The organism is Corynebacterium pseudodiphtheriticum (assembly GCF_023509295.1).
Lineage (GTDB): Bacteria > Actinomycetota > Actinomycetes > Mycobacteriales > Mycobacteriaceae > Corynebacterium > Corynebacterium pseudodiphtheriticum.
Window position 1 is genome coordinate 2,191,518 of record NZ_CP091864.1, and the last position, 57,671, is coordinate 2,249,188.

The following is a 57,671-nucleotide window of genomic DNA, read 5'->3' on the forward strand; positions in this document are numbered from 1 at the left end:
TTCCGCGCGTTCTATACCACTGAATGGTCGAATGCTATCGCGCGCCGGTTATTCAAATTCTTGATCATGATGTCGGTGTTTGTGCCGATCATGCTGTTCTTTGTCGCTTTTAACGTGCCGATCCCTTGGGCCATCATTATTTATTGGTTCATTAATAACTTGTGGACGTTGGTGCAATCACTCTTGTTCATTGTGTTGGTACGTGTGCGCTACCCACTGCGAGAAGAGCATCACGAGGCTCGACGTGAGTCACATCAATTGTTCCGGCAGCGGAAAAAGGCCCGTAAGCAGAGCAAACGGGAACGCAAACAAGAAAATAAGCGTGCGCGAAAAGATCCGGAGTATGCAAAAGAGCTCGCCGCCACCCGCGCAGAAAAGCAACGCGCTGCAGAGCAGGAGCGTGCCGAGAAAAAGGAGCTGCGGAAAAAGCAGCAGCAAGCGCGACTAGAGATTGCGCGTCAGCGTCGGGCGGAAAAGGCCGAAAAGAAGGCTGCCCAGGCTGGGTCTGCAAATGCCGACGCTCCGCAGGATACGACTACCGAAAATACCTCTAGCGACGCGAGCGATACTCCAGGGGAAGGTGGGCGCGACTAAATCGAATAGTCCGCTGGTGGCGCCGCTAACATCTGCCGCGCCAGGTCTCGTGCTGTCACCAGCGGGTTGATGCTGCGGGTCAGGCGTGCGCCAGCAAGCCCGCCATCGAGGAAAATAAGCAGCTGCGAGGCCTGGGTTGCGGACGGGTAGCCATTTTTCTCGTTTAACAGCGCGGTCATGGTGTCATGCACCCAGCTACGGTGGTTCATGCACGCAGAAATGATTTGCCGTTCAGAGTCAGTCTCTGGCTTTGGATATTCGTTAGCTGCGTTGAGAAAGTGCGAGCCGCGAAAATCCTTTTTTGGTTCATCGTCGATGGCTTTATCGAAGAAAGCCAAAAGCTTGTCTTCCACATTGGTGAGTTCTGCCGTGCGCTGCTGCCAATCTTCCCGAAAGTCCTCATCAAGTTTCTCGATATAGGCGGTTACCAGCGCGTCTTTGGAACCAAACAACGAATATAGCGAGGCTTTGGCAACATCTGCATCGCGTAAAATCCGGTCAATACCGATCACGCGAATGCCTTCAGTGTCGAAAAGTTTGGTGGCAGAGTTGAGCAACCGAGTGCGGGGACTCGGGCGGTTCTGGCGACGGCTAGCCGTCGTCTTCTTCTTAGCGGTGCTCACTCCGGCTCCTTCCTGTTCTCAGCCGCATGCGCGATCAGACCACGCACCTGCACTAGTCGGTCTTCATACAATATAGACCACCCGGTTCAGTTTGCGCGCACTAGTGGGACTTTTGAATTCAGATTCTGGTCACTAAAAAAGCCAGCCGGTAGAAACCGACTGGCTTAGTGCAGCTACTTTCGCAGCATTATTTCTTAATCGCATTCAGGATAGACAGCAGAATCACTGAACCAAGAATGGCTGTGAGCAGGCTGAACCAGAAACCACCGCCGGCAGCATCGAAGCCGAGCAGGCTCAGTAGCCAACCACCGAGTAGACCGCCGACGATGCCGACAAGGATGTTTCCGAAGAACCCTTGGCTAGAATCTTTAATCTTACCGGCGATCCAACCTGCCAAACCACCGATAACAATCCAGGCGATAATTCCCAAGCTAAGGGTTTCCATTTTTTACTCCGATTCTGGGCGAACAACCATCATTGGGCACGGCGCGGATTGCAACAGTGCACGAGAAGTCGATCCTAGCAGCATTCCTTTGAATCCGCCGCGGCCATGTGAACCGGTCACCAGCAGCTGAGCGTCTTCCGCGTTTTCCGCCAACGCCCGCACCGGACGATCGCGAGTCACGACCTTCTTCACCGGTACCTCTGGGTACTTCTCCACCAAAGCAGACAAACGCTCATCCATCATCTGCTTTTGTTCTTTTTCAGTTTGTTCCCATTCCTTCTGTGCAGCAGTCAAGCCTGCCAGCGATGCCTGCACCTGCATATCCATCCAGGTGTTGATCGCAATCAGCTCAGAGCCACGGGCGTGCGCTTCGGCAAAAGCGTATTCCGTAGCTTTTTGGGAAACTTCAGAACCATCTACGCCGACGACGACTGGGCCATACTTGGAGGATTCGGTAACTCCGGAATCTTCCCGAACCACCACGACTGGGCAGGTGGAGTGGGAAACTACCGCAGCAGAAACAGAGCCCATAACCATGCCAGACAAACCGCCCAGACCGCGGGAGCCCAAAACAATCATGGTGACGTCATTGGACATCTCCAATAGCATGTCAATCGGAGAGCCCTCGGCAACCGTGTGACCGATCTTAATTTCAGGAGCCACTTCCAAAGCCAGTTTCCGCGCGGCTTCAATTTTGTCTAAAGTTTCGCCTTGCAGCTCGTCATAAAGCTCTTTCGGCGGAGCCATGCCTTCTGCATACAAAAACTGTGGCATCGTGTAGCTAGAAGCCAGACGTAGAGGAACGCCACGCTTTGCCGCTGCATTTGCTGCCCAACGGACAGCCTCGTTGGAAGCTTCGGATCCGTCTACTGCTACTACAATGATATCTTCTTTGGACATTGTGACCGCCCTTTCTACAGGTCGTTTTCAGCCATAACTGGTGAATACCTCTGACCGAACCTGATATGAGCAAATCCGGCGAAAATATCCCTTCCACCACCCAGTATAACCGCGATCACCGCCACTGTCTGTAGATTTACAATGCACACAACGGCTTTTTCGTGCGCTTCATCGCGTCCGAAACCACGGCCCTGTAAGGCGACAAGGCGTGGGAAAAGTGGGGAATACTTTTACTTGTGTGCAGCTTCCGAGTTAGCTGGGTAGAAAAGCTGGAAAATGCTGTGCAGTACCCGTGAGATGGTGGCGCCAATTTCAGAGGCAAAGAAGTTGGTGATTGGTTCTAATAATGCGTTCAAATCCATAACGATATAATAAACGACATGCGCCGAAAGTCCACCCCATTACCCATCAAAGATGGTCTGAACCCCACGCGCATCCGCATTCAAGGCGCCCCACCATCCGGGATTCGAGCTGTCGATGCCGTCGCTGAGGTGATCTTTTCCCAGAGACATCGCCACCCAGACGATAATTGGGAGGCGATTTATCAACGCTTTCGCGATCACGAGGTAGTACGCCACAACGGCGCCCCACTTTCCCCCGACGAGCTGCTACCTGAAAATTGTGAAGTCTTCTTCTACAAAACCCCTGCCCCGGAAGCCGAAATTCCCTATCAACTCACCATAATCCACCGCGACGATGATTTGCTGGTGGTCCACAAGCCACCTTTTATGGCTACGATGCCGCGGGCTCGCCACATTGTGCAAACCGCGACTGTGCAGTTGCGTCGGCTCACCGGTATCCCGGAGATTTCTCCTGCTCACAGACTGGACCGTTTGACCTCCGGGTTGGTCGTGTTCACTACCCGTTCCGAACTGCGCGGGCCTTATCAAACGCTGTTCGCGCAACGGCAGGTATCCAAGGTGTACGAGGCCGTCGCGGCTTATAATCCAGAGTTGGCCAGCTCGCTTGCTCACGACGGTCGGCTTAGCTGGCGTTCCCGGCTAGAAAAACACCCTGGCGAATTGCAGGGCCGCTTCGTGGAAGGCGAAACCAATGCGATCACCTATGTAGATGCCATCACTCCGTGCAGCCCGGCAGAACAAACCGAGCTGGAAAAAATCCACGGCTCGCAGCAACCATTGGCGCGTTACCGGTTGGCCCCAGTCACCGGCAAAACACATCAACTGCGCCTGCATATGTGGGCGGCAGGAGTACCCATCTTGGGGGATCCTGTTTATCCGCGGATATACAAAGAGGACGAAGAAGATTTTGCGGTGCCCATGCATCTCATCGCCCGGGAAATCTCTTTCACCGATCCGTTAAACGGTCGGCAGCGCAGTTTTCGTACCGAGCTAGGGGTGCTCGATACCTTGCAGCAAAGTTAAAAATTCGCTTTTAGTGGCTGCGATTTCGCTTGCAGTGGCTGCCATGCAGCACTTCGTCGGCAAGCATGGGACGGGAATCTGTCCGCCCATCGATACGTTTGAGAACATTTTCGGCCGAAATCAGGCACATCGGCACCCCCACCCCGGGCGCGACAGTCGCACCGGCGTAGTAAAGGTTGGAGAGTTTTTTCGACTTGTTCTGCGGTCGAAACATCGCGGATTGCCCCAGCGTGTGCGCCGGGCCGAGAGCACCACCGCGCCAAGCATGGAAATCCTTCGCGAAATCTCCTGGCGCGAGCGTATGCCGCACCACAATTCGCTCCGCCAAATCATTAACGCCTGTCACTTGGGCAATCCGAGCCACAGCCTTGTCGACGATAGCTGTTACCGCCGGTGATTCCTGCTGCGCAAAAGCAGCATTATTGCGTTCGTCGGCATGATCGCCGGAACCATAGCCAATCCCCAGATCGGGCGCTGTAGGTACTAGTACAAAAAGATTTTCGTGACCGGCAGGGGCCACTGTCGCATCGGTTGCCGAGGGTTTACACACGTACAGCGATAACGAACTCTTATTTTCGGGAAGCGCGCCGGCTGCGGAAAATACTGCAGAAAAATCTTTCTGCCACTCCGGGGACAGCAGCAATGAATGATGAGCTAATTCTGGTAGCGCTCCGCGGATGCCCAGCATAGCCAGTACGACGCCGATCCCAGGGTCTTTTTTCGCAAAATACGTTTCGGGGTAACTCTGGTATCTGCGAGGAAGCAACACAGTTTCAGTGTGGTGCAGGTCTGCCGTGGACACCACGAGGTCAGGGTAATAAGTCTGGCTACCGTCCGCTGTCCGCACCTCGACACGTTTGATGTGAGCTTTACCCGCCTGTGCACCGGAGTGAAACGTGCTGCGGTTCTGCTGGCTGTTGCGCCGTGGGCTGTCAGAGCGATCCGCGCAATCCAGACGAACAACCTCGGATCCTAATTCGAAGCGGACACCATGCTCGTGGGCCAATTGTGCGACCGCATCTACAATAGCCCGGAAACCACCGGTTGGATATCGCACTCCCAGCTCCAGGTCGGTGTGGCTCATCAAGTGGTACATACTCGGGGCCGTGCTTGGTTGGGTCGAAAGAAACACCGCTGGATATTGCAGAATTTTACGCAGACGGTGGTCGTGAAATTGCTTCTCGACGAACTGCTGTAGGGGAACAAGCAAGAACCGGAGCAGGTGCCCGGAACGGCGCAGGACCTCTGGGTGGAAAAACGCAGACGGTGAACGGAAGGTAGTGTACAAAAAATTTCTGAGGGCAACGGAGTAAACCAGGTGCGCGGATGCCAGGTAACTACGCAAGCGTGCTCCTGCCCCTGGCTCAATCGATTCAAATAACTCCGCGACCTTGTCTGCCCCACGGGGCACATCGACGTATTCGCCGACGTTTGTCCACACGCGGTAACCTGGATCAAGCACCGACAGTGATAACTGCGCGGCGGTACTCGTACCCATGATGCGGAAAAATTGGTCGTATGCTTCTGGCATCAAATACCACGACGGCCCGGTCTCAAACCGAAACCCGGAGTCGGATATTTCGCCAATTCTGCCGCCAATGGTCTCATTCTTGTCGACGACCGTGACCGCAAACCCGCGCCTTGCCAGAAGCGCGGCGGTAGCGAGCCCGCTGATTCCTGCGCCTATCACCAGCGCTTGAGCTTTCATGCGCCTACCTTCCGGGTTAGTTTGTGTAGCGCGGCACCATAGCCGGAACGAACTATTGCCTGACTGACTATACGGGCTTTTATGGCTTTCGGGACTGATAATCTGCGTTTATTGGCACCTGTGCCGATGACGGCTTCCGGGTTCCGGGAGAGTTTGCGTGCTAGTTCCAGGTAAATTTCGGACGCCGCGGCTACCGCCGGTTGCACTCTGGGAGGGAGTAATTTGATCGTTTGTGCGCCCGCTAGCAGATCCGAGCGAGTTTCTGCCAGGATGCTGTTGAATGCTTCTTCTGCGGACGGCGCGGACAAGCAAGGGTAATAATCGCGCCGGCGAGTTGTGGTGTCTTCGGCGTAGTCTCTGAGGAAATTGATTTTTTGGAAGCCAGCACCGAGACGTTGCGCCCCTTCCTGTATCCGTAGCCAGGTAGTTGAATCTGGGCGTGGTGTCTCGGAATAAAAAATATCGAGGCATAACAGCCCGATGATTTCTGCGGAGCCATAAATGTAGTCTTTTAGCTCGGAATCAGTGAAGCGGGTTGTGGTTAGATCCATGCGCATTGAGCGAAAGAATGCTTGCAAGTGCTCGTCGGAGAATCCGCACCGCCGGGCAGTATTGGCATAAGCGTGCACGATGGGGTCAGTATGGAAGCGTTTGTGCGGTGCGCTAAGAATTGTTTGTTCGTAAGAGGCTAGCGCATTGTTCATGCATTGAGTATTGCCCGAGAGATAGTTTGCTTTGCGCAGGGTCCCATCAACTATCTCATCCGCGATTCGGACTACCGCATAAAGGTTCCGGATGTCTCGTCGAATCGATTTTGGATACAGGCACGTCGCGATATGAAAGCTGCTTGAGTATTGTTTTATCACGGAGCTGGCAGCTTTGTTAGCGGTGGCATCGTAGAGGGTTAGGGAATCATGACTGACGTTGTCGTTCATCCGTCACCTCTCTATATTCAAGAATCTAACTGCGGATATGTTTGTGGCCCGTGAACCAGGCACACCACAACGATGCACCCAACCACGGGCCAAACAAACCAAAACGAACATGAAATTATATAGTGTCGGCAGCAACCTACTCTCCCACACCCTCCCGAGTGCAGTACCATCAGCGCGACGCAGGCTTAGCTTCCGGGTTCGGAATGGGACCGGGCGTTTCCCTGCCGCTATCAACCACCGACACAACCAACCAGACAACACACAAACAAACATGTGCCCGTCAACCACACAACACGGCGTGGTGTGTCAAACACTGCATAGTGGACGCAAAACACAACAAAAATCAATCTCTCATGAAAAACACCAGCCAACAAAACCGGTGTGTTGTAGTAGTTCGGTGAATTAGTACCAGTCACCTCCACGCCTTACAACGCTTCCAGATCTGGCCTATCAACCCCATAGTCTCTAGGGCACCTAATAACGAAACCTCATCTCAAAACAGGCTTCCCGCTTAGATGCTTTCAGCGGTTATCCCTTCTACACGTAGCCAACCAGCCATGCCACGGGCGTGACAACTGGCACACTAGAGGTGTATCCATCCCGGTCCTCTCGTACTAGGGACAGCCTTTTTCAAGTTTCTACGCGCGCGGCGGATAGAGACCGAACTGTCTCACGACGTTCTGAACCCAGCTCGCGTGCCGCTTTAATGGGCGAACAGCCCAACCCTTGGGACCTACTCCAGCCCCAGGATGCGACGAGCCGACATCGAGGTGCCAAACCATCCCGTCGATATGGACTCTTGGGGAAGATCAGCCTGTTATCCCCGGGGTACCTTTTATCCGTTGAGCGACACCACATCCACAAGTAGGTGCCGGATCACTAGTCCCGACTTTCGTCCCTGCTCGAGCAGTAACTCTCACAGTCAAGCTTCCTTGTGCACTTACACTCAAAACCTGATTGCCAACCAGGCTGAGGAAACCTTTGGGCGCCTCCGTTACTCTTTAGGAGGCAACCGCCCCAGTTAAACTACCCACCAGGCACTGTCCCCAACCCAGATCATGGGCCAAGGTTCAGGTATCCGATCAAGCCAGAGTGGTATTTCAACAACGACTCCACACACACTAGCGTGCACGTTTCACAGTCTCCCACCTATCCTACACAAGCCAAACCGAACACCAATACCAAGCTATAGTGAAGGTCCCGGGGTCTTTTCGTCCTGCCGCGCGTAACGAGCATCTTTACTCGTACTGCAATTTCACCGGGCCTGTGGTTGAGACAGCAGGGGTCTCGTTACGCCATTCGTGCAGGTCGGAACTTACCCGACAAGGAATTTCGCTACCTTAGGATGGTTATAGTTACCACCGCCGTTTACTGGGGCTTAAATTCTCCGCTTCGACCCAAAAAGATCTAACAGGTCCTCTTAACCTTCCAGCACCGGGCAGGCGTCAGTCCATATACATCAACTTAACGTTTTCGCATGGACCTGTGTTTTTGATAAACAGTCGGACCCCTCTATTCTCTGCGGCCCCACCAAGCAAAACCCGGTGGGGCTCCCCTTCTCCCGAAGTTACGGGGACATTTTGCCGAGTTCCTTAACCACAGTTCACCCGAACGCCTTAGTATTCTCAACCTGACTACCTGTGTCGGTTTAGGGTACGGGCCGAATATGCACTCGCTAGAGGCTTTTCTCGACAGCATAAGCACACCACATTCACCCAAAAAAGGGCTACGCATCACGCCTCAGCAAAAAGTGCCCGGATTTACCTAGACACCAACCTCAACGCTTACACCAACAATCCAATAAGCGGCGTGGCTGCCCCACTGCGTCACCCCATCACTTGGACCACAGATCAGGCCCCACAAACTCAACCCATCAACACACTCAAAAGAGCAAAATCAATGAGTCTCACACGTGGTTAGTATCACTGCTTCACCATTGACGCACACACTCGGGTACCAGAATATCAACTGGTTATCCATCGACTACGCCTGTCGGCCTCGCCTTAGGTCCCGACTCACCCTGGGAAGACGAACTTGACCCAGGAACCCTTAGTCATCCGGCGGTAAGGATTCTCACCTTACAATTCGTTACTCATGCCTGCATTCTCACTCGCACACAATCCACACGTGTTCACACTCATGCTTCACCTCATGCACGACGCTCCCCTACCCAACAAAAAGTTGCCGCGGCTTCGGCGGTGTACTTGAGCCCCACTACATTGTCGGCGCAGAACCACTCGACCAGTGAGCTATTACGCACTCTTTCAAGGATGGCTGCTTCTAAGCCAACCTCCTGGCTGTCATCGCGATCCCACATCCTTTTCCACTTAGTACACCCTTAGGGGCCTTAGCCGGCGATCTGGGCTGTTTCCCTCTCGACTATGAAGCTTATCCCCCACAGTCTCACTGCCGTAGAACACTTCAATGGCATTCGGAGTTTGTCTGATGTTGCTAAGATGATAGTCCCGCTCAACCAAACAGTAGCTCTACCTCCACCAAGCTAACCTACGACGCTGCACCTAAATGCATTTCGGGGAGAACCAGCTATCACGGAGTTTGATTGGCCTTTCACCCCTACCCACAGCTCATCCCCGCAGTTTTCAACCTACGTGGGTTCGCGCCTCCACAACCTCTTACAGCTGCTTCACACTGGCCATGGGTAGATCACCCCGCTTCGGGTCCAGGACATGCCACTACAACACCCTCATTAGGATTCGCTTTCGCTACGACTACCCCACACGGGTTAACCTCGCGACATGCCGCTGACTCGCAGGCTCATTCTTCAAAAGGCACGCCATCACACAACAAAAGGTGCTCTGACGGATTGTAAGCACATGGTTTCAGGAACTATTTCACTCCCCTCCCGGGGTACTTTTCACCATTCCCTCACGGTACTATCCGCTATCGGTCACACTAAGTATTTAGGCTTACCGGGTGGTCCCGGCAGATTCACGGCAGATTCCACGAGCCCGCCGCTACTCGGGAAACAACAACCAACACGCACATGCCTTCAACTACAGGACTCTCACCTACTCCGGTGGGCCATTCCAAACCACTTCACCTAACACGCACGCACCAGCACAGCCATGGTAGTGACTGAACAATTGCTCCCAACAACCCCACACATGCAACCCCTACCAGGTATCACACACATGCAGTTTAGCCAACATTCGCGTTCGCTCGCCGCTACTAACGAAATCACTATTGTTTCCTTCTCCTACGGGTACTGAGATGTTTCACTTCCCCGCGTAACCCCCATACTGACTATAAATTCACCAGCAGGTGACTGCGAACAACCACAGCCGGGTTTCCCCATTCGGACATCCTCGGATCAACGCTCGATTGACAACTCCCCGAGGCATAACGCAGCCTTCCACGTCCTTCATCGGCTTAGCATGCCAAGGCATCCACCATGTGCCCTTACAACACACAACAAAATAAACACAAAAGAAAAAAATTACAGCACACACAACACAACAAAAGCTGCATCATGCGCACAGATGCTCGCGTCCACTATACAGTTCTCACACACCACACCAACCACAACCACAAGCAAACACAAACCGTTCACCCACAGCCATGATGGTCAACGAACAACACACAAGTGCTGCCCGAGACACCCAACAACGTGCCAACACACAAAAAATGATACCCACTCAACCAAGTGAAAACAGAATGCAAACCCACAAACAAAAAATAACAACGCTGCAACCCACACACCCACATACAGGTGCATGAACAACAATCACAGCAAAAAACACTGACCACCCACAACTGTGGAAACAATCAGTGCACAATAAAAACTCCTTAGAAAGGAGGTGATCCAGCCGCACCTTCCGGTACGGCTACCTTGTTACGACTTCGTCCCAATCGCCGATCCCACCTTCGACGGCTCCCTAAACGAGTTTGAGCCACCGGCTTCGGGTGTTACCAACTTTCATGACGTGACGGGCGGTGTGTACAAGGCCCGGGAACGTATTCACCGCAGCATTGCTGATCTGCGATTACTAGCGACTCCGACTTCATGGGGTCGAGTTGCAGACCCCAATCCGAACTAAGACCAGCTTTAAGCGATTAGCTCACCCTCACAGGCTCGCTGCGCATTGTACCGGCCATTGTAGCATGTGTGAAGCCCTGGACATAAGGGGCATGATGACTTGACGTCGTCCCCACCTTCCTCCGAGTTAACCCCGGCAGTCTCTCATGAGTCCCCACCATAACGTGCTGGCAACATAAGACAAGGGTTGCGCTCGTTGCGGGACTTAACCCAACATCTCACGACACGAGCTGACGACAGCCATGCACCACCTGTACACCAGCCACAAGGGAAACTACATCTCTGCAGCGATCCGGTGTATGTCAAGCCCAGGTAAGGTTCTTCGCGTTGCATCGAATTAATCCACATGCTCCGCCGCTTGTGCGGGCCCCCGTCAATTCCTTTGAGTTTTAGCCTTGCGGCCGTACTCCCCAGGCGGGGCGCTTAATGCGTTAGCTACGGCACAGAAACCCCAAAAGGCCCCTACACCTAGCGCCCACCGTTTACGGCATGGACTACCAGGGTATCTAATCCTGTTTGCTACCCATGCTTTCGCTCCTCAGCGTCAGTAACTGCCCAGTAACCTGCCTTCGCCATCGGTGTTCCTCCTGATATCTGCGCATTTCACCGCTACACCAGGAATTCCAGTTACCCCTACAGTACTCAAGTCAGCCCGTATCGCCTGCACGCCCACAGTTAAGCTGTGGAATTTCACAGACGACGTGACAAACCACCTACGAGCTCTTTACGCCCAGTAATTCCGGACAACGCTTGCACCCTACGTATTACCGCGGCTGCTGGCACGTAGTTAGCCGGTGCTTCTTCTCCAGGTACCGTCACAAAACGCTTCGTCCCTGGCGAAAGGAGTTTACAACCCGAAGGCCGTCATCCCCCACGCGGCGTCGCTGCATCAGGCTTGCGCCCATTGTGCAATATTCCCCACTGCTGCCTCCCGTAGGAGTCTGGGCCGTATCTCAGTCCCAATGTGGCCGACCAACCTCTCAGTCCGGCTACCCGTCGCCGCCTTGGTAGGCCATTACCCCACCAACAAGCTGATAGGCCGCGGGCTCATCCTACACCGAAAAAACTTTCCACCACACACACTAAAGTGCGGTCCTATCCGGTATTAGACCCAGTTTCCCAGGCTTATCCCAGAGTGCAGGGCAGATCACCCACGTGTTACTCACCCGTTCGCCACTCGAGTACCTCCGAAAAGGCCTTTCCGTTCGACTTGCATGTGTTAAGCACGCCGCCAGCGTTCGTCCTGAGCCAGGATCAAACTCTCCATAAAAAATCAGAAAAAGAGTCTGATAACCTAGTCAAAAAACTACAAAAGAAAAATCAAAGAGCAACACTTACTCAAAACGATTAATCAAATGCAGAAACAAAAAAGATCCACATCCCACTAATCAAGTAAGTATCAAAAATAATAAGTACATTGACACGCTATTGAGTTCTCACACAACACCACCACCCCACTACTCAAGCACCCTAATCAACGAGCACCCTTTTCGTAAAGCAGCCAGACCGACTTTACACACTCAATCACTTGAACACAAACCAGAACACTGTGTCGTTCATCACAACACCGCGAACCAGACTGCCACACGAGCAACCAGCGCAACTCACCAACAACAACCACCAACCACACAGTCAGCAGCCACCAAAAGCAAGCATCGGCCCTATAAAATTATCATCATCCCCGCCAGACAAACAAAGAACACAACCACCAGAACCAACATCCTGTGAAGTTATTTTCTCTGTCAGCCCCTCGCGGCGACTTGGATAAGCTTAAGCGATAACAAAACACAATGCAAATCGATTGTTCAACGGTTTCGTTTGCCCTGGTTAGAGACCACTTTCTTCCGTAACCAAGCATCACGATAATCGCGTTATAACGACGCTATAAGTGTCGATCTTTCTCCAAGCCACGATCTAATATGCCGCCACTCCCTTTTGCTATTCATTACCGCGATTAATTAGCTGCAAGCGCCATCCTCGCCGTTGAAATACAGGCAATTAACGGTGTTTAGTCTGGCTTTCTCCTACCGTCTGGCTGTTAAGGTGTGGGATTTATCGACTCATCGGCCGTATTCAGGCAGACTAGATAGAGAAACTTATTTAGATCTATTAGAGAAACGGACTTAGGAGTCATGCTTGAACGCACAGTTGTGTATGTCGATACCTCGTATTTGCTTGCGAGCTTTTATAACTCATGGGAAATCGGCGCCCGTGCACAATTAGAAATTGATCTACCTGAGGTCGTCGCCATCTTGGATGGCATGATTTCCAACCAATTAGGGCAACGCGTACATCGCCAGAATTGGTACGACGGCATCCCAGATACTGGTCCACATCGTTATCAACGCGCACTTCGTACTTGTGAAGGAGTGCAGTTACGAACCGGACAATTGATTGAATGGGGCGAAAGGCGCACACAAAAAGCCGTCGACACGCGCTTAGTGGCCGATATGGTGACAACCGCCTGCAAACAGCAATTCACTGACATGGTGCTGGTTTCTGGCGACGCCGACATGATCCCCGGCGTCCAGGAAGCAACCAATGCTGGGATCCGCGTACACCTCTACGGTTTTGGTTGGGATTCCATGTCGGCCGCGCTACGCCATGCGTGCGATACAACGACTATCCTCGATCCTCGGGAGGACTTCACCGGCGCCATGGAACTCCAGGTGCTGGAAGGTCCGCTACCACCGACGGTGCGCGACCACCACTCCGAAGAATCACCTGTGTGTGATACAACGGGAGAAGAATCGGTCGCACCTAGCGTCGACGACGATTGCGCCAATTCTCCTGCGGTGCACTCCCAGGAAGCCAGCTCGCCTGATGCACCTAGTACTAGCGTCCAAACGCACGGAACAGTCACCTCCGAAGGCGACTACGAAACAACGAAACCCGATTCTTCGCAGCCAGCCGCCGAGACGCATGGTCTGGAAAAATCCCGTATCCCCAAGCCCGGCGAATCTCCCCGGAAACCCGACAGCGATGAATTCGCCGAGAAACTCAACCCCACCCCCAAGCCTGGCCCTCTTACGCAGAGTTCTGAGGTCAAGGATGCCCCACTCGCACCAGAGGATGTCGCATCCACTCCTCCGGCAACACCCGGCGACAACCAATCGGCGCCAAATATCAGTCCCGCTGCTCCGACTACACAATCTGAGACCCCTCCGGGCGAAGCGCTTGACGACGACAAGGACCCGTCGGAAGTCGAAGCCGAGCTGCGCGCATACAGCCGAGCTACCAGCGACTCCCACCGGGACAATGCTTCCGACAACAACGAGGACAACGCACCTGGCAGCTCACCGGCCAGCCCCAAGCCTAGCGCTCCGCGCCCCTCACCATCGATGATGGCGCCGCGTCGCAAACTGCGCTCACGCTACGTCCCATTGCCAGAAGAAGTCTGGACATCCGCCGGATTTCAAACGCCTTTCGACGTCGGCCAACAATATGCTCGCTGGTGGTACGACAATGCGGCTTCTCCTGAGCAACGCGACCAGGCCCACCTACTTTCCGGGGGCGGGCTACCACCTGAGGTGGATCGCCCACTCCTGCAATTCGCCTGCGAGACACTGCATGAATACACCTTGAGCGAGACGCAGCGGGTGAAATTACGCGACGGATTCCATTCCGGAATTCGCGGTATTTTACTGAACGCTTCCCGCGATAGCTAGACTGCCGCATCGCCGTACACAAAAGCGCGGACCGACCGGTCCGCGCTTTAATTTTGCCTTGAGCTTCCGCGCCGTCCCGTTGTACCCTGCAGCTTGCCGGCTGTCATGTTGTGCCCTGGGGTTTGCGGGCGGTTCTGTTTCCCGCAGCTTTCAAAGGGATAAATCAGTTCAGCGGTCAGTGCAGGTTAGGAATCTTTCTGTTCTGCTGAATCACTGCTACCAGCATCATCACTGCTTTCACCTGCACCAATAGCTTTATTCTCCTCAGATGAACCAGCGGCCATCGAAGCACGAATTTCATCTAATTTAGCGTTGGCTTTCACATCGCGCGCCGAAGTACTTGCGGAAATTTCAGCCATTGCATCACTGGCCGAATTACGGGAAAGTTCCTGTGCCCCCAATGCATTCGCGTAACGACGCTCGATCTTGTCGCGTACCCCGTCCAAAGTCGGGGTAGAGTCATCTCCACCGATTTGCGAATTCATTGAGTTCATTGCTTCGCTGGTCTTTTCCTGCATTTTAGTTTGCTCGACCTGCTGCTCTAAACGACGAACTTCATTGAGTTGCTCTTCCAACCGAGCTTCCGATTTTTGCAGCTCTGCTTTGGCTTGTTCCGCAGCCTGCTGCGCAGAATTGTACATTTCTTTAGTCTGCGTAAGCTCTTTTTCCACTCCCACAAGCTGGGATGCAATCAATTCCGCTGTTTCATTAAAGCGCTGTGCCTTCTCGGCATCACCATTGCCTTCGGCCTGGTCTGCAGCCTGCAAGGCCTCACGAGCTTGTGACTGATACTCATCCTGGCTTTGTAATAGCCGGTTCAACTGCATTTCGAGTTGCTTCTTATTGCCTATTACCTTCGAAGCTTGCTCCGAGATCTCCCGGTGCTGCTGTTTTGCAGCTTCAGCGGCTTGCTTAATCTGTACCTTCGGATCCGCATGCTCATCAATCTTGTTGTCGAATGACGCCATGAGATACTTCCAGCCCTTACTGATGGGATTGGCCATAATCAGTTCACTCCTCGGTTTCAAGTGCAGTTGCACCTGCCTAGTTAGTTACAGTTCTTGCAGCCCATGATACGGAAAGAACCAGGCCAATTAGACTGCCAATAGAAATAGAAAACCGGCCCTTCCATCCTCTTCGACGGGATGAAACGGGCCGGAATTTCTACGAGTCCTACACACGCTCGCAATTTCTGCGAGCCTGCAAGCTACAGGAACTTCTGTGTAGACATTGTCTGCTGTTTAGGCACCAATGATTTCGCGCATCAGGTTGGCAGCATCGGTTGGAGTCTTGCCGACCTTGACACCAGCAGCTTCCAAAGCCTGCTTCTTAGCTTCTGCAGTTCCGGAAGAACCAGAAACAATAGCGCCAGCGTGGCCCATGGTCTTGCCTTCTGGAGCTGTGAAGCCAGCAATGTAACCAACAACTGGCTTGGTGACGTTTTCCTTGATGTATTCTGCAGCGTTTTCCTCAGCGTCGCCACCGATCTCACCGATCATAATGATGGCTTCAGTCTCAGGATCGTTCTCGAATGCCTCGATAGCATCGATATGGGTAGTACCAATAACTGGGTCACCACCGATACCAACGCAAGAGGTGAATCCGATGTCACGCAACTCGTACATCATCTGGTAGGTCAAGGTACCGGATTTGGAAACCAAGCCGATCTTGCCTGGGTTTGGAGCAGTCTCTGCTGGGATGATGCCTGCATTGGACTTGCCTGGGGAGATCAGACCAGGGCAGTTTGGTCCGATAATGCGGGTCTTGCCGCTCTTTTTCGCCGCAGCGTGGAATTCCGCGGTGTCCTTGACCGGAACGCCTTCGGTAATCACAACAACAAGTGGCATTTCTGCGTCGATAGCTTCTTCAGCAGCTGCCTTGGTGAACTTCGCTGGAACGAAAAGTACAGAGACGTTAGCTCCGGTCTCGTTCTTGGCGTCTTCGACAGAACCGAAGACAGGGACAGTCTTGCCGCCTTCGAATTCCACCTGTTCGCCGGCTTTCTTCGGGTTCACACCACCAACAATGTTGGCTCCGGAATTCAGCATGCGCTGGGTGTGCTTCATACCTTCAGAGCCAGTCATGCCCTGAACGATGACCTTCGAATCTGAGTCTAGAAAAATAGACACTGTTTTTATGCCCCTTCCTTAAGCCTGGTCAGCCAGTTCGGCTGCACGGCGTGCTGCTTCGTCCATGGTGGTTACCTGTTCAACGTGTGCCAAGCCAGCTTCGCTGAGGATCTTGCGTCCCAACTCTGCATTGTTGCCATCCAAACGGACGACCATTGGCTTCGCCTGCACGCCCTGATCAGCCAGGATCTTGTTGGCCTGCACAATGCCGTTCGCTACTTCGTCGCAAGCGGTGATACCACCGAAAACGTTAACGAATACGGATTTCACCTGTTCATCGCTGAAGATGACCTCGAGGCCATTAGCCATGACAGAGGCATTGGCACCGCCACCGATGTCCAGGAAGTTCGCTGGCTTTGGCTTCGAGCCGAATTCTTCACCAGCGTAAGCGGTAACGTCCAGCGTGGACATAACCAGACCAGCGCCGTTACCAATCACGCCAACGCTACCGTCGAGCTTGACGTAGTTCAGACCCAATTCCTTGGCGCGACGCTCCAAAGGGTCAGCCGCGGCGGCGTCCTCCAGGTTCGCGTGGTCTTCATGACGGAACACTGCGTTGTCGTCGAGAGAAACCTTGCCGTCGAGTGCAATGATGCGACCATCGTCGGTCTTGACTAATGGGTTAACCTCGACCAGCTGTGCGTCTTCTTTCTCATAAACTTCGTAAAGCTTACGGAAGACAGGAACCAACTGCTCGGTTTCTTCATCGCTGAAACCGGCTTCCTTGGCGATATCACGAGCGATATCCTCGGTCAACCCCTCCAGTGGCGAGAAGTTCTTACGCACCAGCTTTTCTGGGTGCTCTTCGGCGAGCGTTTCAATCTCCACGCCACCTTCTTTGGAGCACATAGCCAGGTAGCTGCGCTTGGTGCGGTCCAACAGAATCGAGAAGTAGTACTCTTCAGCGATATCTGCGCCTTCAGCAACCATGATGGTGTTAACGGTGTGGCCTTTAATATCCAGGCCGAGAATTTCCTCTGCCTTTTCCGAAGCCTCAGCCGGGCTCTTAGCCAGCTTCACGCCACCGGCTTTGCCACGGCCACCGGTTTTCACCTGCGCTTTCACAACGAAAAGATCGGCATTGATCTCTTCTGCAGCCTTCTTTGCCTGCTCTGGGTTCGTTGCGACAATGCCCTGCAGCACAGGGACATCGTGTGCGCTGAACAAGTCACGAGCTTGGTACTCGTATAGATCCACGTTTGCTCCATTCCGAAATCGAATTTCGTCTATCGCCGTACTCCAAAAATAATACGGAAAATTTGGTGGCTTTTCAGTGACCCAACGCATAAATGCCAGGTCCTACCGACCATATGTGGCGAGTCTCCCCAGAAGCTGTGACCTAAGCCAACACTAAATAAGAGCACGGGCTAGAGAACCCTACTGAATAAACAAACCGACGAGCCGGGAAACTTAAAGCATTGCACGGCTTCAATCGCACCGTGCAGGCCATTTGTTCCTCAGCTCGTCGGCTGCATAGATGAGTTCCGGACACCGTCGCCAGGACAGCTACGCTGCCGGAGCCTCCTCTATAGGGTGTTAAGAGTTGTCTTGCTGCGCATTCTGCTCAGCCAGCTGCTTACGTACGTCATCCATGTCCAGCTTCTTCACCTGCTGGATAACGTCTTCCAAAGCCGCTGGTGGCAATGCGCCAGCCTCCCGGAAAACCATGATGGAATCGCGGAAAATCATCAATGTCGGGATCGACTGAATCTCTAAAGCAGCGGCGATTCCCTGGTTGTTATCAACGTCCAATTTCGCATGCACGATATCACCATGCTGTTCCGAAGATTTCTCAAAAGTCGGCGCAAACTGGCGGCATGGGCCGCACCACTCTGCCCAAGCATCAACGATAACGACATCATTATCAGCAACGGTGCTTTCAAAGGTGTCTTCAGTAATGTCTACGGTTGCCATGAGTGAGTTTCTCCTTCAATAAATCTCATTGAGTGCGTTAGTACATTATTCGCAGACTTCCCACGGTACGCTTCGACGCTGATTTTCGCGCACGCAGCATCCGCTGAAGTAGCTGCCATATGACACAACAACAAACTTTCCGACGCTATTCCCACGCAACTAGCCCTGAACCCAAAGCTGCTGCTAAACCCGCTGCACGTAATTGTCGAATCGCGAAAAACGGAGACGATGCGCCACGGTAACTGTATCGATTGGCCCACCGCGGTGTTTAGCCAGAATGATGTCCGCTTCACCAGCACGCGAATCTTCCCTGTCTTGCGAATCGGGGCGGTAAAGCAACATAACCATGTCTGCGTCCTGCTCTAACGAACCCGACTCACGGAGGTCAGCCAGCTGAGGTTTTTTGTCCGTGCGGGCTTCCGGCCCACGGTTCAGCTGGGAAATCGCCACAACTGGAACTTCCAGTTCTTTCGCCAACAACTTCAACTGACGCGAGAACTCAGAAACTTCCTGTTGCCGCGATTCCACGCGCTTGCCCGAACTCATCAACTGGAGATAATCCAAAACAAGCAGGTCTAAGCCATGTTGTTGCTTCAGCTTACGTGCCTTTGAACGAATTTCCATCATCGTCAAATTGGGCGAATCGTCGATAAAAATCGGAGCATTTTGCACCGTATTAAGTTTGTCGGTGAGCTTTTCCCACGCGCGTTCATCCATTCTGCCGGACCGCATATCCGTCAATTGGATTTCTGCTTCCGCAGAAAGCAGACGCATAACGATCTCAGACGCCGACATTTCCAACGAAAAAATCACCGAAGTTTTACCGTTTTCGATGGAACAGGAGCGCATAAAATCCATCGCCAGCGTCGACTTACCGACACCAGGGCGCGCCGCAACGATAATCATCTGACCGGGGTGCAACCCATTGGTGACTTTGTCCAGGTCAATAAAGCCTGTTGGTACACCGGACTCCAAACCGCCAACGCGCTCGAGTGCGGCCAGCTCGTCTACTGTCGGTTTAATTAAGTCGCTCAGCGCACGGTAATCTTCGGTTTTCCGTTTTTGCGAGACCGCGAAGACTTCCTGCTGGGCGCGGTCTATCACGTCGGTAACCTCGGCGTCCTCCGTGCCAGCAAATCCCAGCTGGACTACCCGGGTGCCGGCGTCGACAAGCTTGCGCAGCACTGCTTTTTCCGCGACCAGCTCCGCGTAATACAAAGCATTCGCGGCGGTCGGCACCGAAGAAATGAGGGTATGCAAATATACTGCGCCGCCGGTGCGTTCTAGATTGTTGTACCGGTCCAACCGCCCCGAAACAATCACGGGATCGATTTGCTCGCCATTGGCATAAAGATCCAGCATCGCCTCGTAGATCAGGCTATGCGCAGGGTAGTAGAAATCCTCGGGGTCAAGCTCCTCGATGACTTCCATGACGGTATTGGGGCTCATCAGCATCGCGCCAAGGACGCCTTGTTCAGCTTCTCGGTCATGCGGAGGCTGCCGGAAATCACCATAAGCGTCGGGCTGATCTTGTTGGAATTTGCCACGACCGCCCTTGTTCCGGGAACGATACTTAGAATCATTCCCGGAAAAGCTATTTCGCGAAAAATCATGATCGGATGCACTGAATCCAGCATCATGAATATCTGGGGCGTCGAAACTCGGTTCTTCCGGTGGCGGCTCCGGAAGCTGATAATCATCCGAAAAATTTGCGTTGGCTTCCGGGCTCATTTGGGTCTCCTCCCCATGGCAGATTGTTCTGTGGAGTTCATTCTAACGAGCCAACCAACACTTCGAGCTTCGCAAAACAGCATCTAGCCCAACTATACAAACACCCTTCCGAGTGCTTATGCACAAAAGTTATCCACAGGATATTCCACAAGCAAGTGAAAACTTCGTGCCAAATTGTCACGTTAAGAAAAATCGACCTGCGGTTTTTCCGCTGCTTGTGGAATTTGTGTGGATAAACCTTTCTTTACGACGCATAACTGCGGGAAAAACGCAGGCCATTAGAGGTTCTGTTAAATCTACAAGCTGTGCATAACTTCTGAAAAATACCTGTACCTGCAGAAAGTCTTGTCGGCATAACAGGCTTATACATGCAAATCGGCGATTACCAGTGTGGTCGTGCAGTGAATTTTCTACGCAAATTCCACAAGTTATCCACAGCCCTGTCGTTGAGCTGTGAGAAGTTCCCACACCAAAAACGGGGATAACCAACGACAAACTCCCCGCACGAATGGCCCCTCACAGACCACCCGAACGGGGAGTGTTGTTAATGCTGTTGTCGTTAACTTAAAGAGCTTCTCTAGGAAGCAGAGACGACCGAGAAGTTGATCTTGCCCTTGATATCAGAGTGCAGCTCAACTTCTGCCTGGTAGTTACCAGTCTTTTTCACCAATGCCTTTGGCAAATTGATGATTCGCTTGTCCAGCTTCGGACCGCCAGCCTTGGCAACAGCCTCGGCAACGTCTTCTGCGGTGACCGAGCCGAAGAGCTTGCCCTTGGACGAAGTCTTGACCTTGACGACGACGTCGTTCAGGGACAGCTTGTCCAGAGCTTCGCGGATCTCAACAGCGTGATCCAAGTCGCGGATCTCGCGCTGTTGCTGAGCACGGCGAATGCCTTCGATGTTCTTCTCTGCTCCGGCGGTGGCTGGGATAGCCAGGCCACGCGGCAGCAAGTAATTGCGTCCGTAGCCGTTTTTAACCTCTACGACTTCGCCTGCGGCGCCGAGGTTCTCAACGGCAGCGGTGAGGATCAGTTTCATGATCCCTGCCTTTCGTTGTTTTGTTGCTAGGCCCCGCCAATCATGTGGCGCGGTGTAGCAGTTTTGCGGTGAATAAACGAGCTAAATCTTAAAATGGAGGTTCGCTGTCTCCGCCGAAACCACCAGCGGGTGGGGCGGAATTCCACGGATCATTATCCGGACCGTTGTTGTTCGACTGGTTGGACTGGTTACCACCGAATCCACCCTGCGAACCACCGGAAGGAGCACCTCCGCCGAAACCACCCTGGTTCGACTGGTTGTTACCGCCTCCACCAAAGTTCCCGGAGCCGCCCTCACGCGGGTTCCGGTTCACTTGTGCAGAAGCGTATTTCAGCGACGGGCCTACCTCGTCCACTTCAATTTCAAAGACTGTACGGCTTTCGCCCTCTTTGGTTTGGAAGGAACGTTGGCGCAAACGGCCGGTGACGATCACTCGCATACCCTTAGACACCGATTCTGCAACGTTTTCCGCCATGTTGCGCCAAGCGTTGCAGGTCAAAAACAGGGCCTCACCGTCTTCCCACTGCTGCGTTTGCGCATTATAGCGCCGCGGGGTGGAAGCGATACGGAAGTTAGCCACCGCTGCACCCGATGGGGTGAAGCGCAATTCTGGGTCCGCAACTGCGTTGCCGACCACGGTGATGTTGGTATCTCCCTGTGCCATGTTTTCTCCTCAGTGCTTTCCGGGATGCAGGTTCGTCGTCTACGACCTCCAGTATTCGGATTTAGCTGTCGGTACGCAGAACCTTGGTACGCAGTACGGTATCGGAAAGGTTCAGACGCCGATCAAGCTCTTTAACCGAATCCGGTTCGCATTCCAGGTTGATGACGGCGTAGATGCCTTCGGAACTCTTCTTGATTGGATAAGCCAAGCTGCGCTTGCCTACCACATCAACGTTTTCCACCTTGCCGTTATCCTTGCGGACAGTCTCGAGGAACTTATCCAGGGATGGGGCAACGGTGCGTTCATCCTGCTTAGCATCCAGGATGATCATTACTTCGTAGCGACGCACGGACCTCATCACCTCCTATGGTCTTGTCGTTTCGGCCATATCACCTTCGCGGATATGGCAGGAGGGTTCGTTGCGTCAAGCAACCCTCAAAGATTAGCGCACCCAGGGGATATCCGCAATCATTAGCGGAGCTGATGTTGCCGGCCTGGCGCATCGCTGACAAATTGACTGCACAATTGACCGCACAAACGACACGCAAATTCCCCTGCACTAAATTAACTAGCGCTAAATTAGCCAGCGTTAGTAGTAGCGAAAAATACCGCCAACATAGTCGGTATGACCGTCAGAAACAGTAGTGCGATCAGCCCGAGCACCACGGCTGGCCGACGGGTTGGTTTGCGATGAATAGCCCAATATGCAGCACCGATACATCCCAACCCAATCACTATGGAAATAACTCCGATGATGACGATGGCGTTCATGCATTCTCCTTTTCATTCGCATGCCACATGGTTTTGCCTACGCGCCCTTCCCGAGTTTGCACGTGCTCTGCCGCTTTTTCCGGCGGCACTTGTAACGGCCCCGCCAACGGGTCATAACCGTTATGGGCCTGATAAACCGTATCCTCGCTACGCCCGAGCATTTGCCGCACCACGCACACCACCAGCACCACAATCAGCCCGGTGCGCGTGAGCACCACGAGATCCAAAAATTCCGCCGGCAGCCCATTGTTTTCGGAACCGTGCATATGCCACATCAGTACTGGCCAGACGAACATGTCAACCGCCATCCAGACCCACAACAGCCTCCATCGTGGCAACGCCAGCACAGCCGGAATGACCAGCCACAACGAATACTGCGGCGACCAGACTTTATTGAACAGCAAAAACGCGGCAATAATTAGGAAAACTAGTTCCGCCACCCGCGGTTGGCGCTTGCCGACGAACCCGACAATGGCGATTACCAGACAGCTCGCCATAAACAGCACTAGGCTCACGCTGTTGAGGATTTGTGGAACCTCCGCGCCTTCCGGGTCGAAGCCGTCGAAAAGCGTCAAACGTGCGGCCACAGCATAAATTGTGGTCCATTCCCAACTGCGCGTGCTGTTTAAACGATTGAATTCATTCCATGCCTCCGGGTAAACAAGCAGTACCGGCAGGTTGACCACTAGCCATGTCACCGCGGTGCTCACCGCCACTATGATGAACGGCCGGAATCTGCGCAAGCGTAATGCTAAAACGATGAAAGCGCCCAGCAAAAACACCGGCCATAATTTGGCTGCGGTACCTAGACCAATGGCAATTCCGGCCCAAACTGTGCGTCCGCGGGAAAATGCCAACAAGCCAGCCACTGCGAAGAAAATCGCGAGAATATCCCAATTGGTAAAAGCGTGCACCAGCACCAGTGGGCTTGCAGCAACCAAAATGATGTCCCAAATACGTCTGCCTGCGAGTGCACAGGCCATGCGCACAGTCGCTACCCACAGTATCGCGAGCACCAGAACCGTGAGCACGAAATACCACCCCGCCATGGGCACCGGCACGAGGTGTTTACTGATGGCTTCCACTGGAGGGTAGCTAATGCGGGCTAACCAACCCATGAAGCCTTGAAAATACCCCGTAACCACAGGGTATTCCAGGTAACGGGTCAGGTCGCCTTCCTGCCAGGAATATGCGTAAGGAAAAACGCCGGTGTCCAACCCACGCCCGGCAAACAAGGGCACGATGTCGTTATAACAAGCGGAGACATAAGCCCGGTTGCCCGACCAGTTGAGATCAATCGCACCGGTATCGGGATTGATGCTGCCGCGGGTGCAGTGCGCCTTGCTGAGGAACCCTCCCGCAAGAAACAACATCGCCACTGAGACAATCACTTGCACGGGGTTAAACCAGCGTGAATGCGCCAGTCTCCCATGCTTACCGACGTGCCCACCCAGGAAATCGATCAACCGCCGGGCTGCCGGTTCGGTCTCAGCAGGCGCAACCCAGCCAGCCCGGTTGTTCATTACAGCAGATTCTCCAACTCGTTGATGGCGTCTTCGATGACTGCGCCCGGAGCCGGCGGCGCCTGGCGTCCGCCCTGGCCGCCTTGGTTCTGACCGCCCTGACCACCCTGGCCAGTCGCGCCACCTTGTCCACCGTTTTGGCCTTGGCCTCCTGGGGCCTGTCCACCCGGCGCGGGAACTTGCTCGCCTTGGCCTGGTTGTTGGTCATCTTCTGCATCGTCTGCAGGGGTTTCCGGAGTCTGGTTTGGCGTCGTAACCCCACCAGTTCCGCTGCCGTAACCGGAACGTCCCGTGCCGCTAGATGTCGGTGGCACATAGCTTTCGATCAGGTTTGAGCCGGAATTGCCATAGGTGCGCCAACGCACCGGAGCTGCGCTTTCGAAGGAAGCCTGCTCGCGTCCTTCGAGCGCTCGATCTAAGGAGTCCTTCCAGATCGATCCAGGAGTATTGGCGCCATACATATTGCCGCCGTACTGATTGAAAATCGCCGAAGTGTTGTCGGCAGTACCCACCCAGACTGCGGTGGACAACTCTGGGGTGCCACCAACCATCCAAGCGTCCTTGTTCAGTCCGGTATCGCCCAACTGTGCAGTACCGGTCTTGCTTGCCGACGGACGGCCTCCAGCCAACACCTGGCCGGCGTGTGCAGCCACTGGTTGCATCGCTTGGATTACGTTGTCCGCAACTGTCTCAGAGACGCGCCGTTCTGGCTTGTGATCGTTGTGCTCGTAGAGCACTTCACCGCGGGAAGTTTCTACGCGAGAAACGAAGTGCGGCTGGTTATAAACCCCGTGGTTGGTTAGCGTGGCCATTACAGTCGCCATATCCAAAACTCGCGACTGGTACTGCCCCAGCACGATGCCTTCATAAGGTTGCTCGCCGTTTTCAGTCAGCGATTCCGCTACACCAGGGAAAGACTTGGCCACTCCCAGTGCGTGCCCCATATCAGCGGTATCTTGCGTGCCGTTGACCAAGTCATCCTGCAAGCGGATGAATGAGGTGTTGTAGGAGTATTCCAACGCCGTGGCGATGGAGCACACACCACAACCATTGCCGTCCCAGTTGGTGACTTCAATGCCACCCGGCAGCATCACAGGTGTCGAAGCGTAATTAGCCCCCAATGGGATGCCTTGTTGCAAAGCGGCGGCTAGGCCAACAATCTTGAACGTTGATCCAGTCTGCAGCCCGGCTGAAGCGTAGTCCCAACCAGATGCTTCATCCCCACCGTAATAACCGCGCACCGCGCCTGTGGCTGGTTCAATGGTCACCACGGCCGAGCGGGCATCTTCTTGCAACCCCGCCATGTTTTCTTCCACAGACTGCAGCACGGAATTCTGTACATGCTGGTCGATTGTGGTGGTTACCTGCAAACCGCGGTTGGTCACATCGTCTTCGGTAATGCCTAAAGTTTCCAGTTCTTCAATGACCTTGTTTTTAATGTGGCCATTCGGACCGGTGGCTTCCGTATACGCGGAGTATTCAGCTGGGTCGCGAGTTTCCGGATAGAACATCCCGGCGCGTTGTTCTGCTGGCAACAGCCCCATCTCGACCAAACCGTCCAGCACATAATTCCAACGACCTTCCGCCCGTTCCCGGTTATTCCACGGGTCTAGTTGGTTCGGCACCTGGATAGTCGCCGCCAGCACCGCGGCTTCTTCTATCGTCAGCTCGGTGGCTGGTTTGTTGAAATACGCCGTCGACGCAGCTTCGATACCGTAAGCATTGCGTCCGAAGTACACGGTATTGAGATAAGACTCCAGGATCTGCGCTTTGTCCCACTCATTAGTCATTTTGATGGAGTGGACCAATTCATTCCATTTTCGTGCATAGGAGTGATCGTCACCCACGATGACGTTTTTCACGTACTGCTGGGTAATCGTCGACCCGCCTCCGGCGTTAGCGTTGCCCGTGACCTGCCCCCAGGCGGCACGCAAAAAGCCGGATACGGAAAAGCCACTGTTATCCCAAAAATCACGATCTTCGGCGGCCAGCACAGCATTCGACACATACTCTGGAAGGTCTTCCAAAGACACGAACGTGCGGTTGCCTTCTGGCGGCACTAAACGAGCCAGCTCGGTGGTGCCGTCAGAGGCATAGATATGGGAAACCTGTGCGGTAGTCACCTCGCTTGGTTCCGGGGTATCGGCACGCACATAAGCGACCGCAAAAATCATGCCTGGAATCGCCAAAATAGCCACGAAGATGATCGCTAGCGTGATCCATATCTTCTGGCGCCGGGTACGCGGCTGCCGGGCGTCGTCGGTGTCAGTCTGGGAGTTCTCAGTCACCGTCAAACCTCTGTCATTGCCTTGTAGAAATATCTCTTCAAAGAATACGGGGTGTGTCCAGTTGGTGGAAACCACCGTGGGTTCATCTTGATCGATACACCTCGCTGTACTTGATCGATACACCAACATTTCGGCACTGTTTCCGCAGCGTGTTGCTTTTAAGCTGGCCTGGCTAACGAAAGGAGCAATCATCATGTCCAAAGTTCGTGTGGCCATCGCCGGTGTCGGCAATTGTGCTACTTCCCTGGTGCAGGGCGTAGAGTTTTACCGCCACGCACCTGTCGATGAGAAAATCCCTGGCCTCATGCATACCCAGCTAGGTGAATACCACGTTGGTGATGTGGAATTCGTCGCCGCGTTTGATGTTGATGCCGCAAAAGTTGGCAGCGATCTTGCCGACGCTCTCGATGCATCGCTTAATTGCACGATCCGCATTGCAGACGTTCCACCCACCGGGGTAACAGTGCAACGTGGCCCCACCCTGGATGGGCTGGGCATGCACTATCTGGCATCCATCGAAGAATCCAAGGCAGAACCAGTAGACGTCGCCCAAGCTTTGCGCGACGCTGAGGTTGACGTACTCGTCTCTTATCTCCCTGTGGGTTCGGAAGAAGCCGACAAATACTATGCACAGGCCGCCATCGACGCGGGTTGCGCCTTCGTCAACGCACTACCAGTATTCATCGCATCCGACCCCGAGTGGGCACAGAAATTCCTTGACGCCGGGTTGCCTATCGTTGGCGACGACATCAAATCGCAGGTCGGCGCAACGATCACCCACCGTGTGATGGCGAAGCTTTTCGAGGACCGTGGCGTCCGTCTAGACCGTACTATGCAGTTGAACATCGGTGGCAACATGGACTTTAAAAACATGTTGGACCGAGAACGCCTGGAGTCCAAGAAGGTATCGAAAACACAGGCGGTGACTTCGAATCTGCACAACGGGCCACTGGCAGGGTTGAAGTCTGGCCGAAACGTACACATTGGCCCTTCTGACTATGTGGAGTGGCTCGATGACCGCAAGTGGGCTTATGTACGTTTGGAAGGCTCGGCTTTCGGCGAGGTGCCATTGAACCTGGAATACAAGCTCGAAGTCTGGGATTCACCCAATTCTGCGGGTATCATCATCGACGCAGTCCGGATCGCAAAAATTGCTTTGGATAGAAAAGTAGCAGGTCCGGTCGATGCTGCATCGTCCTACCTCATGAAATCTCCACCGGTCCAGCTTTCTGACGACGAGGCTGCAGCCAAACTAAAAGCATTCATTGCTAAAAGTGACTAAGCTATCAGCCATGAGTAAAACAGCGGAAGAAGTGGCAGCGAAACTCCAGGAACCAATGACTCGCCTACGAGTCCTTTACGACCGCATCGCTAGTCACTATTCGTTGACCCCGGCCCAGATGACCATCATGGAGTTTCTGTACAAAAACGGTGCCAGCCGCATCAGCGCAGTTTCCGAGGCAGAAGGCATCCGTATGCCTACCGCCTCCAATGCTTTGGTGCAACTGGAGCGCAGGGAACTAATTCGTCGTGTACGCGACAGCGTCGACCGCCGTGGAGTCAAAGTAGCCCTGACCAACCTCGGCAAAACTGAATACGAGGAAGCGCGGGAAGCGCGTCGCAAAACACTGGCCCAATTGCTGGATCATTTGGACGAAGCAACCCTGGCCAACGCGTATGAGCTTGCCGACGTCATTGTCGAGCTGGCAGAGCGCTACACCCCGGCAAAGCACAACGAAAACAACTAACGAACTACACTAAGTTTTCATGGCCACTGATTCTGCCGGCGCCGTATCGTCGACAAGCGAGCGCCAACCGCTCCGCGTTCTCGTCGCCTGGAACCCAACGTCTTCCGGAGACGAAGCCATCGCCTACGCCGCATGGCTCGCCCGGTCCATGCCCGTCAGAATCCGCGTGATTTCTATTTTGCTTCGCCCATGGCCAGCAACTTCGTTGGCGAAGCTGGGCGGCAAATACCAAAAATCTTTCAAAAAAGAGGCCAAGGCGTGCGCCACAGCTGTGGAAGAAGCGCTCACGCAAGCCGAAGTTCCTTCACAGTGTTGGGACGATGATTTCTCGGTGTTTGCCGATGGTTCCTCCCCCGCCCCAATTTTGACCGAGGCAGCCAAAGATTTCGCTGCCGACCTCGTCATCGTCGGCTCCAGCGCTTCCACCCCCAAAGGGCGTTTTCACAGCTCGTCGACGACCTCTGCACTACTGCACTCTTCACCGAGTCCACTGGGTTTGGCACCCCGTGCAACAAAGCTATCCAAGCATGGCATCACCCGCCTGAACTACGCGTTCTTAGAATCCGGCGAAGACACCTCACAGGTTGGGCTTCTGTACGCTGCGAGTTTAGCCAACAAGCTCTCTTTACCATTGCGGATAGTCGCTTTTTCGCCTACCGGCCTGGTCGATATCCCAGTCACAATCAAAAAATCTTTGGTGCAGGATCTTACCGATCAGTGGCACGAGAATGCATTAGCGATGCTGGACCGTGCACGCGATCGCATCATGGACTGCTTCCCAGACATCACCGTAGAAACCGGCATTGGCTCCGGCGACGGGTGGAAAGGCGCAATCGACGCGTTGAAGTGGAAAAAGGGCGATTTGTTATGTCTGGATTCCAGCGATGCAGGCCCTTCGCCACGGGTTTTTATCGGTTCGCCAACCTCGGAATTCCTACAGAATATTCGCGTTCCCGCCGTGGTCTTACCCGCCGGGTATGAACGGCAGGAACAGCAAGAACAGCAAGATTCGGTGCGCAAAAGCCAGAATAAGCCAACGCCCCTAGACTAGAGGCATGCCTGCTACCCCGAATTTTCCGCACCCAGAAAACGATCTCTACGACGATGATCCGTCTCGGTTCACGCGGAATCCTCGTAGCCTCGACGAGCTAGCCAATAGCCCGGACCCATATATGCGCGCGGGCAAAGACGAAGAATCTTCCCGCCAGGCTAAGCGCTACTTGCTTTGGGCCATGGTGGGATCTTTCGTCGTCGGGCTTGGTTCCTTGCTGTTCAGCCGACTCACCGGCGGTCAGTTGTGTGATTCCGGCGAAGCGGCCTGGTTGTGCACCGAAGCTTCCCATATTTGGTGGCCAATCTTGGCCTGGACCATCCCATTTTTTGGCATGGTGATCTGCGCGATCATCATGGTGCGCAAACTCCGCGCCGGTGTACGGTGGCGCACCTGGATGGGCGTGTTCTGGGTATTAGTGCCCAACGCCATGTTTTGGGGGCTCGGCGCCGTGCAGATACTGGCGCTATAGAAAGTCCCGGTATAAACGCCTCAACATAAAACGCGCAGGTATACAACATCGAGGCGTCGCAACGCTGCAGAAAGCTACGCGCCCTGCTTTTGCGCTTCTGCTTTTTGTGCTTCCTCTTTTTGCGCGATAGCCTCGGCAACTTCCTGGCAGTCCTCGCGTCCGCAATGCGCGGTGCGCGGGTTAGCATAGCAGTCATCACAAATAAGCACTTGCTTGCGGCAGGTGTCTTCATTAATGCAATTATTGAACTTATTATTGCCCACTCCACAGTGGATGCAGTGCCCTAATTGCACAAAATTGGGATCATTATCCTGCCCAAATTCCATGTGCATGCGCTCATCAAACACGTACAACGAGCCTTCCCACAGGCCTTTGTTTCCGTATTTTTCGCCGTAGCGCACGATGCCGCCGTCGACCTGGTAGACCTCGTTGAAGCCGCGGTTTTTCATCAGCGAAGACAAAATTTCGCAGCGGATGCCGCCGGTGCAATAGGAAATCACCGGCTTGTCCTTCATCCAGTCGTACTTACCGGATTCGATTTCTTTGATGAAGTCATGCGTGGTTTCCACATCCGGCACCACCGCATTTTTAAACTTGCCGATCTCGGCTTCCATGGCGTTGCGGCCATCGAAGAAGACCACGTCGTCGCCGCGCTCTTCGACGAGTTTATTCACATCTTCCGGTTTCAGGTGCACGCCGCCGCCGATCACGCCGTTTTCATCAACCTTCAACTCATCAGCAGCGTTGAAAGCAACGATTTCATCGCGGACTTTCACTGACAAGCGTGGGAAATCGTCAGCGCTGCCATTGGACCATTTGAAGGACATGGAATGGAAGCCATCATATTCGCGGGTGCGCTTGCGGTATTGCTTACAGGCAGCGACCGTGCCGCCGACGGTGCCGTTGATGCCGTGCTTGGAAATGAGAATGCGGCCTTTCAGCCCCAGCGATTCACACAAAGCCTTTTGCCACAGCATCACCGCCTGCGGGTCTGCGATAGGGGTGAACTGGTAATACAGCAGGATTTTGGATTCAAGCGATTCGCTGCGGCTAGTCATAAGCCGCATTTTAATAACCAGCTGGAAGTTTTCCTAAACGCTCGTGGTTCCGCCCCGCACATCTATACCTTGCAGGGCCAGTGCCGAAGTACCGGGCACGCCAGGGCTGGGGCCGAAATACCCGGCACGCCGGGGCGGGGTGGAACAAGCCGCAGGCTTAAACCTTGTGGTACAAGCCTTTACGCCAGAACACCGGATCGCTGCTCACGCGCACGCCAAGGTTGCGGAAAATGGCTTCGTCGACTGGTCCCAGAATCGTGGTGGTGTGCACGTCACAATCGCGCAGGTTCTTCAACTCCGCCAGTGCCGCGCGGGCGTCGGCAGAATTCGCCGCAGACACCGACAAGGCGATCAATACTTCATCGGTGTGCAAACGCGGGTTCTTCGAACCCAAGTGCTGGGTTTTCAGCGTCTGGATCGGTTCGATGGCTTCGGGAGCCAGCAACAAGACGTCGTCAGAAATACCAGCCAGGTGCTTCAAAGCATTCAACAGCATTGCCGCCGAACAGCCCAGCAAGCTGGAGGTTTTTCCGGTGATCATGGTGCCGTCGGCAAGCTCAATGGCCGAACCCGGCTGCCCGCTTTCCTCCGCCACCCGGCGCGCCGGAGCAAGTACTGCACGATCGTCGACGGCAACACCGGCTTTGTTCAGCACCACGGCCACGCGCCCAGATAACGTGCTGTCGAGTTCCTCGGTGCGTTCGGTAACCAGGGCTTTGAAATAACGGCGGATGATTTCCTGGCGGGCGGCTTCCTGGCAGGCTTCGTCGTCGCTGATGCAGTAGCCGACCATGTTCACGCCCATATCGGTTGGCGACTGGTACGGCGATTCCCCCACCAGCTTTTCCAACAAGCGCTTGAGCAGCGGGAAGGCTTCGACGTCGCGGTTGTAATTCGAGGCCTTCTCGTCATAGGCGGACAGGTGGTATGGGTCGATGACGTTGGCGTCGTCCAGATCTGCGGTGGCTGCCTCATAGGCCAGGTTGACGGGGTGCTCGAGCGGCAGGTTCCAGATGGGGAAGGTTTCAAATTTTGCGTAACCAGCGTTCACGCCGCGCTGGTGTTCGTGATAAATCTGCGATAGGCAGGTCGCCATCTTGCCGGAACCCGGCCCCGGCGCGGTCATGATGATCAGATCGCGGGAGGTTTCTGCGAAATCATTGCGGCCAAAGCCATCTTCGGACACGATGCGGTCGGCATCCGTGGGGTAGCCCGGGATCGTGCGGTGGCGAGAAACCTTCAGCCCCATGCGGTGCAGGCGCTGGATGAAGGCTTCTGCCTGGTGGTTGCCGTCTTCCAGCTGGGTGATGACGACGTTTTCCACCAAAAAACCGCGCTCACGGAAGACGTCGACAAGCCGCAGCACGTCATCTTCGTAGGTAATGCCAAGGTCCGCGCGGATTTTATTGCGCAGCAGGTCCTTGGAGTTCACGCAGATCATGATCTCCAGGTCATCTTTCAACTGCTCCAGCATCGCGATTTTATTATCCGGGGTAAATCCCGGCAGGACGCGTGATGCGTGCAGGTCGTCGAAAAGCTTGCCCCCCATTTCGAGATAAAGCTTGCCGCCGATTTCTTTCCGTCGCGCGTTGATGTGCTCCGATTGGAGTTGAATGTATTTCTCGCGATCAAACCCGATCTTATGCGCCATTGTGCCTTACTTTCTCTCGCGAGGATCCCCCGCGTGCAGCCTCGAAAAATCTATGACGCATGAATAGTATACGCGCCCAGCACGAACACAGTGCAAACACAGCGCTAGGCTAGAGACATGCCTGAAGGTCACGTCATCCACCGTCTTGCCGGCGAATTCACCCGCATTTTTGGCACCCAGCGCCTGCATATCACCAGCCCACAGGGCCGTTTTGCCACGGAAGCAGCGCTTGTCGACGGCTCCCGGATCGAGCGCGCGGAAGCTTTTGGCAAACACTTATTTTTGCACTTCGACGCCGCGTCCGACGAGCACATCATCTATATCCACTTGGGCCTGATTGGGCACTTGCGTTTTGAGGATCGCGAGAAGGTCTGGGGGCAGATCCGATTGCGCATCGAAACGCTTGACGACGACGGCAGCTCAGAAGACACCACCAACCTGGCGGCGAATCTGCGCGGGCCACAGTGGTGCCGGCTGATCACGGACGAGGAATACGCCATCGCCGTCGGCAAGATCGGCGAAGACCCGATCCGTGATGATGCCAACCCGCGGCAAGTGTGGGCGAAGGTACAACGTTCCAAGCGCAGCATCGGCTCGCTGTTGATGGACCAGAAATTGTTCGCCGGGGTGGGCAATATTTACCGTGCGGAGGTGTTGTTCCGGCATCAGCAGTCGCCGTTTACTCCGGGCAATGCAATTGACCGCAGCGTGTTTTTCGCGATGTGGGAGGACCTGGTGGTGCTGATGCGGCAAGGCGTAGTCGACGGCGAGATAAATACAGTGCGCGATGAGCACACCCCGGAGGTGATGCACCGCCCGGCGCGTGACGACGAGCACGGCGGTGAAGTCTATGTCTACCGGCGCGCGGGCGATGATTGTTATGTGTGCGGCTCGGATATTGCGATGAAGGCATACGAGGGCCGCAATCTGTTTTGGTGCCCGACTTGCCAGGCGTCATCATTTGGGCGCAGATTCCCACCACGGGCTTAGGCCAGGGTGGTTAAGCTGGGTTTATGTTCGCTTATTCTGCTGATCAGATCCGCGCTGCGGAAAAAGCACTCCTGGCCCATGAGGTTGCCGACGACGAGATGATGAAGCTCGCCGCCGCTGCTGTAGCCGATACCGCTCTAGATATGTTGCGGGCGCAGTCTAGGCGCGCCCCCGCGCATCAGGCAACGGCTAAGCAAGTTACAGGCGGGCGCGACATGCAAGCACCGGGGGCGGCAGACGTAGTGGTTGCAGTCGGCCCCGGCGGTAATGGCGGCGATGGTTTGTTTGCCGCCACACACTTGTTGCTGACTGGATACCGTGTGCACGCAGTACCGGTGGCTACGCTTACCGACGGCTCCCCAAAGGTGCACGAAGCTGCGTGGCACGCATTCCGCGCCGCCGGTGGCGAGCTGCTCGGCACCGGCGAACTGGCCGAACTGGCTGATTCTGCGCAAGCGCCCGCACTAATCATCGACGCGATCGCTGGCTTATCGGCTGGTCGCGGACTAGATGGCGCGATTGCCAAGTTCTTCCACGCGCAGCGGCGGCTGGGCACCGATGTCCTCGCCGTCGATGTGCCAACCGGGGTGCACTGCGATACGGGCGACACCGCTCGAGAAGCCGCCTCCCGAGAAGCAACATCTACGGCTGCAAACACAGATCAGGATGCGGCACCATGTGAGCGCCAGCCCGGCGATAGCTATGTGCGTGCGACGGTCACGATCTCCTTTGGCGCTGGTCGCTGGGCGCACGCGGCAACACCCGCGTGCGGGAAAGTGGTGATCGCTGATCTGCAACTGCCACAGGGCCCGCGCTCGTTCGCCGAAGAACTCGCGCACCAGAACCCGATTGGGCAAAGCGCCGCTATCGCACACGAGGACGGCGAGCACGGCGAAGATGAGCGCCACGTCACCGAGTTTTTCCAGGTTCCAGCAATCGCAACGCGGACACAGATTCAGGCTCAGGCGTCGGCAAGCGGCAGCGCAACGGAATCACCACAAGCACCAGGTGTGCCGGAATTCCAGCACGCCACAGTCGGAGTCGGCAGCGGCCCCGGAAACCTCGAACCGCAGCCAGCTGGGGACAAATATTCCTCGGGTGTGGTTGGTGTGTGCGCCGGCTCGGCGGCATATCCCGGCGCGAACATTTTAGCTACGGCCGGTGCCATCGCCGCCACGCCGTCGATGGTGCGGGTGATTGGTCCTGCCGAGCTCACGCGTGATGTGGTGCGTGCGCATCCGGAAGCAGTCACGCACGCCAGTGTGCGCACCGCCGGACGGGTACAAGCCTTGGTTGTTGGCCCAGGGCGCGGAACGGATATCTCCGCTGCCTTGGAATTGGAACATGCACTGCGCGGTACGCAGCCGTTGGTGCTGGATGCCGACGCCATCACGTTGTTAGCGGCTAGCGCTCAGCTGCGGGAGCTCCTGCGCGACCGGGCAAGCGCTAGCCCGGTGTTGCTGACCCCGCACGATGGAGAGTTCCAGCGTTTAGCAGACGCGCTATCTGCACCTGATCAGGATGGTTCTGCAAACGACGCCACCGACCGTTTGCGCACTACCCGCAACCTGGCTGCACAGCTAAATGCGTGGATTTTACGCAAAGGTCGGATCACTTTGATCGCTAGCCCGAGTGGCCATGTGGTGTCGGTGAATACGGGTTCTTCGTGGGCCGCCACGCCTGGTTCCGGCGATGTGCTGTCCGGAATTCTGGGCGCTTTCCTCGCCGAGTGGAATGCACAATGGAGTGCACCAGGGAACGCGCCGGAAGTTGCGGCGGATACGGAGCAAAACTCGGCAACGGCAGCAGCCCGGGCGGGTCTTGCCGACGTATTTCGGCGCGCTGTCGTCGTGCATTCTTGGGCCGCGCAGCTTGCTGCACAAACAGAATTTGGGATGGCGCCGACGTCGGCAAGCGCGATTGCTACCGCGATACCCCGGGCGCTGGCATATTTCTCCAGGCAGTAAGACAGTAAGGCGAAAACAAGCACTGCTCCGTGCAGGGGCCGGGTCATTCAACGATTACTGCGCGATTCACCGTTGCACCGCTGGCCTTGTTAGCCCAGGATCAACAGTGTGACCACTGCCGGGGCGTCGGCATGCAAGGCGTGGATTTTGCCTTCATCGACGTGCACGGCTTTACCCGGAGCGAGTGTGATTTCATCGACGGGCTCGCCAGCATCCGCGTCACCGATGGTGAACGTGACTGAACCCGTTTGCCCCAGCACCAGGATCGGGCGCGGGGCCTTGTGGTTCGCCATAGTGTCACCGGCACGGAAGGATAACCGCACCACGGTGGCGCCTTCTAGCTCGGCGACCTTGGTTACTTGTGGCACCGCACGGGCTTGACGTGACTGCGCATGGGTAGAGTTCTCATCCTCCTGGTATGGCAGATCGAGACCTTCCACCAGTTCCCATTCGTGCTCATTAATGCGCATGACAGCTCCTTTGCTTACGGGGGCATTTAGCCCCAGTTTACTGCGCCAACTTATTGCCCCGATTTTCCGGAAGTTATGGTTAGATTAACTTAAATTATGAAAGGTAGGGTCGGTATGGTGGCTAGTTCGCAGGTAAATCTTGCCGATTGGACGCAGAAGGCTAAAGACTACGTCGATTCGAAACAGCACCTTCTACTCCCTGGAATAAAACAAAGCACCCCGTGGAGCCAAGAATCATTAAAAGCGTGCGAAAAATGGTTGCTTGCGAACGCAAAAACGATTCCTGCCCCTCGCCGAATTGAATACGAGATGTTCCTTGGAGAAGGTCTACGCAGGCGGTTTTCAGGGCAATGGGCGCATGCTTCTATCTTGGACAAGAAAATTAGCCATGAGCATAATCTACTTGGAATTTATTATCCTCAGCTAGAGCAATTTGATGTAACCGGATCCCTGCTAGACAATGCGCTTGCCGCAAAAACAGGAGATTTCTGGGCCTCAGTTTTCCAGTTAAACCAAAGCCTTCGTTTGGCGGGCCTTGCAAATTGAAGCATCCCGGATTCTGCTGCTATAAACCATTGAAATTGGAAGCCATAGTTTTAGGATCGCCACCTTTCTGAGTACCAGAGCCTAAGAGCTTCGCTCAAACTTTCTGAGTGCCACGAAAAACCAACGCACTGTTAGACCAAGAACGAGTAATTCAGTTATTACTGCAAAAATGAGCCGTTCTGGAGTGTCAGCAATCTCTGGCCAAGCAGGCAACGCTACAACCCACAGGATGGATTCAGCCAGAACATCGCCTCCCAGAGTCGCCGACAATACCGTGATAAAGATTGACCATGCGATCGTGAGGCCAACACCGTAGGACACACACAGCACGGTACTTATAGTTGCCAGCACTACTCCCGTCATTGACCACAACACGACTAGCTTCACCGTTTCAGGAAAATTCCCGCCCGCAAACGTATGCAAAACTCCTAGCACCATCGCGAGAAAAACGAGCAAGATGGAATACCACATAAGGTAGGAAACACGAGTTTTAGCGTTCTCCAATACAGTGACTCTCCACGCAGAAGACAACAATTTCCAACTCACGATAGGAAGAAGGCCTGCGCCTAAGGGAAGGACGAAAAACGTATAGAAGCCGCTGATATAGCTTGCTGGATAAAAAATAGCCATCATCCCAAAAACCGCTAACACGGCAAATAACAACCACGAAATACTGCTACGGAATAATGCGATCCTGATGGACGATAAAGCAAGAGCTAGGTTGTCTGGACTATTGCGCCCAGAGAAATCAGGTGAAGCGTATACAGAATCAAGAGAAAACTGTGCAGGTGAAATGCTTTGTTGTGGTTGTGCTTGCGTATTTTTCTTATTCGTAACTTTTCTTTGGCGGCCCCGCGCGAAAACCGTCAAGCTAAGAGTAACAAGCGCAAAGAGGCTATTAAGGACAATTCCTTGCAAAGGAGTTTCTTGCGCAAGTAACTCTCCTTCAGTCAAAGGGACCGCATTGGAGTGAACGCCAAGCACGGGTAGAAGCAAACGCACTGGCCAGGTCGGTGGAAGCAGATTCCACAGTGTGGATTCAGATAAAAGAGTTCCGGTTACTTGATACACCACCGCTGCTAATAACGTCATTACAATAGAGAAATACCGTGCAACCAGGCTGAAAATACAAAGCGTCGAAATGCTGCACATAAACGCTAGCCCACCTGCAACAAGAAGGGAATTCGCCCCTTCACGTCCATCCAATATTGTTAATGCCCAGGACGACCCAAAGTTCATCAGGTGAAACAATGCAGAAACTACAATGAGAACACCGATACGTGCCGCACGAATAGCATATGGAGACACCGGACGAATATCTGTCCCTCCGTATCGGTTCGCTTTTTCCCTATCTTCTGCCAGACCAGCTAATAAAGCGAGAAGAGGAGCAGCCATACCAGTGACGTACATAGCCTGCCAAGCCAGCGCACCCGAGGCATCATGCCCCTCAGCAGACCAGAAAGCTAAGGTCGAACTAGTAATACCAATCCACAGACCAATCAGTGGAAACCATTGCACTGCTGATCCTTTTGTACGAACAATTTCGGCTTGAATAATACCCGATGCCTTCGGCACACTCTGCGGTCGAGCGAACACAGACCTTACTTTGCTCATGATTCTTCACTTCCGTGGGTCATGTCCAGGAAGCGTTCTTCAAGGTGATCTCTTGCGGCAAAATGGCTCAACGGCCCAGAATAAACACTATGCCCTTTGGCTAGGATCGTGATGTCATCAGCGAGTTTAGAAATTTCCCCGAGCTGATGGGAGCTAACCAAAACGGTGCCTTCGCACTTCACCCAATTACGTATAAGAATTCGCAGATCTGCGATCCCCTGCGGATCGAGACCATTTTGAGGCTCATCGAGAATAAGGATGGGCGGACGTCCAAGAATTGCCGTTGCAAGAGCAAGTCGCGCCTTCATACCAGTGGAAAAAGAGCGCGCCTTCTTTCTCCCAGCGTGTCCCAGTCCTACGAAACCAAGTGCTTCCTGCGCCTGGAGATCTGGAATATTCAGCAGCTTAGCGTGAACACGGATATTATTTAGCGCTGAGAGGTGGCCGTAGAAGGCTGGCCCGTTGATGGAGGCCCCGATATTTTTCAGACTGTCTCTAGTCCGGGGAGCGCCAAGAATTTGGATAGCCCCTTGTCCGCGGTCTTCCAAACCGAGAATCATACGGAAACAAGTAGATTTCCCTGCTCCATTACGCCCCAGAAGCGCATGGACCCGACCAGGGTTTACGTCCATCGAGAAACCATCAAGAACCGCATGTCCTGAATAACTAATCCGCAGATCATTACATGAGATTGCAGGTGTTAGTCCGTCTGTCTTAGCCATGACTCTATGATGCGGCGCACCTGAGATAAAAGCATCTATCTCTAGGACGTTTTTCACGACCTCTTACTACGCCAGGCGACTGAATACGGCATCAGTCTAGAGAATGAAGCGAGCCGTTTGTCCAGATGCTTAAAACTGCGATTATTCTTCTGGATTCGTCAAGTGGTTTTTGTGTGCCCAGACAGCTAAACCAACGCGATCTCGAACTCCTAATTTATTTATCAGCCGAGAAACATATGTCTTGACCGTCGCGGTACCTATAAAAAGAGCACCCGCAATCTCTGCATTCGTCTCCGCACAGGCAACCCGTCCTAAGACTTGTTTTTCACGTTCGGTCAGAGAGTTCACTATCTCGATTTCATCATCCGTGGGTTTATGCTTCCAGGTTGATCTTCGCCGAAATTCCTCGAATACGAAGTTAGTCACATCCGGAGAAAGTACCGAAGCTCCTTCATAAATTCGACGTACAGAACTGATGAGATTTTCAGGATCAATGTCTTTGAGTAGGAACCCGTGAACTCCGACTTCTAGGGCGTCTTCCACTAGATTATCGTCGCTGAAAGTTGTCAGCATCAGCACCTTAGTATCTTTATGCTCTTTTAAGATTTGTTTCGCAGCTTCCAACCCGTTCATTTGTGGCATTTGAATATCCAGCACCGCGACGTCAATCTTCCATCGGGAGGCAATCTGCACCGCTTCAATCCCATTTTGCGCCAGGCCAACAACTTCAAGATCTGCTTGAGTACTTAAAATAGTCTTCAAGGCAGAAGCCATTAGCGGCTGGTCATCTGCGATTAGTACTCGAATCTTCATCTCTACCACTGCTTAAGAAATTCACACTTTCCCCATGCGGGGATACTATCCCGGCAGAATCGGCACCGAAGCTGTTACGGAGAACATACCATCTTTGTGCTTGAAAGTAATCCAGCCGCCGAGATTGGCAACTCTTTCTTGCATACCAATTAAGCCGCTTCCCGAGCCCTCAAACACTTCAACGCTCTTTCCTTTTGATTTGCTTGTAATAACCAAAGAAAGCTCGTTAGCAGCAAACGAAATCAACATCTTTATACTCGTAGACGTCTCAACACCCTGGTGACGAAGGATATTCGTCAGTGACTCATCGATGATTCTACGTACAGCCAATTGAGTAATTAAAGGTACAGATTGTACAAGTTCCTGCATCTCTTCTGGAGATGGCAAATCAGCGTGGATTTTGAGTCCAGCTTTAGAAAAATTCTCTAATTGAGAATGCATATTGCTTAGCCCAGTGAGGCCTTGCTCCTGGCTTTTACTAATGTTATCTCTCAATGCTCGAACAATCCCACGAACTTCCACTAACGAATCAGAACTAATTCTACGAATATTCCTTAGAGCTTCCTCTTGTGCGTTGTTGCTATTATCGGCAGAGGCTTTCCCAGCTATTTCGCCTGCAGATGCTTGGACATTAATTAATGTCAAACTATGGGCAAGGACATCATGAATTTCTCGCGCAATCTGCATCCTTTCTTGGGCTTGAATTTTTCTTAACTTCTCTAAATTTGACTGTTCCTTTCTTCTTCTATCGAGTTCCCGCTGCTGTTCTTGTTTCCGTTCAGCCCGACCGAATTGCAGGACAATGGAAAGCGCGAGCCACTGTACTAGGAGCCATGAGATGGCCTGTTCAAGGCTACGGTAGGCCATTGCGTCAGTCCCAAATTGCCACATGACTGGAGAGATAATGCAATAAACAAAAGCTAACAGTGCAATGCCAGTCACCCACCTTCTACTGTCAGATTGTCGCGAAACCCCATATACGGCGACCGGAAGAAATAAGAAGAAAGGAGTTAATCCCAGGTTAGTTGGGAGTGCGGTAATCCAATTAATGGACCATGCATACAGAATCATCACCATCAAGAATGAAGACAATATGGGTTTAATCCGCCAGACAAAGCTGACAGGCACAAAAGCAACAGCCAAAGCAGCTTGAATGGATCTATGCAGTCCGCCATCAAACGCTATAGAAACGTAAAAGAGAGCCCAAAAGAGCACCAATAAAGAAAACATTAATTCCCAAGCTTTCAACGGGATTTTCTGAATCATTACGGTGTCCTCGCTTCGGTGGGCTAACGTCAAAGAATGGCGAGTTTATCCTTCACCACTATCGTGAGATTTCTCAATCCAACACTAGTAAAGCTTATCCCGATTTTATTCAGTTGGCTCGGGTTTAGAGGAGACCTGGTTGGCGCTTGTCACCAAACCGAGCTTTTCACAGGTTTCCGCTTTATGAATATGTTCAAACAAATAGCTCATCTCATTTGAACTGAATGCCCGAGGGTGTCCGATTTTTGTCCCTTAACCCCGAATTCCACCCCTTTGTCTATTAACCCTGAAAATCAACGACCCCAAGCACAAAGCTTGGGGTCGTGGGGTATGGTGCGCCAATCTACATTGACGCTCACACGCCCGAGCATATCATTAAGCGTATGAAGGACAAAAATGAACTAGAAACCATGCTTGGCGCGGCTCGTTTCAAAACATACTACACAGCTGCAGGAAACGATACAGAAAAGGCGGTAGCACTGTACCGCTGGAATACTCGGCTAGCCGGCGCTTTACACTCTCAGTTGTCTTACTTTGAGGTTCTAACACGCAACGCGATGAACAATGCGCTTCAGGACTGGAACTATAAGGAAAAGGGCTGCAGAGATTGGTCTCTTGAATACCAATCAAACCAGTTGTTGTACGACATGTTCAAAACGCCTATGGGGCAGGCTAGAAAATGGGCCCGGAAAGAATCTCAACGTCGAGGTAATGGACACACACGCAAGAACGCTCCGCCCAGTCACGATGATGTAATAGCTCAATTCACGTTAGGTAATTGGTCGAATCTTCTCGGAGAGGCATTGCCGGACCATCGTTCAAACGCCAAAAGACTGTGGAAGGAGTGTCTCCACCACGCCTTTCCCAACGCTGGTATTGAAGACCAATGGAGGGAAAATATTGGCAAGAAGGTTGAACGGCTGACACGTTTACGTAACCGAGTATCGCACCAAGAAAACCTTTTAGAAACCAACGTCCGAGGACGACTCAATGACCTGATAACAGTACTAAGAGCCATTGACACGAGTTACCCTTCCTGGACGATGGAGGATTCCCAGGTGCGACGGGTAGCGCGAGAAGATCCTCGCAAAAGTTGGACGTAAGGCGTGCTTCAATTCTTCAGAATGATCTTCACATTAAAAAATGACAAATATTATCGTTTTCAGCTTGTGTAGTTGTCGGTGATAAGTATTGAGAATGTGAAGCGTCCTGGTCTTAGTTCCTACCTCAGCTCCACTAGGATTGGATACTATGCCTAGAAAGCATTTCGTCGAGTTCAAGGAGAAAGTGGTCCATCAGATTGTTGACATCTGCCGCTTGGCATCCTGATCACTGCAGCGCACTTAAATAGAGGTCGGCGAGCTGCCTGGTGTATCCCACCACACGTTGTGGGCTTTCTACCGCGACAGCACCACAGAGCGCCACAGCTTGTGATCATGCTGAACCGTCTGGTGGCGAGTCAATGGAAGAAGATCTTAGGGCGCCTGCGCCGAGAAAACCGCGAAACCAAACGAGCAAATGGGATCCTCAAGACCGCGTCGGTTTTTTCGCAGCGAGAGTTGACTACTCCACAAGCGCATGATCTCCTACATCAACACATACAAGAAATAGCGTGGGCCCCGGGGCCATCTGCCTCGTCCTTGACCCTGCGGATCGTGGATTCCATTACCTTACGCGTTTATCGCAAAGCCGTCACACGCCTTCCCAGCGTAAGAACCTTAAGCAATAGTCTGCTCATCCGAAGAGATTCAACGAGTCCATGCAGAAAACTTTTCGGTCTACGCTATCTGTACAATGTGGCATGCCATGAACCGTGAAGGCTTTCACCTAGCCCGCGACAAGACCGCATGTTTTTTTAAAAAACTAGCCGGTGTCAGTGGCCGACATCTTGGGCGTTATCCGGTAATCACAATCAGCCCGAAGGCACCTGATCATCGCCTGGACCTGGTTCAACGAAACTTTCGTGCACAAGCACCAGGCAAGCCTTGGGCTGTCGAGATTACTTACGTTCGCACCCTGCCAAGATGTGGCTACACCGCGTTTGCCGTAGATGTCTTCAGTCGGAAAATTGCTGGTGTTACTACACGCTAGACGGTGCGCTCCGATGTGCTACCCATCAAGGCTGTGGAACATGCTCTCACCGCCACCGGTCAAATCCATGGAAACCAGCTGGTGCACCATAGCGATCGGGCCAGTTAACGGCCTTTACAAAGCGAAACTAAACCCAGTACGCTCCAGTACAAATTATTTGACTATTTTTCTAGATTGGTGGAGAACGGATGTAGCCAGTAGATTACGGCAGCAGAAGCTAAAGAAACAATGACAGTAACAGCAATACTTTGCTTCGAGTCAAATCCATCAAATATAATCCCAGCAATCGACAATACAACCATAAAGGTTATCCAAGCTGTGAAATAACGCGTCATAACAGTCCTTTCAAAGAGTTAAAAATAGATTTTATGAAGTATGCCTACATATTTTTTGCTGTACATCGGCGATACGGGCCTGACCCCCGGAAAGTGGACGCGTCGGGGGTTAGCTATGCTGCTTTAGTCAGTGTAGCTGAAGTCTCGGCTTCAAAGACATCAGGAGCCACAAGATTGCACCAGGAATACCGCCTGCGCGTGTTGTAACGCATACACCACCGTGAAGTGCCTGAAGTGTACCAGGTTTTGTTCCTAGGCATTTACCCGAATCAACGCCGACGCAAGCTACTACTCTGAATATTTTTAAAAATGTCCGCATCCTGTTTTTGGATACTTACCCCTCAATTGGCTGTCCTAGAGCAAGAGCTCTTAGGACAGCGAATCTGTGCACTAAAAGGATTCCCTTTTTATTTAGAAAACCGGGCAACCATTGAAACAGTCAAAAGTACCCATGAGGCTGACAGAAAGACTGTAGCAACAGTATTTCCGCTAGCGATTACATAGCCTACGCCGAAGGTTAAAATAAGCCAGCCGATAACGGAAAACCAAAACCCTACAGTTCGTTGTGGGGAATTCTTCAAAAGGATCATCTCTCTAGACTATTTCTATTTGCCTGGGTAGTTAACGGCCTATCGCAGCTTTACCGCAAGTGTAACCTCCTCCGACACTAGCAGCACCGGCACCTATCACAGCTACCGCTACGGCTAGCCCTGCTCCCAAAAGGAAAGATTTCTGGAGGATAGCAGCAACTTTTCCGTTCTGATCATGGACAATCACGGTGCCGTCCAACTTCTTTTCAGCGACCCCCTTTTCGATAGAGAATGAAGTATCCCACGTTCTATTCCGTCCGACTAGGTGGCAAAATCTGAGCACGTCAGACAGCCAACAATGCCATACTAGGAATTACGCCAAAGAACACTGAATAGCCCTTGCCGAACCACTTCCACTAAATTGGTTGTCATGACAACACAAGCTGTGCTTTACGACGGCGCCGTCCACCCACTACCCGACGACCTGCAACAGGCCCTAGACCGCGAAAATCTCGCAGAACTGTGGAACGGACTCACCCTACTAGCTCGCAATGAATTCATCTGCTGGGTATCAGATGCAAAAAAGAAAGAAACCCGCGCCCGCCGCATCCGACGCACCTGCGAAGAGCTCCACGAAGGCAAACGTCGCCCGTGCTGTTGGCCCGGATGCACACACCGCGAGAGAAATGGCAAATAAAGAATAATTGGTATGCGCAGATTCGGCGTTAAGAATCCGCGAACTTGTCGAGGTCATTGATCCGCCCGGCGGCAATCACGAGGTCGCCGGAGCGGAGCACGTAACCGGCAGGTGGAGCAGAAAAGTGCGCATCTGCCGAGCGCACTGCAACAATGGCGATCCCCTGCGGGGTTTGTTCTACCTTCCGCCCATGCATCCACAGCGGTGGGGCTAGCTTAGCCATGGCGAAATCAGAATCGAACTCGATGTATTCCTGCACGTGCCCAGCAATCAAATGTGCCACGCGTCGGCCAGTATCCCGCTCTGGGCGCACAACGTGGTGCACGCCAATTTGTGTCAGGATCTTGGCCTGTTGCTGGTTGTCTGCTTTCGCCCAAACGTTAGGCACGCCCAGATCCATCACGGCAGATGCCGTTAATAGCGACGCCCCCATATCGGATCCGATGCCGATCACCACTCGGTGTGCATCGTGTACGCCGAGTTGGCGTAGTGCTTCTTGGTCGGTGGTTTCGGCGACGACGGCGTGTGTGAGTAGCGAGGCGGCTTTGGTTACTACCGCTTCGTCTACATCGATGCCCAGTACTTCTACACCGGATTGGACTAGTTCCTCACCCAACGCCATGCCAAATCGGCCAAGGCCAATGATAACGACGGGTTGTTTAGCGTGGTGGAATAACAGCTTAGCCAATGAAAGGCCTTTCTACGGGGAATGAATAGCGGCGTTGGTTGGTGCGGGCAGCTAGGGCGGCGACAACCGTGATGGGGCCGATACGCCCGGCATACATCAGCACTACCAGCCATACACGCGCGAATTCCGGCAGATCCGGAGTAATACCGGTGGTCAGACCAACGGTAGCGAATGCAGAGATGGTTTCAAAGGTGATCTGGTGGGAGTTGAACTGCGGTAGCAGCATTTGTAACCCCATAATGGAGCCAGCAATCAGAATGAAAGCCATCATGAATACTGCCATCGACTGACGCACGATACGCCCGGGTATGCGCCGACCAGCAACCAGTAGCTCGTCGTCACCGCGCACTTCGGCGATCAACACTGCCACTAGTACGGCGGCGGTGGTTACTTTCACTCCGCCTGCGGTACCGCCGGATCCGCCACCGATGAACATCAAAAAATCCGTCAACATCAGCGAAGAAGGCCGCAGGTTCGATAGATCAACCGAGTTGAATCCGGCAGTGCGGGTGGATACAGAATGAAAAAATGCCGCTTGCACCGCCGACCACGGGCTCAGGTCGCGCAAGCTGTTCGTCCATTCCATGATCCCAAACCCGATGGTGCCGACAACCAGCAAAATCGCGGTGCCAACCAGGGTAAACAACAAAGTCAACGACCGCGGGCGTTGAACTTTCGAACAACGCCGCTCCTTGATCTCTAGCAGTACCGGAAACCCCAAACCACCGACGATCACGCCCGCGGCGACCGGCAAGATAATTCCAGAATCGTTGACGTAGGGAATCAAGTTGTTGGACTGGAGTCCGAATCCTGCATTGTTGAATGCAGAAATGGCGTGAAAGGCCCCCTGCCATACTGCGGGCAGGAAGGCATATCCGTATTTCGTGGCAAAACGGATAGTGAGTACTACGGTGATCACGAATTCCACGGCTAAGGAAAAACCAATTGTGCCGAGGATGACCGTGCGCACCTCACCGAGGTTTCTTCCGCGTTGTTCTGCAACGGCACGAAGCCGCCCCTTGACGCCCATCTGCCCGGCCAGCACAAAACTCACCACCGTGGCCAAGGTCATGATGCCAAGACCACCGATCTGGACAAGCACCAAGATGATTACCTGTCCGAAATGAGACCAGTAAGTCGCTGTATCCACAACTGTTAAGCCGGTGAGGCACACCGCGGACGTAGCGGTGAATAGTGCAGTGGTGACCTCCGGGTTGTCCACCCCACTGCGGGATACGGGCAGCAACAAAAGGACTGTGCCCGCGAGAATGAGCAGCAGGAAGCTCACGGAGACCAGCTGCGCGGGGCTAAAACCCCGTCGGCGGCGTGCGCCTGAATGGAAAATCACAAATCGATACTTTAAACCTCATGCGGCTATCAGCGATACCCATATGTGAAATTTTTACTTGATTTTGCCGTCGATTACTTCCACCACGTCATCCACGTATTTCAGCATTCCCCGGTCATGGGTGACAACGCACGTAGCGATCCCCAAATCGCGTGATACCTGCTGCAATAGTTGCATGATCTCTTGCGACAATTCCTGATCCAGCGCGGAAGTAGGTTCGTCGGCAAGCAAAACATCCGGATCATTCATCACTGCGCGTGCAATATTCACCCGCTGCCGTTGACCACCGGATAGCTTGCCGACGCTGCGGCTGCCAAGCCCCTCCAAACCCACCTTGGCCAACAGCTCTTCTGCCCGCTCCCGGCGCGGGGTACGTCCACGCAGATGGTCGGTGATCAGCAACTGCTCGGCAACAGACAACGATTCCAACAAGTTCGGCTGCTGGAAAATCATCCCGATGTGCTGGCGCCGTAATTCGCTGCGCTTTTCCTCCGAGCCGACGCTCATCAGTTCACCGGCGATACGCACCTCACCTTCCGTGGGCTGCAACAACCCCGCCATAGCTGAAAGCAAAGTGGATTTGCCGGATCCTGATTCGCCCACGATGGCAGTCACCGTCCCCGGAAAAACCTGCAAAGACACCTGATCCAAAGCGCGCACGGTGCCGGTGCCATCTGGGAAATCAACGGTGACGTTGTGGCAAGCGACCGCTGGATTTTTAACTTGTGTGTTTTTATTTTCAGTATTCATTAGGATTTTCCCTCCAATGCCGATGCCGGATCAATCTTTTTCACTCGTCGGGTTGCCACCAGTGCGCCACACATACCGAGCACCCAGATGCCCGCGGCGGGCACCACGATGGTGGTCCACTGCAAATCAAACGGAACAGAACCCCCGGCCCACACGCCTGCTGCCCAGCCGACGCCGGCGCCAAGCACAACGCCGATGCCGACCACCACAGCGGCTTGTCCCAGCGCATCCTTCCACACATACCCCGGGCTGGCACCAAGTGCGCGGAGCACGGAGAGATCACGGCTGCGCTGGATTGTCCACACGCTCAAAAACGCCACGGTCACCAAAGCACTAATGGCATACAACAACACCTGAATCAGCTGGAGCGATGCCTGCTCCGACTGGTAGGCAGCCAAGCCAGAAAAAGAATCCTCGACTGTTGCAACACTATCCCCAGTCTGGTTTTCGGCATCCTGCCATTCCGCATCGCTCAAAGCACCCGCCTGCCGGTCCCGAGTATCCACAGCCAGAACAGTGCCGACGACGTCGTCATGCGCGCGCGAAATCTGCTGCCACACCTGCGTGCTTGCCCAGACGACGGGCTGGTGCGAATAGTGCTCGTCTTCTACGACGGCACTCACGGGCTGTTCGACGCCACCGATTTCTACCATTTCACCTGGTTGTACACCGGCCTCGGCAACGATTTCTTGGCTGACGACGATGCCGTCTTCGGCGACCACCGCCTCCTGCGGCTCCTGCGGCGCGGCCGAATCTGCTCCTGCTTCTGCTGCCGCACCCGCGGCTGTGGCACCAGCTATTTCTGTTCCCGCGGCACCCGCACCGGATACTACGGGCGCTGGAACCTTAGTCCCTGCTGGCAGGCCCAGCACGGCGACCCCCATCGCAGATCCAGCTTCCAACCGGGTTTGCGCGGTACCGAGCGGGATAACCTGGCTGCCATCGTCGACAAGCTCCTGCCATTCCTGCACATCAGAGGTGGTGACTTGTGATTCCTGAAAAGACGGCTCGTCACTAGTGAACACGTATCGCTCAGGGTCCAGGGCCTCCAGAGCGGAGGTGTTGTGCTTAGCCAACCCACCGGTCAGGCCAGTGAGCATCACCAACAGTACGGTTATCAGCCCGACGACGAAGCTAATCAAGCTAAAGCGTCCGCGGGCGGAGACGATATCTCTGAGTGCCAAAAACATAATACCTATTGTTATTTTTGCAGCTCAGTGCGGCATCGGGGTGCTAGTTGATTCTGCTATCAACCAGATGGTTGATCGCGGCCACCCAGCCTTCCGCACTAACCTAGGCGGGGTGACTACGCCGAGAAATCTCGCCGCTTCTGCCGCATCCAGCCCCGCAAACACAACAAGCCCTGCGAGCCCAGCAGGCCCCGGCCTGTCCACGGTATTGCGCAACCTGCGGGTGGGCTTACACGCCATGTTTTGCACGCTCCTCGTGCTTGGAGCGGTGCGGGTCTGGCTTGCCGACGACGCAGCGCACGCCGGGCTTGCGGTCGTTTTGCTGGTCGCGGCCGCGCTGGGGCTGGTCTATGCGGCCGGCATCGTCGTGGAATACCGATCCCGGCGCGGTGTGGGCAGTTTTTCCAGCCCGACGGTGAATCAACAACGGAACGCGCGCTGGTGGTGGGCCGCCGTTGTTGTGCTGTGGCTAAGTGCACTGGTGTTGGCGAACGATTTTCTGTGGGTGTTGTTCCCGCTGGTTTTTGTCACGCTTGCCGTATTGCCCCGCCCGGCGAACTTGCTGGCAGCTGCGGTGTTGTGGGCTGCTGGGGTGGTCGTGGTTGCGTGGTTGCACCCGCAGCATTGGCATATTGCGGTGGCGATTGGCCCGGGCATCGGCACCGTTTTTGCCGTAGCAATTTATGTTAGTTATCGCGCGTTGCACCGTGAGGCATTGACCCAGCGTCGTATCGCGGAAGAGTTAGCCGCGACCCAGCAGGAACTAGCAGCCACCGAGCACCAGGCGGGGCGCTTGGAAGAGCGCGAGCGCCTGGCCCGCGATATTCACGACACACTCGCGCAGGGGTTGAGTTCCATCGTGTTGTTGGCGCGTGCTGGACGGGCTAGCGCTAGCACCGGGGCGGCTACGACCAAAGAATCGCCCGAGTCCAAAAATGCAGCAACAGACGTATTTTCTACCATCGAGGACACCGCCCGCGACAACCTGGCAGAAGCCCGCCGTTTCGTGCGGGATCTGACCGCGCCATCTGCGCAAGCAGATTTGCCAGATGCCATTACAGAGATCCTCCAGCGCATGCGTCGCCGTGGTAGCGGGCTGGGCGAATCCACCGAATTCCGGGCGAATTTCTCTGGTGATACGCACCGCCGGTTACCCGAGTCGGTGGTCACCGCGGTGGTGCGATGTGTGCAAGAAGCGTTGAATAACGTCGCCAAGCATGCCCATGCTAATAATGCGGTGGTGTCGGTCGCGGTGCTTGGCGATGAGTTAACCGTCGATATTTTTGACGACGGCCGTGGTTTTGACCCGGCGCAGGCACCCCAGCAAGAATCCAGCCACGGCTACGGGCTTGGTGGTATTCAGCAACGCATTGCTGCATTATCTGGCACAGTAAATATTGAATCGACCCCGGGTGAAGGCACGGTTGTTGCGGCCCGCATCCCGCTGACTTCGCAGCACACACCAGCTAACTAGCTCCAGGAGACCACCATGATCCGCGTTATGCTTCTCGACGACCACCCCGTTGTCCGCGCTGGCCTGCGCGCAATCCTGAATAGCTTCGACGGGGTGCATGTCACCCACGAGGCCGCCGATGGTAGCGCGGTGGATGGGCTTGTCGACGGCAGCATCACTGATGTGGATGTGGTGGTGTGCGATATCCAGATGCCAGGGATCGATGGCATCACCGCGACCAGCAAATTAGCGAAGGCAAGCGGTCCACCAGTGTTGATCTTGACGACGTACGACACCGAAGCCGATATCGTCGCTGCTCTTGAGGCCGGTGCGTTGGGCTATCTGCTGAAGGATTCGCCAGAGGCACGTTTATTCGACGCCATCATCGCCACCCATGAAGGCAAGCGCACGTTGTCGCCGGATGTGGCGGCGGCTCTGGCGCAGCGGACTTCGCAACCGCAGCAGAGCCTTTCGCAGCGTGAAATTGAAATTCTGCGGGAACTCGCCACCGGTGCGAGCAATAAGGCCTTGGCGAAGAAGCTTTTTATTTCTGAGGCGACGGTGAAAACCCACCTGATTCATATTTTTCAGAAATTGGGTGTGGAATCGCGCACCGCCGCCGTCACGGCTGCCAGGAATCGTCGATTAATTTAGACTGCGCAGGGTGTGCCGTAGTCGAAATCTGGGGCACTTCACTTAGGCAAGAGATTCCTTTTAGACTATTTCCTTGATGCCAAAGTGGTTTGAGTCTCTTTGCCCTTTACACCAGAGAATCCCAGATACAGGAGCGGCACAAAAATCATAACGAGAATAAACACAGATATTAGTGGTTGCCAATATAACTCACTCAACATTTCAATCAAACTGATATTCCAGACGAACATCATGAGTAGTCCTAGAAAAAACACGCAAGCAAGCACTAATGCCTGCGAAGAAAAAACTATTGAAGCAAGTGTGAGAAGTAATGCGAAATGGTATTCACGACTCATAATCCCTAGCTTGAGGAATTTATGGAGACTGCGGTTGAGCAATTGGCTAAGTATGAGACTTGCGGAGATAATCGCTAGTAGCGTAAAGGCTAGAGGCACGGCCATGAGCACCCAGAAGTCCCACTGCGCAATGCCCCCTTCTCCCATGGCTCGGGCTTGCATACCAGATGCGCTGAAAAGTAACGCAGGGATGCTTGCAATGAGGAACAGGAATAACGAGATACCTGAAAAACGTGACCGGTATTCAGAAGTCACAGATTTACTCAAAACGGGGCTGGGACGGTACGAGGATAACCTTGCAACGAGTGTCGTAAGATTAAGCGCAATACGCGGAGCCGCCTGGGGAACAAGAGTAGAACCAACAAGCAGTATCCCTACCGTAAAAAGAATTCCACCTTGTTGTCCGTTTTCATAGACTATTCCGAATATAATTAACGCCGTCCCGCCTAAAGCGAAAATCCCCCGCAAGAGCCAGCGTTTGATGGAGCGCAACCTTCTGAAGCTATTGTTCACCCTCGTCACTAGATTCGTGCTCAAAAACAATACTGAGATAGTTAGTGGAATGAAGAGGCTGATTATTGCGAGAACTATGCCGAAAAAAGTGGGAACGCCAAATCCACTGACACTGATTAATGGATTTCCATTATCATCGGGAAGCCATTCTAACAGCGTAGAAAATGGTAAATAAAGCACGACTGTGAGGAATAAGGCGCCGACGAACGGCTTCCACATTTGCCCAAGCATTACGCGGATAAAGTGACGCCGACCTAGTCCAAAGCGTATAAGCGTTATGGATTGCTCGCGAAGGAGTAAAGACCCGAGAACTGCAAGCGGAATGTTCATGGCGATGGCGACAAATGTCGCCCAAAAGAGCATATTGCCACCAATAAACTTGAATTGGTCATCCGGAAACTCAGCAATCAATCGCGACCAAACTGAACCTAAAACAAGAACAAAGCTGGTGGTGATTCCGAGGGCTAGTGCAAGGACAAAGAAATATATTTTGGCCTCGCCGACGATCGACGCCCCAATTTTTTGAAGATTCTTATTCATGGTTTGCATCGTCCTTTTCCATAGTGATTACGGAATCAACGAAGCTTTCGACGACTGGATCGTGTGACACCATGAGGACACCTGTTCCCTCGTGCACCGCATCGTCAACGACACGGAATAAGCTGTCCCGCGAGTCGCTATCTAATGCACTGCTCGGCTCGTCAAGTAGAAGTAATTTAGGTTGTCGTATGAGTCCACCAGTGATCATGACTCTCTGTAATTGACCCTTTGAGAGTTCATTCAGCATCTGGTTTACAGTGTGTTCTACACCTAACGATTCAAGAATTCCGACATAGAATCCTGAATTCACCTTTTTCTTGCAAATTTGTAGATTGAATTCTAAATATTCTTTTACCGTAAGGCCTGGGAAAGCTACTAATTCTTGGCCAACGTAGGAAATATCGCTTCGGAGTAATTTCTGGCGAGTCGATACTGAGGTCTTAGATATGTTGAACTCGTCAAGTAGCACTACGTTTCCTTCATGTAGGGGGTGTAAGCCTACGATTGCGTTCAGGAATGTAGTCTTGCCGCATCCAGAAGGACCTGACAATAATGCCTTTTGCCCGTGAGTAAGCTCAAAATCTAGTGGTAACGCGAGGGGGGGGGGCTGTGCCTTGGGGTCGCTTTGACGGCAACTGCTTGAACTTCAAGTACAGGGCTAACGGTTCTCACGGAAATGACTTTCTAATAGAGGAAGGAAAATAATCAGAGGGCTGTAGCTGAAACTGTCTGATAACCTCCGAAATGAGGGGTGGACAAGATACATGACAACCCGGATTATACGTAAACCTCTTTTAAAGTAACACAAATTATTTCGACTTCGAAAGATGTAGTAAGTCACTTATCCGTCTCAATCTCAGTACGGCTTAGGGGGTTCCCATACAACAAGTTGATTCATTCTCTGCCTTGGAATCGCGCACCGCCGCCGTCACCGCTGCCCGGAATCGCCGATTAATTTAAACTTGCAATATGACTTACCTAACACCCAAGACATCGTCGCAAAGCAGCCCCACAGGAACACCCACAGACTCATCCGCCGCCCCCATCGTCATCATCGGCTCCGGCCTGGCGGGCATGGTTGCAGCCTACGAGGCATTACAGGGCGGGAAACAGGTCGTGATCCTTGACCAAGAAAACCGTAATAACCTGGGCGGCCAAGCCTTCTGGTCGTTGGGTGGTTTGTTTTATGTGGGAAGTCCGGAGCAAAAATTGATGCGGGTGAGCGATTCTTATGAGCTCGCCTGGCGCGATTGGGAAAACAGCGCGGATTATGACGACGCTCCCCATGATCGTTGGCCGAAGGCCTGGGGCCAGGCATACGTGCAGTTCGCGGCCGGTGAAAAACGCGAATATTTAAAAAAGCTCGGGCTCAATGTCTTGCCGACGATCGGCTGGGCCGAGCGCGGTAGCGGCGACGCCAGTGGTCATGGCAATTCCGTTCCACGATTCCATCTCACCTGGGGCACCGGCCCGGAAGTGGTACGGGTTTTCCGCGAACCACTCGAACGGGCAGAAGCAACCGGACAACTCACCTGGCGCTTCCGCCACCGCGTGGAAGGCCTGCTACAAGACGAATCCGGCCGAGTCACCGGTGTCCGTGGAGTGGAATTAGCAGCAGATGATGCGCTACCCCGCGGCCAGGCCTCAAGCAGAAAAGCCGTGCGCGAATTTCAACTGAATGCAGCATCCGTGGTCATCGCCACCGGCGGAATCGGAGGCAATCTAGCAAAAGTACGCGCCAGCTGGCCAAGCGATCGCTGGGGCCCGTGTCCCGACGACCTAGTAGCTGGCGTTCCAGCGCACGTGGACGGCAGCGGCATCGACGTCGCCAAGCACGCCGGCGCAAGCCTAGTGAATACGGACAGAATGTGGCACTACCCAGAGGGAATGCACAATTGGGACAGCATCTGGCCGCACCATGGCATCCGCATTATTCCCGGGCCGTCGTCGTTGTGGCTGGATGCTACCGGCAAGCGCTTGCCCACGAATCTGTTTCCCGGCTCCGATAACCTCGCTGCATTGAGCCATATTGGTAAAACAGGCCACGGCTATTCCTGGTTTTTGTTGAACTCCACCATCGCGGATAAAGAATTCATTTTTTCTGGTTCCGAACAAAACCCAGACTTGACGGAGAAAACAATCCGGCAACTGGCCAGCAAGCTTGGACCCAAAACACACCCGGCCGTGCAGGCTTTCAAAGACCATGGCGTGGATTGGGTGATCGCCGATAACCTCGATGAGTTAACCGCAAAAATGGCCGCGCTTGCCGACGACGGCCTGCTGGACCGCGAGCGTGTCGCACGCACCGTCGCTGATCGGGATTCCCAGCTGGATAACCCGTTTTCCAAGGATGCCCAGGTGAATTACTTGCGCACGGCCCGGAAATTTCTGGGCGATAAGATCGTACGCGCTGCCGCACCACACAAACTCGCAGATGCGAAACATGGACCGCTCATTGCTGTACGGCTGCAAGTATTAACCCGCAAAACCCTGGGCGGACTGGAAACAGACCTTTCCGGGCGCTGCCTCGATTCAGACGGCAATATCATCCCTGGCTTGTTTGCCTGCGGGGAGGCAGCTGGTTTCGGCGGTGGCGGCATGCACGGCAAGAACGCGCTGGAAGGCACCTTCTTAGGCGGCTGCATCCATTCCGGTAAACGCGTGGGAGAAGCACTCGCTAGAGACAAATAACCTGCTCCTGGGCAAAACGGTGCCCTGGGAGCAGGTTAGCGCGGGCTTGTCAGAGCCCTGTTGAAGAGCTGGTTATTTCAGCGCTCGTCGTATTAAAAGTCGCGCAGAATGCGCTGTGCCAGAGGCTCAGACGATGCTGGGTTCTGGCCGGTGTAAAGGTTTCGATCTACTTCGACGTACGGTTGCATCGGATCGGTCTGCTTAAAGTCAGCACCGAGCTCACGCAGACGAGTCTCAACTACCCACTTGGCAGCTGCGATGGTCTCTTCGCCTTCTTCGGCGTTGGTAAAGCCAGTCATCGTGTAGCCCTTAAGCGGCCAGTTGTCATTGTCCATTGCGAGCAAAGCAGCTGGAGCGTGGCATACCAGGGAAAGCGCACGACCGGATTCAATACGGCTCTGCAGCAGTTTGGCGGAATCCTGGTCATAAGCCAAGTCTTCCATTGGACCGTGGCCACCAGGGTAAAAGACGAGGTCATAGTCAGCCTCGTTAACATCAGCCAGATTAAGCGGGTTGTTCAGCTCCGAGTCGATTTCTCCGAGGTAGTTCTCGTATTCCGCGCGCTCGCTGTCGGACAGGACATCGAGGCTGTACTGGTCTACTACTGGAGCCTTTGCATTCGGCGTCGCGAAGTCAATGTTCCATCCAGCGTTTTTGAATACGCGGTGTGGAGCAATCAGCTCTTCGGCCCAGTAACCGGTAGGGCGGGCGCTGCCGTCGGCCAGCGTCCATTTATCAGCGGCGGTAACTACGAATAGTGCGGAAGGCATAACTTCCTCCTTGTATATAGGTGAGCTATCTAATGTTCTTCAGATGTGTTGTACCCGCAAGTGCGTTGCACCCGGAAGGACAACGACACCGAGAATACTCTTCGTTGGATCTTTGTTGGCGAGATTTTTCTTCATGAGTCTTGCGGCAGAGGCAGAAAAACGCCGCTCTTTCGGGCCGGAAATTCTTATTTCCGAGTATATTCCCACTGGTCAAAGCGGTATAGAGAGAAAGCACGATATGCGTGAAGCCCAATAACTGCAACCCTGAGAAAAAAGATGATTTGTCAACTATTTCACATTCTTGGAGAGGCAATTAGTGGCGAAGTATGTCGTTTAACCCCGATTTCCGGTCTATTTCGCTGCCTGAGAACCAGACCTAAGGCAGTTAATGACATCGCGCTGGGGCCCAGCGCCCTGTTTAGCTTTTATTCACGCCCGCGCCACTCAATTCATTTGAGATGTACGTTAAAAACATGGAACCAAAATCAATGACCGTCAGCCAATTTCGTCAATCCCAAAGCCAAGTCCTTGAAGATGCACAACGCATGCCGGTCACCATCACCAGCCAGCAAAGCCGCGCCCGCGCCGTAGTCGTCTCCCCCTCATTTTATGCTCGCGCTGTTGCAGCATTAGAAGATCAAGAAGACATCCATGCTGCCGAAATCGCCCGAGAAGAAGCTGAAGAAATCCGACACGAGGTTCTCAAAGAAGCTCTCGGGCTTACCGAAACCAGCACTTCTTCGTCCACAAGCGACGAAAAGAATTGGACGAATTAGCGTCTTTATGACGGGATTCACAGTAACCTTGTATCTATGAGGTTACAGACAGCTTTTATCCCGACGGCAGTAGCATTTTCTGTGTTATCGGCGTGCTCCACAGCCGAGAGCGAACCTCCGACGTCTCAAACGCAGATTCCAGTCACCACGTCCCCAACATCACCGGCCACGGCAACACAGCACCAAGAAGCACCTGACTCCTCTGATGCCGCTGACTCCTCTGACGCCGAGCACAACGGCAAACCCACTGCACCAGTTCACAATGACCACGGAATGTTCACCGTAAAATGCCAGGTAGCAAAAACTGAATCAGATCATGGCATCGTCGGATACGTATACGGAAACCATGAAACCAGCATCCCCATCGCCGAGCAGGATGCCGAGCAGTTCGTCCCAAAATTCGGCCCGGGAAACGAGAAGCAAAATTGCAGCACGGTCGAAAAATATCTTCCTAGTGGAGCATATGATCTGCATGACCAGGTGTTCTAAACTAGCGGCATGACTACTCCAGATTCTGCCGCTGCCGATGCCGCATCCGCTGCTGCCGATGCTGCCGCCGATGCCGCTGCCGCTGGCCCTGCCGAGCATTTGCACCCAGTCAAGTTAATTGGTGGCGGCCCCGGCGCGTGGGATCTCATCACGCTCCGCGGCCAAACCGCGCTGCACGAGGCTGATGTCATCGTCGCAGACCACCTGGGCCCCGCCCCGTTTCTGGATCGATTGTGCGATATTTCCAGCAAAAAGCTTGTCGACGCTTCCAAGCTGCCGTATAAAAAGCAGGTCGCCCAAGAAGAAATCAACCGCATGCTCGTCGAATACACCCAAGCCGGATACAAGGTGGTGCGGCTCAAAGGCGGCGATCCGTTTGTGTTCGGGCGCGGTTTTGAAGAAATCACGGCACTCGCAGAAGCTGGGATCACCTGCGAAGTCATTCCCGGCGTAAGTTCCGCTTATGCTGTTCCGGGGTTGGCACACATACCTGTTACCCAGCGTGGCGTCGTGCATGCCGCCACCGTCGTCAGTGGGCACCTGCCACCGGGACACGAAAAATCCCTGGTGGATTGGTCTGCACTGGCGCTCTCCGGTGCCACGCTGTCCATCATCATGGGGGTGCGCAACGCCAGTGCAATCGCGGATGCGCTTATCGACGCTGGCCTGGCCGCAGCTACCCCCGCCGCCGTCATTCAGGAAGGAAGCCTTGCCGACGAGCGGGTGTTCCGCTGCCAGCTCGAACAGCTTGGCGCAACCATTGCGGATAATTCGGTGGAACCACCTGCGGTGATCGTCATCGGAGATGTAGCCGGGCTGGAATCTTCTGCTCAGTAGCGTCCGGATCGGCACCGGCTGGCCCCCGAGTTGCCGCCCCATCAGCCACCGGCTCTGTGCGCGGTTCGGTGCTAGCTGCGGCTGCGCGTTGCAAAGATTCCACCCGCATGCGGGTGCGGTATCGGCGCACCCCGTGCACGGTCAACGCGATCCCCACCGCCATGATCGCTAGCTGCACCGGCCATACCGTATCCAATGGCAGCAGGTAGCGAATATTCAACGCAATAATCGCCGAACCCACC

The 57,671-nt window shown here is 53.9% G+C and carries 50 protein-coding genes, 3 rRNA genes and 2 pseudogenes (2 of these 55 cut by a window edge); 19 read left to right on the forward strand and 36 right to left on the reverse strand.

The annotated features are described in order from the left end of the window. Positions 1-594, forward strand: the final stretch of a protein-coding gene (yidC, locus tag L9H78_RS09790) for a membrane protein insertase YidC (RefSeq protein ID WP_249619968.1). It extends 669 nt beyond the left edge of the window; only the last 594 of its 1,263 coding nucleotides appear in the window; its start codon lies off the left edge, out of view; its stop codon occupies positions 592-594. On the opposite strand, the gene L9H78_RS09795 is transcribed toward yidC, so the two are convergent. The 4 genes from L9H78_RS09795 to L9H78_RS10560 all read right to left on the reverse strand — a co-directional run bounded on the left by L9H78_RS09795 (position 591) and on the right by L9H78_RS10560 (position 2,924). Beyond that, the gene (locus L9H78_RS09795) at positions 591-1,217 is read right to left on the reverse strand and encodes a TetR/AcrR family transcriptional regulator (protein WP_249617832.1); all 627 of its coding nucleotides are present in this window, start codon (positions 1,215-1,217) and stop codon (positions 591-593) included. The genes yidC and L9H78_RS09795 overlap by 4 nt on opposite strands. 187 nt (positions 1,218-1,404) lie before the next feature. Then, the gene (locus L9H78_RS09800; protein ID WP_249617833.1) at positions 1,405-1,662 is read right to left on the reverse strand and encodes a GlsB/YeaQ/YmgE family stress response membrane protein; all 258 of its coding nucleotides are present in this window, start codon (positions 1,660-1,662) and stop codon (positions 1,405-1,407) included. 3 nt (positions 1,663-1,665) lie between these two features. Next, entirely contained in the window at positions 1,666-2,562 is an 897-nt protein-coding gene (locus tag L9H78_RS09805; RefSeq protein WP_249617834.1) for a universal stress protein, read from the reverse strand. A 230-nt stretch (positions 2,563-2,792) separates the two neighbouring features. Beyond that, complete coding sequence (locus L9H78_RS10560) at positions 2,793-2,924, reverse strand: hypothetical protein (RefSeq protein WP_283775212.1); 132 nt, start codon at positions 2,922-2,924, stop codon at positions 2,793-2,795. A gap of 18 nt (positions 2,925-2,942) precedes the next feature. On the opposite strand from L9H78_RS10560, the gene L9H78_RS09810 reads away from it, so the two are divergent. Next, on the forward strand, positions 2,943-3,947 hold the full coding sequence (locus L9H78_RS09810) for a pseudouridine synthase (protein WP_249619969.1): 1,005 nt from the start codon (positions 2,943-2,945) through the stop codon (positions 3,945-3,947). A 10-nt stretch (positions 3,948-3,957) separates the two neighbouring features. Here L9H78_RS09810 and crtI read toward each other — a convergent pair whose 3' ends face one another. The 5 genes from crtI to L9H78_RS09835 form a co-directional block, all read right to left on the reverse strand. Then, positions 3,958-5,655 carry a phytoene desaturase family protein gene (gene crtI, locus L9H78_RS09815; protein WP_249619970.1) on the reverse strand — a complete coding sequence of 566 codons (1,698 nt, stop codon included), beginning with the start codon at positions 5,653-5,655 and terminating at the stop codon, positions 3,958-3,960. Continuing rightward, positions 5,652-6,590 carry a phytoene/squalene synthase family protein gene (locus L9H78_RS09820; RefSeq protein ID WP_249619971.1) on the reverse strand — a complete coding sequence of 313 codons (939 nt, stop codon included), beginning with the start codon at positions 6,588-6,590 and terminating at the stop codon, positions 5,652-5,654. The genes crtI and L9H78_RS09820 overlap by 4 nt, the downstream gene beginning before the upstream one ends. A 123-nt stretch (positions 6,591-6,713) precedes the next feature. Next, positions 6,714-6,832 (reverse strand): 5S ribosomal RNA (gene rrf, locus L9H78_RS09825). 139 nt (positions 6,833-6,971) lie between these two features. Continuing rightward, positions 6,972-10,024: ribosomal RNA gene (locus L9H78_RS09830) — 23S ribosomal RNA — on the reverse strand. Between the two features lie 377 nt (positions 10,025-10,401). Beyond that, positions 10,402-11,917, reverse strand: a 16S ribosomal RNA gene (locus tag L9H78_RS09835). The 16S, 23S and 5S rRNA genes sit together here, the layout of an rRNA operon. Before the next feature lie 862 nt (positions 11,918-12,779). Between L9H78_RS09835 and L9H78_RS09840 the strand changes: the two genes are divergently transcribed. After that, positions 12,780-14,315: an NYN domain-containing protein gene (locus L9H78_RS09840; protein ID WP_249619972.1), complete on the forward strand. Its 1,536-nt coding sequence runs from the start codon at positions 12,780-12,782 to the stop codon at positions 14,313-14,315. A gap of 185 nt (positions 14,316-14,500) precedes the next feature. Here L9H78_RS09840 and L9H78_RS09845 read toward each other — a convergent pair whose 3' ends face one another. The 11 genes from L9H78_RS09845 to L9H78_RS09895 all read right to left on the reverse strand — a co-directional run bounded on the left by L9H78_RS09845 (position 14,501) and on the right by L9H78_RS09895 (position 26,374). Then, on the reverse strand, positions 14,501-15,319 hold the full coding sequence (locus L9H78_RS09845) for a PspA/IM30 family protein (RefSeq protein ID WP_126856330.1): 819 nt from the start codon (positions 15,317-15,319) through the stop codon (positions 14,501-14,503). A 237-nt stretch (positions 15,320-15,556) separates the two neighbouring features. Further along, positions 15,557-16,444 carry a succinate--CoA ligase subunit alpha gene (sucD, locus tag L9H78_RS09850; RefSeq protein ID WP_249619973.1) on the reverse strand — a complete coding sequence of 296 codons (888 nt, stop codon included), beginning with the start codon at positions 16,442-16,444 and terminating at the stop codon, positions 15,557-15,559. Positions 16,445-16,462: 18 nt separating this feature from the next. Further along, complete coding sequence (gene sucC, locus L9H78_RS09855; RefSeq protein ID WP_249617840.1) at positions 16,463-17,641, reverse strand: ADP-forming succinate--CoA ligase subunit beta; 1,179 nt, start codon at positions 17,639-17,641, stop codon at positions 16,463-16,465. Between the two features lie 339 nt (positions 17,642-17,980). Beyond that, the gene (trxA, locus tag L9H78_RS09860; protein ID WP_023018757.1) at positions 17,981-18,358 is read right to left on the reverse strand and encodes a thioredoxin; all 378 of its coding nucleotides are present in this window, start codon (positions 18,356-18,358) and stop codon (positions 17,981-17,983) included. A gap of 183 nt (positions 18,359-18,541) precedes the next feature. Beyond that, complete coding sequence (gene dnaB / locus L9H78_RS09865; protein ID WP_249619974.1) at positions 18,542-20,089, reverse strand: replicative DNA helicase; 1,548 nt, start codon at positions 20,087-20,089, stop codon at positions 18,542-18,544. A 577-nt stretch (positions 20,090-20,666) separates the two neighbouring features. Then, a complete protein-coding gene (rplI, locus tag L9H78_RS09870; protein WP_249617842.1) occupies positions 20,667-21,128 on the reverse strand; it encodes a 50S ribosomal protein L9 in 462 nt (153 codons plus the stop codon). An 88-nt stretch (positions 21,129-21,216) separates the two neighbouring features. Then, on the reverse strand, positions 21,217-21,792 hold the full coding sequence (locus L9H78_RS09875; protein WP_027018083.1) for a single-stranded DNA-binding protein: 576 nt from the start codon (positions 21,790-21,792) through the stop codon (positions 21,217-21,219). A gap of 61 nt (positions 21,793-21,853) precedes the next feature. Continuing rightward, entirely contained in the window at positions 21,854-22,141 is a 288-nt protein-coding gene (gene rpsF, locus L9H78_RS09880; protein ID WP_023018753.1) for a 30S ribosomal protein S6, read from the reverse strand. Positions 22,142-22,371: 230 nt separating this feature from the next. Continuing rightward, entirely contained in the window at positions 22,372-22,563 is a 192-nt protein-coding gene (locus L9H78_RS09885; RefSeq protein WP_249617844.1) for a hypothetical protein, read from the reverse strand. Continuing rightward, the gene (locus tag L9H78_RS09890; RefSeq protein WP_249619975.1) at positions 22,560-24,086 is read right to left on the reverse strand and encodes a glycosyltransferase family 87 protein; all 1,527 of its coding nucleotides are present in this window, start codon (positions 24,084-24,086) and stop codon (positions 22,560-22,562) included. Before L9H78_RS09890 ends, L9H78_RS09885 begins: the two co-directional genes overlap by 4 nt. Then, positions 24,086-26,374: a transglycosylase domain-containing protein gene (locus L9H78_RS09895; protein WP_249619976.1), complete on the reverse strand. Its 2,289-nt coding sequence runs from the start codon at positions 26,372-26,374 to the stop codon at positions 24,086-24,088. Before L9H78_RS09895 ends, L9H78_RS09890 begins: the two co-directional genes overlap by 1 nt. A gap of 193 nt (positions 26,375-26,567) precedes the next feature. On the opposite strand from L9H78_RS09895, the gene L9H78_RS09900 reads away from it, so the two are divergent. Genes L9H78_RS09900 through L9H78_RS09915 form a run of 4 tightly spaced genes read left to right on the forward strand, consistent with a single transcriptional unit; the run spans position 26,568 to position 29,645 of the window. Continuing rightward, entirely contained in the window at positions 26,568-27,656 is a 1,089-nt protein-coding gene (locus tag L9H78_RS09900) for an inositol-3-phosphate synthase (RefSeq protein WP_430622736.1), read from the forward strand. 10 nt (positions 27,657-27,666) lie between these two features. Next, complete coding sequence (locus L9H78_RS09905) at positions 27,667-28,122, forward strand: MarR family winged helix-turn-helix transcriptional regulator (RefSeq protein WP_021353278.1); 456 nt, start codon at positions 27,667-27,669, stop codon at positions 28,120-28,122. A gap of 19 nt (positions 28,123-28,141) precedes the next feature. Then, positions 28,142-29,173, forward strand: coding sequence for a universal stress protein (locus L9H78_RS09910; protein WP_249619977.1), 1,032 nt, complete (start codon positions 28,142-28,144; stop codon positions 29,171-29,173). A 4-nt stretch (positions 29,174-29,177) separates the two neighbouring features. Beyond that, positions 29,178-29,645 (forward strand): MATE family efflux transporter, encoded by a 468-nt coding sequence (locus L9H78_RS09915; protein ID WP_249619978.1) that lies wholly within the window; start codon positions 29,178-29,180, stop codon positions 29,643-29,645. Between the two features lie 74 nt (positions 29,646-29,719). On the opposite strand, the gene trhO is transcribed toward L9H78_RS09915, so the two are convergent. Next, on the reverse strand, positions 29,720-30,703 hold the full coding sequence (gene trhO, locus L9H78_RS09920) for an oxygen-dependent tRNA uridine(34) hydroxylase TrhO (protein WP_249619979.1): 984 nt from the start codon (positions 30,701-30,703) through the stop codon (positions 29,720-29,722). 157 nt (positions 30,704-30,860) lie between these two features. Further along, entirely contained in the window at positions 30,861-32,354 is a 1,494-nt protein-coding gene (locus tag L9H78_RS09925) for a DUF1846 domain-containing protein (protein WP_249619980.1), read from the reverse strand. A gap of 117 nt (positions 32,355-32,471) precedes the next feature. Here L9H78_RS09925 and L9H78_RS09930 point away from each other — a divergent pair, with 117 nt between their 5' ends. Together L9H78_RS09930 and L9H78_RS09935 are read left to right on the forward strand one after the other, a co-directional pair. After that, positions 32,472-33,344, forward strand: coding sequence for an Fpg/Nei family DNA glycosylase (locus tag L9H78_RS09930; RefSeq protein WP_249619981.1), 873 nt, complete (start codon positions 32,472-32,474; stop codon positions 33,342-33,344). Between the two features lie 23 nt (positions 33,345-33,367). Next, positions 33,368-35,311, forward strand: a complete 1,944-nt coding sequence (locus tag L9H78_RS09935; protein ID WP_249619982.1) for a bifunctional ADP-dependent NAD(P)H-hydrate dehydratase/NAD(P)H-hydrate epimerase — start codon at positions 33,368-33,370, stop codon at positions 35,309-35,311. A gap of 89 nt (positions 35,312-35,400) precedes the next feature. On the opposite strand, the gene L9H78_RS09940 is transcribed toward L9H78_RS09935, so the two are convergent. Continuing rightward, the gene (locus L9H78_RS09940) at positions 35,401-35,781 is read right to left on the reverse strand and encodes a cupin domain-containing protein (protein ID WP_236588420.1); all 381 of its coding nucleotides are present in this window, start codon (positions 35,779-35,781) and stop codon (positions 35,401-35,403) included. A 114-nt stretch (positions 35,782-35,895) separates the two neighbouring features. Here L9H78_RS09940 and L9H78_RS09945 point away from each other — a divergent pair, with 114 nt between their 5' ends. Continuing rightward, a complete protein-coding gene (locus L9H78_RS09945) occupies positions 35,896-36,327 on the forward strand; it encodes a hypothetical protein (protein ID WP_249619983.1) in 432 nt (143 codons plus the stop codon). 81 nt (positions 36,328-36,408) lie between these two features. On the opposite strand, the gene L9H78_RS09950 is transcribed toward L9H78_RS09945, so the two are convergent. The 4 genes from L9H78_RS09950 to L9H78_RS09965 all read right to left on the reverse strand — a co-directional run bounded on the left by L9H78_RS09950 (position 36,409) and on the right by L9H78_RS09965 (position 40,742). Continuing rightward, positions 36,409-37,923: an ABC-2 family transporter permease gene (locus tag L9H78_RS09950; RefSeq protein ID WP_249619984.1), complete on the reverse strand. Its 1,515-nt coding sequence runs from the start codon at positions 37,921-37,923 to the stop codon at positions 36,409-36,411. 14 nt (positions 37,924-37,937) lie between these two features. Continuing rightward, positions 37,938-38,663: an ATP-binding cassette domain-containing protein gene (locus tag L9H78_RS09955; protein WP_249619985.1), complete on the reverse strand. Its 726-nt coding sequence runs from the start codon at positions 38,661-38,663 to the stop codon at positions 37,938-37,940. Positions 38,664-38,804: 141 nt separating this feature from the next. Continuing rightward, positions 38,805-39,476 (reverse strand): response regulator, encoded by a 672-nt coding sequence (locus L9H78_RS09960; protein ID WP_049149494.1) that lies wholly within the window; start codon positions 39,474-39,476, stop codon positions 38,805-38,807. 45 nt (positions 39,477-39,521) lie between these two features. Beyond that, positions 39,522-40,742 (reverse strand): sensor histidine kinase, encoded by a 1,221-nt coding sequence (locus tag L9H78_RS09965; protein WP_065420333.1) that lies wholly within the window; start codon positions 40,740-40,742, stop codon positions 39,522-39,524. Between the two features lie 383 nt (positions 40,743-41,125). Here L9H78_RS09965 and L9H78_RS09970 point away from each other — a divergent pair, with 383 nt between their 5' ends. Then, complete coding sequence (locus L9H78_RS09970; RefSeq protein ID WP_249619986.1) at positions 41,126-41,845, forward strand: Abi family protein; 720 nt, start codon at positions 41,126-41,128, stop codon at positions 41,843-41,845. Positions 41,846-41,993: 148 nt separating this feature from the next. After that, positions 41,994-42,938 (forward strand): annotated as a pseudogene (locus L9H78_RS09975) (transposase domain-containing protein); the annotation flags it as partial. Positions 42,939-42,994: 56 nt separating this feature from the next. Here the strand turns inward: L9H78_RS09975 and L9H78_RS09980 are convergent. Next, the gene (locus tag L9H78_RS09980) at positions 42,995-43,168 is read right to left on the reverse strand and encodes a hypothetical protein (protein ID WP_174233991.1); all 174 of its coding nucleotides are present in this window, start codon (positions 43,166-43,168) and stop codon (positions 42,995-42,997) included. A 960-nt stretch (positions 43,169-44,128) separates the two neighbouring features. Between L9H78_RS09980 and L9H78_RS09985 the strand changes: the two genes are divergently transcribed. Continuing rightward, positions 44,129-44,395: a YdeI/OmpD-associated family protein gene (locus L9H78_RS09985; protein ID WP_249619987.1), complete on the forward strand. Its 267-nt coding sequence runs from the start codon at positions 44,129-44,131 to the stop codon at positions 44,393-44,395. A gap of 28 nt (positions 44,396-44,423) precedes the next feature. Here the strand turns inward: L9H78_RS09985 and L9H78_RS09990 are convergent, their stop codons facing one another. Genes L9H78_RS09990 through L9H78_RS10005 form a run of 4 tightly spaced genes read right to left on the reverse strand, consistent with a single transcriptional unit; the run spans position 44,424 to position 48,371 of the window. Next, complete coding sequence (locus L9H78_RS09990; protein ID WP_249619988.1) at positions 44,424-45,083, reverse strand: potassium channel family protein; 660 nt, start codon at positions 45,081-45,083, stop codon at positions 44,424-44,426. Further along, a complete protein-coding gene (locus L9H78_RS09995; protein ID WP_249619989.1) occupies positions 45,076-46,431 on the reverse strand; it encodes a TrkH family potassium uptake protein in 1,356 nt (451 codons plus the stop codon). Before L9H78_RS09995 ends, L9H78_RS09990 begins: the two co-directional genes overlap by 8 nt. A gap of 54 nt (positions 46,432-46,485) precedes the next feature. Next, complete coding sequence (locus L9H78_RS10000; protein WP_249619990.1) at positions 46,486-47,181, reverse strand: ABC transporter ATP-binding protein; 696 nt, start codon at positions 47,179-47,181, stop codon at positions 46,486-46,488. Beyond that, positions 47,181-48,371, reverse strand: a complete 1,191-nt coding sequence (locus L9H78_RS10005) for an ABC transporter permease (RefSeq protein WP_249619991.1) — start codon at positions 48,369-48,371, stop codon at positions 47,181-47,183. Before L9H78_RS10005 ends, L9H78_RS10000 begins: the two co-directional genes overlap by 1 nt. Positions 48,372-48,483: 112 nt before the next feature. On the opposite strand from L9H78_RS10005, the gene L9H78_RS10010 reads away from it, so the two are divergent. Next, positions 48,484-49,845, forward strand: coding sequence for a sensor histidine kinase (locus L9H78_RS10010; RefSeq protein WP_249619992.1), 1,362 nt, complete (start codon positions 48,484-48,486; stop codon positions 49,843-49,845). Positions 49,846-49,860: 15 nt separating this feature from the next. After that, positions 49,861-50,478 (forward strand): response regulator, encoded by a 618-nt coding sequence (locus L9H78_RS10015; RefSeq protein ID WP_249619993.1) that lies wholly within the window; start codon positions 49,861-49,863, stop codon positions 50,476-50,478. Positions 50,479-50,543: 65 nt separating this feature from the next. On the opposite strand, the gene L9H78_RS10020 is transcribed toward L9H78_RS10015, so the two are convergent. Together L9H78_RS10020 and L9H78_RS10025 are read right to left on the reverse strand one after the other, a co-directional pair. Then, positions 50,544-51,866 (reverse strand): hypothetical protein, encoded by a 1,323-nt coding sequence (locus L9H78_RS10020; protein ID WP_249619994.1) that lies wholly within the window; start codon positions 51,864-51,866, stop codon positions 50,544-50,546. After that, a pseudogene (locus tag L9H78_RS10025) lies at positions 51,859-52,440 on the reverse strand (ABC transporter ATP-binding protein); the annotation flags it as partial. The pseudogene L9H78_RS10025 and the gene L9H78_RS10020, both read right to left, overlap by 8 nt. A 500-nt stretch (positions 52,441-52,940) precedes the next feature. Here L9H78_RS10025 and L9H78_RS10030 point away from each other — a divergent pair. Beyond that, the gene (locus tag L9H78_RS10030; RefSeq protein WP_249620793.1) at positions 52,941-54,557 is read left to right on the forward strand and encodes an FAD-binding dehydrogenase; all 1,617 of its coding nucleotides are present in this window, start codon (positions 52,941-52,943) and stop codon (positions 54,555-54,557) included. Between the two features lie 92 nt (positions 54,558-54,649). Here L9H78_RS10030 and L9H78_RS10035 read toward each other — a convergent pair whose 3' ends face one another. Beyond that, positions 54,650-55,327, reverse strand: a complete 678-nt coding sequence (locus tag L9H78_RS10035) for a type 1 glutamine amidotransferase domain-containing protein (protein ID WP_249619996.1) — start codon at positions 55,325-55,327, stop codon at positions 54,650-54,652. 473 nt (positions 55,328-55,800) lie between these two features. Between L9H78_RS10035 and L9H78_RS10040 the strand changes: the two genes are divergently transcribed. From L9H78_RS10040 to cobA, 3 genes are read left to right on the forward strand one after another with little or no spacing between them, the layout of a single operon-like run. Beyond that, positions 55,801-56,103 carry a prevent-host-death family protein gene (locus tag L9H78_RS10040; RefSeq protein WP_249619997.1) on the forward strand — a complete coding sequence of 101 codons (303 nt, stop codon included), beginning with the start codon at positions 55,801-55,803 and terminating at the stop codon, positions 56,101-56,103. A gap of 36 nt (positions 56,104-56,139) precedes the next feature. Further along, the gene (locus L9H78_RS10045; RefSeq protein WP_249619998.1) at positions 56,140-56,592 is read left to right on the forward strand and encodes a hypothetical protein; all 453 of its coding nucleotides are present in this window, start codon (positions 56,140-56,142) and stop codon (positions 56,590-56,592) included. A gap of 9 nt (positions 56,593-56,601) precedes the next feature. After that, positions 56,602-57,429 carry a uroporphyrinogen-III C-methyltransferase gene (gene cobA / locus L9H78_RS10050; protein WP_249619999.1) on the forward strand — a complete coding sequence of 276 codons (828 nt, stop codon included), beginning with the start codon at positions 56,602-56,604 and terminating at the stop codon, positions 57,427-57,429. Here cobA and L9H78_RS10055 read toward each other — a convergent pair. Beyond that, a protein-coding gene (locus L9H78_RS10055) for a sulfite exporter TauE/SafE family protein (protein WP_064833035.1) crosses the window boundary here: on the reverse strand, positions 57,389-57,671 show its end. The gene runs 716 nt beyond the window's last position; only the last 283 of its 999 coding nucleotides appear in the window; its start codon lies off the right edge, out of view; the stop codon is at positions 57,389-57,391. The two genes, cobA and L9H78_RS10055, sit on opposite strands and share 41 nt — an antisense overlap.

What these genes read in the sequence shown, in the direction of transcription:
- L9H78_RS09800 (WP_249617833.1), bottom strand. Translation starts at nt 1,662, where the DNA reads ATGGAAACCCTTAGCTTGGGAATTATCGCCTGGATTGTTATCGGTGGT.
- L9H78_RS09805 (WP_249617834.1), bottom strand. Translation starts at nt 2,562, where the DNA reads ATGTCCAAAGAAGATATCATTGTAGTAGCAGTAGACGGATCCGAAGCT.
- L9H78_RS10560 (WP_283775212.1), bottom strand. Translation starts at nt 2,924, where the DNA reads ATGGATTTGAACGCATTATTAGAACCAATCACCAACTTCTTTGCCTCT.
- L9H78_RS09810 (WP_249619969.1), top strand. Translation starts at nt 2,943, where the DNA reads ATGCGCCGAAAGTCCACCCCATTACCCATCAAAGATGGTCTGAACCCC.
- crtI (WP_249619970.1), bottom strand. Translation starts at nt 5,655, where the DNA reads ATGAAAGCTCAAGCGCTGGTGATAGGCGCAGGAATCAGCGGGCTCGCT.
- L9H78_RS09820 (WP_249619971.1), bottom strand. Translation starts at nt 6,590, where the DNA reads ATGAACGACAACGTCAGTCATGATTCCCTAACCCTCTACGATGCCACC.
- L9H78_RS09840 (WP_249619972.1), top strand. Translation starts at nt 12,780, where the DNA reads ATGCTTGAACGCACAGTTGTGTATGTCGATACCTCGTATTTGCTTGCG.
- L9H78_RS09845 (WP_126856330.1), bottom strand. Translation starts at nt 15,319, where the DNA reads ATGGCCAATCCCATCAGTAAGGGCTGGAAGTATCTCATGGCGTCATTC.
- trxA (WP_023018757.1), bottom strand. Translation starts at nt 18,358, where the DNA reads ATGGCAACCGTAGACATTACTGAAGACACCTTTGAAAGCACCGTTGCT.
- dnaB (WP_249619974.1), bottom strand. Translation starts at nt 20,089, where the DNA reads ATGAGCCCGGAAGCCAACGCAAATTTTTCGGATGATTATCAGCTTCCG.
- rplI (WP_249617842.1), bottom strand. Translation starts at nt 21,128, where the DNA reads ATGAAACTGATCCTCACCGCTGCCGTTGAGAACCTCGGCGCCGCAGGC.
- L9H78_RS09875 (WP_027018083.1), bottom strand. Translation starts at nt 21,792, where the DNA reads ATGGCACAGGGAGATACCAACATCACCGTGGTCGGCAACGCAGTTGCG.
- L9H78_RS09885 (WP_249617844.1), bottom strand. Translation starts at nt 22,563, where the DNA reads ATGAACGCCATCGTCATCATCGGAGTTATTTCCATAGTGATTGGGTTG.
- L9H78_RS09890 (WP_249619975.1), bottom strand. Translation starts at nt 24,086, where the DNA reads ATGAACAACCGGGCTGGCTGGGTTGCGCCTGCTGAGACCGAACCGGCA.
- L9H78_RS09900 (WP_430622736.1), top strand. Translation starts at nt 26,568, where the DNA reads ATGTCCAAAGTTCGTGTGGCCATCGCCGGTGTCGGCAATTGTGCTACT.
- L9H78_RS09905 (WP_021353278.1), top strand. Translation starts at nt 27,667, where the DNA reads ATGAGTAAAACAGCGGAAGAAGTGGCAGCGAAACTCCAGGAACCAATG.
- L9H78_RS09910 (WP_249619977.1), top strand. Translation starts at nt 28,142, where the DNA reads ATGGCCACTGATTCTGCCGGCGCCGTATCGTCGACAAGCGAGCGCCAA.
- L9H78_RS09915 (WP_249619978.1), top strand. Translation starts at nt 29,178, where the DNA reads ATGCCTGCTACCCCGAATTTTCCGCACCCAGAAAACGATCTCTACGAC.
- trhO (WP_249619979.1), bottom strand. Translation starts at nt 30,703, where the DNA reads ATGACTAGCCGCAGCGAATCGCTTGAATCCAAAATCCTGCTGTATTAC.
- L9H78_RS09925 (WP_249619980.1), bottom strand. Translation starts at nt 32,354, where the DNA reads ATGGCGCATAAGATCGGGTTTGATCGCGAGAAATACATTCAACTCCAA.
- L9H78_RS09930 (WP_249619981.1), top strand. Translation starts at nt 32,472, where the DNA reads ATGCCTGAAGGTCACGTCATCCACCGTCTTGCCGGCGAATTCACCCGC.
- L9H78_RS09935 (WP_249619982.1), top strand. Translation starts at nt 33,368, where the DNA reads ATGTTCGCTTATTCTGCTGATCAGATCCGCGCTGCGGAAAAAGCACTC.
- L9H78_RS09940 (WP_236588420.1), bottom strand. Translation starts at nt 35,781, where the DNA reads ATGCGCATTAATGAGCACGAATGGGAACTGGTGGAAGGTCTCGATCTG.
- L9H78_RS09945 (WP_249619983.1), top strand. Translation starts at nt 35,896, where the DNA reads ATGGTGGCTAGTTCGCAGGTAAATCTTGCCGATTGGACGCAGAAGGCT.
- L9H78_RS09955 (WP_249619985.1), bottom strand. Translation starts at nt 38,663, where the DNA reads ATGGCTAAGACAGACGGACTAACACCTGCAATCTCATGTAATGATCTG.
- L9H78_RS09960 (WP_049149494.1), bottom strand. Translation starts at nt 39,476, where the DNA reads ATGAAGATTCGAGTACTAATCGCAGATGACCAGCCGCTAATGGCTTCT.
- L9H78_RS09965 (WP_065420333.1), bottom strand. Translation starts at nt 40,742, where the DNA reads ATGATTCAGAAAATCCCGTTGAAAGCTTGGGAATTAATGTTTTCTTTA.
- L9H78_RS09970 (WP_249619986.1), top strand. Translation starts at nt 41,126, where the DNA reads ATGAAGGACAAAAATGAACTAGAAACCATGCTTGGCGCGGCTCGTTTC.
- L9H78_RS09980 (WP_174233991.1), bottom strand. Translation starts at nt 43,168, where the DNA reads ATGACGCGTTATTTCACAGCTTGGATAACCTTTATGGTTGTATTGTCG.
- L9H78_RS09985 (WP_249619987.1), top strand. Translation starts at nt 44,129, where the DNA reads ATGACAACACAAGCTGTGCTTTACGACGGCGCCGTCCACCCACTACCC.
- L9H78_RS10000 (WP_249619990.1), bottom strand. Translation starts at nt 47,181, where the DNA reads ATGAATACTGAAAATAAAAACACACAAGTTAAAAATCCAGCGGTCGCT.
- L9H78_RS10005 (WP_249619991.1), bottom strand. Translation starts at nt 48,371, where the DNA reads ATGTTTTTGGCACTCAGAGATATCGTCTCCGCCCGCGGACGCTTTAGC.
- L9H78_RS10015 (WP_249619993.1), top strand. Translation starts at nt 49,861, where the DNA reads ATGATCCGCGTTATGCTTCTCGACGACCACCCCGTTGTCCGCGCTGGC.
- L9H78_RS10020 (WP_249619994.1), bottom strand. Translation starts at nt 51,866, where the DNA reads ATGAATAAGAATCTTCAAAAAATTGGGGCGTCGATCGTCGGCGAGGCC.
- L9H78_RS10030 (WP_249620793.1), top strand. Translation starts at nt 52,941, where the DNA reads ATGGTTGCAGCCTACGAGGCATTACAGGGCGGGAAACAGGTCGTGATC.
- L9H78_RS10035 (WP_249619996.1), bottom strand. Translation starts at nt 55,327, where the DNA reads ATGCCTTCCGCACTATTCGTAGTTACCGCCGCTGATAAATGGACGCTG.
- L9H78_RS10040 (WP_249619997.1), top strand. Translation starts at nt 55,801, where the DNA reads ATGGAACCAAAATCAATGACCGTCAGCCAATTTCGTCAATCCCAAAGC.
- L9H78_RS10045 (WP_249619998.1), top strand. Translation starts at nt 56,140, where the DNA reads ATGAGGTTACAGACAGCTTTTATCCCGACGGCAGTAGCATTTTCTGTG.
- cobA (WP_249619999.1), top strand. Translation starts at nt 56,602, where the DNA reads ATGACTACTCCAGATTCTGCCGCTGCCGATGCCGCATCCGCTGCTGCC.